The 54950-nt window shown below is 73.3% G+C and carries 58 protein-coding genes and 1 tRNA gene (1 of these 59 only partly in view); 36 read left to right on the top strand and 23 right to left on the bottom strand.

The window, feature by feature from the left end:
• The first annotated feature begins 160 nt into the window (after positions 1 to 160).
• Together AB0H75_RS11410 and AB0H75_RS11405 are read left to right on the top strand one after the other, a co-directional pair.
• A complete protein-coding gene (locus tag AB0H75_RS11410) occupies positions 161 to 322 on the top strand; it encodes a hypothetical protein (protein ID WP_367794177.1) in 162 nt (53 codons plus the stop codon).
• A gap of 72 nt (positions 323 to 394) precedes the next feature.
• Entirely contained in the window at positions 395 to 529 is a 135-nt protein-coding gene (locus tag AB0H75_RS11405) for a hypothetical protein (protein ID WP_367794174.1), read from the top strand.
• 87 nt (positions 530 to 616) lie between these two features.
• Here the strand turns inward: AB0H75_RS11405 and AB0H75_RS11400 are convergent, their stop codons facing one another.
• Positions 617 to 904, bottom strand: coding sequence for a hypothetical protein (locus AB0H75_RS11400; RefSeq protein ID WP_367794171.1), 288 nt, complete (start codon positions 902 to 904; stop codon positions 617 to 619).
• 641 nt (positions 905 to 1545) lie between these two features.
• Positions 1546 to 1622: transfer RNA gene (locus tag AB0H75_RS11395), tRNA-Ile, on the bottom strand.
• A 210-nt stretch (positions 1623 to 1832) separates the two neighbouring features.
• On the opposite strand from AB0H75_RS11395, the gene AB0H75_RS11390 reads away from it, so the two are divergent.
• A complete protein-coding gene (locus AB0H75_RS11390) occupies positions 1833 to 2408 on the top strand; it encodes a histidine phosphatase family protein (RefSeq protein WP_367794168.1) in 576 nt (191 codons plus the stop codon).
• Here the strand turns inward: AB0H75_RS11390 and AB0H75_RS11385 are convergent.
• Positions 2390 to 3322: a LysR family transcriptional regulator gene (locus AB0H75_RS11385; RefSeq protein ID WP_367794165.1), complete on the bottom strand. Its 933-nt coding sequence runs from the start codon at positions 3320 to 3322 to the stop codon at positions 2390 to 2392. The two genes, AB0H75_RS11390 and AB0H75_RS11385, sit on opposite strands and share 19 nt — an antisense overlap.
• Before the next feature lie 96 nt (positions 3323 to 3418).
• On the opposite strand from AB0H75_RS11385, the gene AB0H75_RS11380 reads away from it, so the two are divergent.
• Positions 3419 to 3646 (top strand): DUF6158 family protein, encoded by a 228-nt coding sequence (locus AB0H75_RS11380; protein WP_367794162.1) that lies wholly within the window; start codon positions 3419 to 3421, stop codon positions 3644 to 3646.
• On the top strand, positions 3643 to 3882 hold the full coding sequence (locus AB0H75_RS11375) for a hypothetical protein (protein WP_367794159.1): 240 nt from the start codon (positions 3643 to 3645) through the stop codon (positions 3880 to 3882). The genes AB0H75_RS11380 and AB0H75_RS11375 overlap by 4 nt, the downstream gene beginning before the upstream one ends.
• Before the next feature lie 237 nt (positions 3883 to 4119).
• Here AB0H75_RS11375 and AB0H75_RS11370 read toward each other — a convergent pair whose 3' ends face one another.
• Positions 4120 to 4281 carry a hypothetical protein gene (locus tag AB0H75_RS11370; RefSeq protein ID WP_367794156.1) on the bottom strand — a complete coding sequence of 54 codons (162 nt, stop codon included), beginning with the start codon at positions 4279 to 4281 and terminating at the stop codon, positions 4120 to 4122.
• Positions 4278 to 5909, bottom strand: a complete 1632-nt coding sequence (locus tag AB0H75_RS11365; RefSeq protein WP_367794153.1) for a sodium:solute symporter family protein — start codon at positions 5907 to 5909, stop codon at positions 4278 to 4280. The genes AB0H75_RS11370 and AB0H75_RS11365 overlap by 4 nt, the downstream gene beginning before the upstream one ends.
• Before the next feature lie 74 nt (positions 5910 to 5983).
• Between AB0H75_RS11365 and AB0H75_RS11360 the strand changes: the two genes are divergently transcribed.
• Positions 5984 to 6763 carry a putative hydro-lyase gene (locus tag AB0H75_RS11360; RefSeq protein ID WP_367794150.1) on the top strand — a complete coding sequence of 260 codons (780 nt, stop codon included), beginning with the start codon at positions 5984 to 5986 and terminating at the stop codon, positions 6761 to 6763.
• 77 nt (positions 6764 to 6840) lie between these two features.
• Complete coding sequence (locus AB0H75_RS11355; protein WP_367794147.1) at positions 6841 to 7353, top strand: hypothetical protein; 513 nt, start codon at positions 6841 to 6843, stop codon at positions 7351 to 7353.
• A gap of 47 nt (positions 7354 to 7400) precedes the next feature.
• On the opposite strand, the gene AB0H75_RS11350 is transcribed toward AB0H75_RS11355, so the two are convergent.
• The gene (locus tag AB0H75_RS11350) at positions 7401 to 7967 is read right to left on the bottom strand and encodes an AAA family ATPase (protein ID WP_367794144.1); all 567 of its coding nucleotides are present in this window, start codon (positions 7965 to 7967) and stop codon (positions 7401 to 7403) included.
• A gap of 141 nt (positions 7968 to 8108) precedes the next feature.
• Between AB0H75_RS11350 and secY the strand changes: the two genes are divergently transcribed.
• Complete coding sequence (secY, locus tag AB0H75_RS11345) at positions 8109 to 9398, top strand: preprotein translocase subunit SecY (RefSeq protein WP_367794141.1); 1290 nt, start codon at positions 8109 to 8111, stop codon at positions 9396 to 9398.
• A 10-nt stretch (positions 9399 to 9408) separates the two neighbouring features.
• On the opposite strand, the gene AB0H75_RS11340 is transcribed toward secY, so the two are convergent.
• The 3 genes from AB0H75_RS11340 to AB0H75_RS11330 form a co-directional block, all read right to left on the bottom strand.
• Complete coding sequence (locus AB0H75_RS11340; protein WP_367794246.1) at positions 9409 to 10107, bottom strand: response regulator; 699 nt, start codon at positions 10105 to 10107, stop codon at positions 9409 to 9411.
• A 161-nt stretch (positions 10108 to 10268) separates the two neighbouring features.
• Positions 10269 to 11312: a sensor histidine kinase gene (locus AB0H75_RS11335; protein ID WP_367794138.1), complete on the bottom strand. Its 1044-nt coding sequence runs from the start codon at positions 11310 to 11312 to the stop codon at positions 10269 to 10271.
• A 303-nt stretch (positions 11313 to 11615) separates the two neighbouring features.
• Positions 11616 to 12524 carry a phosphotriesterase gene (locus AB0H75_RS11330; RefSeq protein WP_367794135.1) on the bottom strand — a complete coding sequence of 303 codons (909 nt, stop codon included), beginning with the start codon at positions 12522 to 12524 and terminating at the stop codon, positions 11616 to 11618.
• A 195-nt stretch (positions 12525 to 12719) separates the two neighbouring features.
• Here AB0H75_RS11330 and AB0H75_RS11325 point away from each other — a divergent pair, with 195 nt between their 5' ends.
• The gene (locus AB0H75_RS11325) at positions 12720 to 13142 is read left to right on the top strand and encodes a TIGR02611 family protein (RefSeq protein WP_367794132.1); all 423 of its coding nucleotides are present in this window, start codon (positions 12720 to 12722) and stop codon (positions 13140 to 13142) included.
• A 48-nt stretch (positions 13143 to 13190) separates the two neighbouring features.
• On the opposite strand, the gene AB0H75_RS11320 is transcribed toward AB0H75_RS11325, so the two are convergent.
• Together AB0H75_RS11320 and AB0H75_RS11315 are read right to left on the bottom strand one after the other, a co-directional pair.
• Positions 13191 to 13511 carry a co-chaperone GroES gene (locus AB0H75_RS11320; protein ID WP_367794129.1) on the bottom strand — a complete coding sequence of 107 codons (321 nt, stop codon included), beginning with the start codon at positions 13509 to 13511 and terminating at the stop codon, positions 13191 to 13193.
• A gap of 105 nt (positions 13512 to 13616) precedes the next feature.
• Positions 13617 to 14537 carry an endonuclease/exonuclease/phosphatase family protein gene (locus AB0H75_RS11315; RefSeq protein WP_367794126.1) on the bottom strand — a complete coding sequence of 307 codons (921 nt, stop codon included), beginning with the start codon at positions 14535 to 14537 and terminating at the stop codon, positions 13617 to 13619.
• A gap of 67 nt (positions 14538 to 14604) precedes the next feature.
• Between AB0H75_RS11315 and AB0H75_RS11310 the strand changes: the two genes are divergently transcribed.
• Positions 14605 to 15858: an ArgE/DapE family deacylase gene (locus AB0H75_RS11310; protein ID WP_367794124.1), complete on the top strand. Its 1254-nt coding sequence runs from the start codon at positions 14605 to 14607 to the stop codon at positions 15856 to 15858.
• A 78-nt stretch (positions 15859 to 15936) separates the two neighbouring features.
• Here AB0H75_RS11310 and AB0H75_RS11305 read toward each other — a convergent pair whose 3' ends face one another.
• The 3 genes from AB0H75_RS11305 to AB0H75_RS11295 are packed head-to-tail and all read right to left on the bottom strand — an operon-like array spanning position 15937 to position 18823.
• Complete coding sequence (locus tag AB0H75_RS11305; protein WP_367794122.1) at positions 15937 to 16743, bottom strand: ABC transporter ATP-binding protein; 807 nt, start codon at positions 16741 to 16743, stop codon at positions 15937 to 15939.
• Positions 16743 to 17750 carry a FecCD family ABC transporter permease gene (locus tag AB0H75_RS11300; protein ID WP_367794119.1) on the bottom strand — a complete coding sequence of 336 codons (1008 nt, stop codon included), beginning with the start codon at positions 17748 to 17750 and terminating at the stop codon, positions 16743 to 16745. Before AB0H75_RS11300 ends, AB0H75_RS11305 begins: the two co-directional genes overlap by 1 nt.
• A complete protein-coding gene (locus AB0H75_RS11295) occupies positions 17747 to 18823 on the bottom strand; it encodes a FecCD family ABC transporter permease (protein WP_367794116.1) in 1077 nt (358 codons plus the stop codon). Before AB0H75_RS11295 ends, AB0H75_RS11300 begins: the two co-directional genes overlap by 4 nt.
• A gap of 85 nt (positions 18824 to 18908) precedes the next feature.
• Here AB0H75_RS11295 and AB0H75_RS11290 point away from each other — a divergent pair, with 85 nt between their 5' ends.
• Complete coding sequence (locus AB0H75_RS11290) at positions 18909 to 19934, top strand: ABC transporter substrate-binding protein (RefSeq protein WP_367794113.1); 1026 nt, start codon at positions 18909 to 18911, stop codon at positions 19932 to 19934.
• A gap of 4 nt (positions 19935 to 19938) precedes the next feature.
• On the opposite strand, the gene AB0H75_RS11285 is transcribed toward AB0H75_RS11290, so the two are convergent.
• Complete coding sequence (locus AB0H75_RS11285) at positions 19939 to 22362, bottom strand: helicase-associated domain-containing protein (RefSeq protein WP_367794110.1); 2424 nt, start codon at positions 22360 to 22362, stop codon at positions 19939 to 19941.
• Positions 22363 to 22440: 78 nt separating this feature from the next.
• The gene (locus AB0H75_RS11280; protein ID WP_367794107.1) at positions 22441 to 22944 is read right to left on the bottom strand and encodes an ATP-binding protein; all 504 of its coding nucleotides are present in this window, start codon (positions 22942 to 22944) and stop codon (positions 22441 to 22443) included.
• Positions 22945 to 23165: 221 nt separating this feature from the next.
• Between AB0H75_RS11280 and AB0H75_RS11275 the strand changes: the two genes are divergently transcribed.
• From AB0H75_RS11275 to AB0H75_RS11250, 6 genes are all read left to right on the top strand, one after another.
• Positions 23166 to 23987: a helix-turn-helix domain-containing protein gene (locus AB0H75_RS11275; protein ID WP_367794243.1), complete on the top strand. Its 822-nt coding sequence runs from the start codon at positions 23166 to 23168 to the stop codon at positions 23985 to 23987.
• Positions 23988 to 24224 carry a DUF397 domain-containing protein gene (locus tag AB0H75_RS11270; RefSeq protein ID WP_020544380.1) on the top strand — a complete coding sequence of 79 codons (237 nt, stop codon included), beginning with the start codon at positions 23988 to 23990 and terminating at the stop codon, positions 24222 to 24224.
• A 120-nt stretch (positions 24225 to 24344) separates the two neighbouring features.
• Positions 24345 to 24602: a hypothetical protein gene (locus tag AB0H75_RS11265; RefSeq protein ID WP_367794104.1), complete on the top strand. Its 258-nt coding sequence runs from the start codon at positions 24345 to 24347 to the stop codon at positions 24600 to 24602.
• 45 nt (positions 24603 to 24647) lie between these two features.
• A complete protein-coding gene (locus tag AB0H75_RS11260) occupies positions 24648 to 25418 on the top strand; it encodes a hypothetical protein (protein WP_367794101.1) in 771 nt (256 codons plus the stop codon).
• Positions 25419 to 25438: 20 nt separating this feature from the next.
• Positions 25439 to 26377: a maleylpyruvate isomerase family mycothiol-dependent enzyme gene (locus AB0H75_RS11255; RefSeq protein WP_367794098.1), complete on the top strand. Its 939-nt coding sequence runs from the start codon at positions 25439 to 25441 to the stop codon at positions 26375 to 26377.
• Positions 26377 to 26643: a sigma factor gene (locus tag AB0H75_RS11250; protein ID WP_367794096.1), complete on the top strand. Its 267-nt coding sequence runs from the start codon at positions 26377 to 26379 to the stop codon at positions 26641 to 26643. The genes AB0H75_RS11255 and AB0H75_RS11250 overlap by 1 nt, the downstream gene beginning before the upstream one ends.
• Positions 26644 to 26669: 26 nt before the next feature.
• Here the strand turns inward: AB0H75_RS11250 and AB0H75_RS11245 are convergent, their stop codons facing one another.
• Positions 26670 to 27263 carry a histidine phosphatase family protein gene (locus tag AB0H75_RS11245; protein WP_367794094.1) on the bottom strand — a complete coding sequence of 198 codons (594 nt, stop codon included), beginning with the start codon at positions 27261 to 27263 and terminating at the stop codon, positions 26670 to 26672.
• Between the two features lie 58 nt (positions 27264 to 27321).
• On the opposite strand from AB0H75_RS11245, the gene AB0H75_RS11240 reads away from it, so the two are divergent.
• The gene (locus AB0H75_RS11240) at positions 27322 to 28290 is read left to right on the top strand and encodes a zinc-binding dehydrogenase (protein ID WP_367794092.1); all 969 of its coding nucleotides are present in this window, start codon (positions 27322 to 27324) and stop codon (positions 28288 to 28290) included.
• Here AB0H75_RS11240 and AB0H75_RS11235 read toward each other — a convergent pair.
• Complete coding sequence (locus AB0H75_RS11235) at positions 28274 to 29191, bottom strand: TIGR03621 family F420-dependent LLM class oxidoreductase (protein ID WP_367794090.1); 918 nt, start codon at positions 29189 to 29191, stop codon at positions 28274 to 28276. The genes AB0H75_RS11240 and AB0H75_RS11235 overlap by 17 nt on opposite strands.
• Positions 29192 to 29302: 111 nt before the next feature.
• Here AB0H75_RS11235 and AB0H75_RS11230 point away from each other — a divergent pair, with 111 nt between their 5' ends.
• The 10 genes from AB0H75_RS11230 (at position 29303) to AB0H75_RS11185 (ending at position 38305) form a co-directional block, all read left to right on the top strand.
• Positions 29303 to 30070 (top strand): phytanoyl-CoA dioxygenase family protein, encoded by a 768-nt coding sequence (locus tag AB0H75_RS11230; RefSeq protein ID WP_367794088.1) that lies wholly within the window; start codon positions 29303 to 29305, stop codon positions 30068 to 30070.
• Positions 30055 to 31011, top strand: a complete 957-nt coding sequence (locus AB0H75_RS11225) for a phosphotriesterase (RefSeq protein ID WP_367794085.1) — start codon at positions 30055 to 30057, stop codon at positions 31009 to 31011. The genes AB0H75_RS11230 and AB0H75_RS11225 overlap by 16 nt, the downstream gene beginning before the upstream one ends.
• Positions 31008 to 32204 carry a cytochrome P450 gene (locus AB0H75_RS11220; RefSeq protein ID WP_367794082.1) on the top strand — a complete coding sequence of 399 codons (1197 nt, stop codon included), beginning with the start codon at positions 31008 to 31010 and terminating at the stop codon, positions 32202 to 32204. The genes AB0H75_RS11225 and AB0H75_RS11220 overlap by 4 nt, the downstream gene beginning before the upstream one ends.
• Positions 32205 to 32365: 161 nt before the next feature.
• A complete protein-coding gene (locus AB0H75_RS11215; RefSeq protein ID WP_367794079.1) occupies positions 32366 to 33223 on the top strand; it encodes a Gfo/Idh/MocA family protein in 858 nt (285 codons plus the stop codon).
• A 290-nt stretch (positions 33224 to 33513) separates the two neighbouring features.
• A complete protein-coding gene (locus AB0H75_RS11210; RefSeq protein WP_367794076.1) occupies positions 33514 to 34485 on the top strand; it encodes an ABC transporter substrate-binding protein in 972 nt (323 codons plus the stop codon).
• Positions 34486 to 34529: 44 nt separating this feature from the next.
• A complete protein-coding gene (locus tag AB0H75_RS11205) occupies positions 34530 to 35522 on the top strand; it encodes a FecCD family ABC transporter permease (RefSeq protein WP_367794240.1) in 993 nt (330 codons plus the stop codon).
• Entirely contained in the window at positions 35519 to 36292 is a 774-nt protein-coding gene (locus AB0H75_RS11200; protein ID WP_367794073.1) for an ABC transporter ATP-binding protein, read from the top strand. Before AB0H75_RS11205 ends, AB0H75_RS11200 begins: the two co-directional genes overlap by 4 nt.
• Positions 36289 to 36927: an adenosylcobinamide amidohydrolase gene (locus tag AB0H75_RS11195; RefSeq protein WP_367794070.1), complete on the top strand. Its 639-nt coding sequence runs from the start codon at positions 36289 to 36291 to the stop codon at positions 36925 to 36927. The genes AB0H75_RS11200 and AB0H75_RS11195 overlap by 4 nt, the downstream gene beginning before the upstream one ends.
• A gap of 62 nt (positions 36928 to 36989) precedes the next feature.
• Entirely contained in the window at positions 36990 to 37550 is a 561-nt protein-coding gene (locus AB0H75_RS11190; protein WP_367794068.1) for a Uma2 family endonuclease, read from the top strand.
• A gap of 170 nt (positions 37551 to 37720) precedes the next feature.
• Entirely contained in the window at positions 37721 to 38305 is a 585-nt protein-coding gene (locus AB0H75_RS11185) for a Uma2 family endonuclease (protein ID WP_367794066.1), read from the top strand.
• On the opposite strand, the gene AB0H75_RS11180 is transcribed toward AB0H75_RS11185, so the two are convergent.
• Positions 38260 to 39963 (bottom strand): hydantoinase B/oxoprolinase family protein, encoded by a 1704-nt coding sequence (locus AB0H75_RS11180; protein ID WP_367794063.1) that lies wholly within the window; start codon positions 39961 to 39963, stop codon positions 38260 to 38262. The two genes, AB0H75_RS11185 and AB0H75_RS11180, sit on opposite strands and share 46 nt — an antisense overlap.
• A complete protein-coding gene (locus AB0H75_RS11175) occupies positions 39960 to 42086 on the bottom strand; it encodes a hydantoinase/oxoprolinase family protein (protein ID WP_367794060.1) in 2127 nt (708 codons plus the stop codon). The genes AB0H75_RS11180 and AB0H75_RS11175 overlap by 4 nt, the downstream gene beginning before the upstream one ends.
• 106 nt (positions 42087 to 42192) lie before the next feature.
• Between AB0H75_RS11175 and AB0H75_RS11170 the strand changes: the two genes are divergently transcribed.
• The 6 genes from AB0H75_RS11170 to AB0H75_RS11145 all read left to right on the top strand — a co-directional run bounded on the left by AB0H75_RS11170 (position 42193) and on the right by AB0H75_RS11145 (position 49906).
• Complete coding sequence (locus tag AB0H75_RS11170; protein ID WP_367794058.1) at positions 42193 to 43671, top strand: zinc ribbon domain-containing protein; 1479 nt, start codon at positions 42193 to 42195, stop codon at positions 43669 to 43671.
• Positions 43671 to 45362, top strand: a complete 1692-nt coding sequence (locus AB0H75_RS11165) for a serine/threonine protein kinase (RefSeq protein WP_367794237.1) — start codon at positions 43671 to 43673, stop codon at positions 45360 to 45362. Before AB0H75_RS11170 ends, AB0H75_RS11165 begins: the two co-directional genes overlap by 1 nt.
• A 69-nt stretch (positions 45363 to 45431) precedes the next feature.
• Positions 45432 to 46088, top strand: a complete 657-nt coding sequence (locus tag AB0H75_RS11160) for a response regulator (RefSeq protein ID WP_367794056.1) — start codon at positions 45432 to 45434, stop codon at positions 46086 to 46088.
• 70 nt (positions 46089 to 46158) lie between these two features.
• A complete protein-coding gene (locus tag AB0H75_RS11155; RefSeq protein ID WP_367794053.1) occupies positions 46159 to 48231 on the top strand; it encodes a DUF6421 family protein in 2073 nt (690 codons plus the stop codon).
• Positions 48228 to 48857, top strand: a complete 630-nt coding sequence (locus AB0H75_RS11150) for an SDR family NAD(P)-dependent oxidoreductase (protein ID WP_367794050.1) — start codon at positions 48228 to 48230, stop codon at positions 48855 to 48857. Before AB0H75_RS11155 ends, AB0H75_RS11150 begins: the two co-directional genes overlap by 4 nt.
• Positions 48854 to 49906, top strand: a complete 1053-nt coding sequence (locus AB0H75_RS11145) for a low specificity L-threonine aldolase (RefSeq protein ID WP_367794047.1) — start codon at positions 48854 to 48856, stop codon at positions 49904 to 49906. The genes AB0H75_RS11150 and AB0H75_RS11145 overlap by 4 nt, the downstream gene beginning before the upstream one ends.
• Before the next feature lie 166 nt (positions 49907 to 50072).
• On the opposite strand, the gene AB0H75_RS11140 is transcribed toward AB0H75_RS11145, so the two are convergent.
• Together AB0H75_RS11140 and AB0H75_RS11135 are read right to left on the bottom strand one after the other, a co-directional pair.
• Complete coding sequence (locus AB0H75_RS11140; protein ID WP_367794044.1) at positions 50073 to 51485, bottom strand: phytoene desaturase family protein; 1413 nt, start codon at positions 51483 to 51485, stop codon at positions 50073 to 50075.
• Positions 51485 to 52138 (bottom strand): DUF305 domain-containing protein, encoded by a 654-nt coding sequence (locus AB0H75_RS11135; RefSeq protein ID WP_367794041.1) that lies wholly within the window; start codon positions 52136 to 52138, stop codon positions 51485 to 51487. Before AB0H75_RS11135 ends, AB0H75_RS11140 begins: the two co-directional genes overlap by 1 nt.
• A gap of 120 nt (positions 52139 to 52258) precedes the next feature.
• Between AB0H75_RS11135 and AB0H75_RS11130 the strand changes: the two genes are divergently transcribed.
• Positions 52259 to 52972 (top strand): DUF3105 domain-containing protein, encoded by a 714-nt coding sequence (locus tag AB0H75_RS11130; protein WP_367794038.1) that lies wholly within the window; start codon positions 52259 to 52261, stop codon positions 52970 to 52972.
• A 56-nt stretch (positions 52973 to 53028) separates the two neighbouring features.
• Here AB0H75_RS11130 and ald read toward each other — a convergent pair whose 3' ends face one another.
• Entirely contained in the window at positions 53029 to 54144 is a 1116-nt protein-coding gene (gene ald / locus AB0H75_RS11125; protein ID WP_367794035.1) for an alanine dehydrogenase, read from the bottom strand.
• 162 nt (positions 54145 to 54306) lie between these two features.
• Here ald and AB0H75_RS11120 point away from each other — a divergent pair, with 162 nt between their 5' ends.
• Positions 54307 to 54950 carry the 5' portion of an excalibur calcium-binding domain-containing protein gene (locus AB0H75_RS11120; protein ID WP_367794032.1) on the top strand. It continues 367 nt past the right edge of the window, so 644 of the gene's 1011 nt are visible here — the first part of the coding sequence; the start codon lies at positions 54307 to 54309; the stop codon falls past the right edge of the window.

Genomic DNA, 54950 nt, shown 5'->3' with positions numbered 1-54950 from the left:
TACGGAGACCAAGGAATACTGCAACTTCTACATCGACGGGCCGACCGCAACACTCATCAAGAACATTCTTGCGCTGGTTGCAGGCGGGTTCGGTGGCTGTGCGGCGGTCGCTGGCACGATCGCCGTCGTCGCTGCGGTCCCCACCGCCGGGGTAGGCGCCATGATCGCCGGTACCGTCGCGGCGGCTTGCACCCTGTACGGCGCCGGGGCGGCCATCGTCTCGGCGGTCGTGGACTACCTCAACCAAGATGGCAAGGGATTCAAAATCGTGGTGGGCAGGTACTACAGTGGCGTGCCGTTCGGGTACGCGAAGTCCCGGTGAGAGAGGCGTGAGCCACTTATGAGAATGAGGGTGCTCGGGGCGTTACTGGCTCTGTTCTCGAGCCTGCTCATCATGCTGTCCAGCGTCCTGACCGTCATCGGAGACCCCGATACGTTGCTCCTGCGCCTGGTGCTGCTGGCGGTGGCGGTGGCGCTGTTCGCGGCCGGCGCGGTACTGTTCGTCGTCTACTTCCGGAGTCGCCGATGACGTCTCTGGGCCACTTGTCGTGCTCGTGGCCTGAGATGCCCAGCAGATTCCGGCCAGTCGGCTACATAAGGAACCGTAGGAAAATTACTAGGCGCTTTGATCTGGTGCGGCTGTGGTCTGAGCGAGGGATAAGAGATCCGTAAGCAAGACTGATTCGGTGTCGATGGATCCGATGCGCGTGTGGTGCTGGATCTGCAGGGGGCGGATCTCGTCGAGGGCGCGGTAGATCGTGCCGCGGCTGGTATCGATCAGGGCCGAGAAGGCCTTGACGTCGGGGCGTAGTCGTAGGTGGAGCACAGCGGCCAAGACGCGGAGGGACGTGCTGGACGGGGTGTCAATTTCGCACTCGTGCCAGTCGTCGTTGACGGCGGCCATGATCACCGGGTACGTCGTGGCCGGGTCGGTGAGGAACGCCGGTCCGGGCTGTACACCAGCTCCGAGCCGTCCAGGGCGACGGCCGCTCTGCCGACCTTGGCTTCCTCCAGGTCGCCGCTGGGGTCGGTGGCGATCGCGTCCAGCAGTGGCGCCGGCCGGATGTCGAGGAAGGTCTTGCCGTCCTTGCCCCTCAGCGTCGGCTGGCTATCGTCGTCCTCGCCGGACGAGATCCCCTTGGGCAGGTCAACGGGGGTGCGGAAGGTCGCCGGGCCGACTGGGCGTTCCGGATGACGATCTGCTGCCGGAACTCGGTCGGGGTGGCGGTGACGACCAGGTCAACGCCGTTGCCGTAGGCCGCGGGTAGGTTGCGGTGTTGCCCTTGAGGATCGGTTCGGGCAGCTTGCGGGAGGCGCCGACGTGGAAGGTGGTCTTGGCGTCCGTGGTTTGATCGCTGTTGTGTCGCCGCCGGCCGACAGCGTCAGGTGGGTCTGTCCAGTAATCTGCGACAGAGCCGAAAACCGTACAGTCCCGAGCGGTTCGCGGGGCGGGGGAGGTGATCGAAAACACTCTCCCCTGTCAAATCCCCTGTCACGCAAGATCAGGCCCGAAAGCTATGGAAGGCATTCAGCCTGGTAAAAGGATGGTAGGGCGGGTGGGACTTGAACCCACGACCCACGGATTATGAGTCCGATGCTCTGACCGGCTGAGCTACCGCCCCTGGATTCAGTTGTGTGGCTCGGGCGCACGGTTGAGCGGATCTTGCTGAGCCCGCGCATGGCTAAGGCTAGAGCATCGGGTCCGATCGTGGGCGCCTGGGCCGGTGGGAGAGGGGTCTCCGCGGACATCATTCCATGTTCGCCGGAGTGATGGGGCCGGTGGCGATCATCAGGGGGCGGGCGGGGGTTACGGTCGTGGCATGGGGACGGGTGTGAGGGTGGTCTATGAGACGCATGCCACCAATGTGCACAACGAGGCCGGGGTCGCGAGCGGGTGGCTGCCGGGGGAGTTGTCCGCGCGGGGGCGGGTGGAGGCGGGCGAGCTCGGGGCGCGGCGGCACGAGGTGGACGTGGTGTACGTGTCCGATCTGCGCAGGGCGTTGCAGACCGTGGAGATCGCGTTCGAGGGGGTCGAGAAGGAGGTCAGGGTGGATCGGCGGCTCCGGGAGTGCGGTTACGGGATGTACGACGGGCGACCCGCGGTGGAGCTGGCGGCAGTGCGGAGGCGGTACGTCGATGAGCCGTGGCCCGGCGGCGGGCAGAGCTACCGGGATGTGGTGGAGGGGACGCGGGAGTTCCTGAGGGAGGTGCGGGAGGAATGGGGCGGGGCGACGGTGCTGGTGGTGGCGCATTCCGCCAATCTGTGGGCGTTGCGGCATCTGGTGGAGGGCGTGGCGTTGGAGGAACTGGTCGATGCGCCGTTCGCGTGGCGGCCCGGATGGGAGTTCCAGGTGGGCCGGACAGAAGGGGATGGGTGGGGGGAACGGGGTCAGGGGGCGGTGCCGTAGGAGGGGTTGCGGGACAGCCAGTCGCGGTAGACCGGGCTGCGGCGGACGGCGTCCCGGTGGGCCTCCTTCGCCTGCAGGACCACCCACGCCGCGTCGGCCGCGGTGGGGTGGCGGCCGAGCAGTTGCCGCCAGCGTAGCGGCGCGCCGGCGAGCGGGACCATGACCAGGCCCTGCGCGGGCTGGTGGGTGGCCTGGCAGAGCACCACGGCGCGGCCCACCTGGGAGAGATGGGTGCAGGTCGGCACGTCGGTCTCGTAGATCGTGCCGGGGGTGAAGCCGGCCCGGGCGCAGGCCGTCGCGAAGCAGTCGGCGAAGCAGCCGTCGCCGGGTGTCACCGCCCATTGCTCGCCGGCCAGGTCGGCCAGCTCGACCTCCTTCTCCTTGGCGGCGGGGTGGGTCTCGGCGACGAGGCAGAAGACGGGGTCGAGGCTGATGGTGTCCCAGACGAGGGTGCCGGTGGGGGTGCCGGAGTCGCCGCAGGCGCCGGTGAGCAGGTAGTCGAGGCGGCCGAGCTCGACCATGCTGGCCAGCTCGTGGGTCGACCAGGACGTGTACGTGGTGACGGGCCGCTCGGCGGCCAGCCGGTCCACCAGGCCGCCGAGGATCGGCCCGTTGGTGGATCCGATGCGGTAACCCGGGCTGGGGGCGTGGGCGAACCGTACGGCTTCGTCCTGCAGCTCCTTCGCCGCGGGGAGGAGCACCCGTGCGCGGGCGAGCACCAGTTCGCCGAGCCTTGTGGGCCTGGCGCCGTGGCGGTCGCGCTCGAACAGGGCGCCGCCGAGCACCCTTTCGATGCGCTTGAGCTGGGCGGTGAGGGCCGGTTGTGCCAGCCCGAGCGTCGACGCGGCCTTGCTCACGCTTCCCGCGTCCGCGACCGCGCGGACGATTCTGAGGTGCCGGAGCTCGAGGTCCATAACGGGAAGGTAAAGCGGCGGCATCTTACACACAATCCCCAGATGTCAGAGATTGTGACAGATATTGTCGGGGAACTCCGGGGTAGAGGGAGACCCATGACGACGATGGGAATCGATCCGGCCCAGCTCAGCGACGACGACCTGGTACGCGAGCTGCGCCAGCTGCACTCCACCCGGAGCGACACCTTCTTCCACGGCTCCGACGACGCCCTGTCCCGGCACACCTCCCGCACCCAGGAGCTGGAGTCGGAGTACCTGCGCAGGTACCCGGACCGGGACGTGGACCCCGAACGGCTGCGGGAGGGGGCGAGGCAGCGCTCATGACCGAGGGCCACGACGTACAGGAGTTGTCCGACGTCGACATCCACGTGTACGAGGCCGTCGCCTCCCAGACGGTCGGAACGGGCGCGACCGGCCTGGACGCGCTGGCGCGCGCGTCCGACCTGGCGGAGGAGGAGCTGCGGGCCAGCCTGGCGAGGCTGGTCGAACACGGGTACGTCGTCCCCAGGGGCGATGACGGCTACGGGCTGGGGCCGCACACGTTCGAGGTCGAGTACTGACGCGCGCGTCCGAGATCGAGTACTGATGCGAGGTCCGGGCCCGGACCTGGGTCGGGTTCGGGTTCGGGCCTGGGTCGGGTTCGGGTTCGGGCCTGGGTCGGGTTCGGGTTCGGGCCGGGTGTGGACGGGCGGCTTTCGCGCCGGTCGGGATCGGTGTCCCGGCCGGCGCGAAAGCGTGTCGCCCGCAGTGTCGCCCACAATGTCGCCCGCAGTGTCGTCCGCAGGGGCGGCAGGGGATCAGATGCGTTTGACGCGGGCCCACACCACGAAGAGCCCGCCGAAGACGGCCATGGCCAGGCCGGTCCACAGGTTCACCGCCTCGCCCACCACGCCGGCCACGATCAGGATCACGCCGTACACCAGGAACAGCCCGCCGATCACCATCCGGATGTCGCTCACAGGATCACCCCGTACATCGCGGCGGCCAGTACGACCGCACCCACGCCCAGCACCACCGGCGAGCGGTACCACTTGCGGTCACCGGCCAGCGCGTCGTCCTCCAGGTCCACCGCGCTGAGCCCCCACACGAGCCCGCGCAGCTCCTCCACCGGCTTCTCCGTGGTGACCAGCGTGACCACCACGGACACCAGGATGTCCACGGCGAAGGCCGTGCCCGCGCCCCAGAAGCTGGCGTTCAGCTCGGTGCCGAAGTTCAGCACCCCGGCCTTGTAGAGCAGGTACGACGCGAACGCCGCCGCCGTCCCGCTCAGCAGCCCCCAGAAACCGGCCCACGGCGTCATCCGCCGCCAGAACAGGCCGAGGATGAACGTGGCGAACAGCGGCGCGTTGAAGAACGAGAACAGCGCCTGCAGGTAGTTCATGATGTTGGAGTAGCCGGCCGCGATGAAGGCCGTGCCGACGCCCAGCGCCACGCCCGCCACGGTCGCGATCCGGCCCACCCGCAGGTAGTGCCGGTCCTCCTGGCCGGGCCGGATGTGCGCGGCCCAGATGTCGTTGGCGAAGACGGTGTTGAAGCCGCTGATGTTGGCCGCCATGCCCGCCATGAACGAGGCCAGCAGCCCGGTCACCGCGACCCCGAGCACGCCGTTGGGCAGCAGGTCGCCCATGAGCAGCGGGATCGAGTAGTTGTACGCCTGCCCCTTGCCCAGGTCGCTGAAGAGCACCAGCGCGATCATGCCGGGCAGCACCGTCACCAGGGGGATGAAGATCTTCGGGAACGCGGCCACGATCGGCGTCAGCCGGGCCGCGTTGGTGTTCCTGGCCGACAGGGCCCGCTGGATCTCGGCGAAGTTCGTCGTCCAGTAGCCGAACGACAGCACGAAGCCGAGCCCGAACACGATGCCGATCCAGTGGGCCTGCATGGGGTTCTGGCCGGCGGTGTCCGTCCAGGTGTGCAGGCCGGGCTCGCCGAGCGGGCTCTGGCGGATCTTGTCGGCCAGGCCGCTGACGCCGCCCACCTTGATCAGGCCGAGGACGGTCAGCGGGATCAGCCCGGCCAGGATCACGAAGAACTGCAGCACCTCGTTGTAGATGGCCGAGGAGAGCCCGCCCAGGGTGATGTAGGCCAGCACGATCAGCGCCGACACCACCACCGAGACCGGCAGCGGCCAGCCGAGCAGCAGCTCCATCACCAGCGCCAGCGCGTAGAGGTTCACGCCGGCGATGAGGATCTGCGCCACCGCGAAGGTGAGCGCGTTGAGCAGCTGCGTCGCCCCGTTGAACCGCTTGCGCAGGAATTCGGGGACGCTGCGCACCTTCGAGCGGTAGTAGAAGGGCATCATGACGATGCCGAGGAACACCATGGCGGGGACCGCGCCGATCCAGTAGTAGTGCACGGTCATGGCGCCGTACTGGGCACCGTTCGCCGCCATTCCCAGGATCTCGATCGCGCCCAGGTTGGCCGAGACGAAGGCCAGGCCGGTGATCCACGCCGGCAGGCCACGTCCGGCCAGGAAGAAGTCCAGGCTGGAGCTGATCCGGTTGCGGGCGGCGATCCCGATGGCGAGCACGGTCGCGAAGTAGATCGCGATGAGCGCATAGTCGAGGAGGTTCACATCGAGCCGCACCTCCCACCGCTACCCCGGAAAAGCGCGGGATCACGTGGTGGACCGCCGGCGGTGACGCGACCTACTGTCAGGGGGTGGACGTCGCCGATCTGAGCCCCGCGCAGGCGCGGGAGCGCTTCCGCAGCGGCGAGCGGGTGCCCACGGCGGGCTGGTGCCGGGGCTGGACGCAGGCCAACCTCATTGCCGTGCCCGCGGAGCTGCGCTACGACCTGCTGCTGTTCGCCCACCACAATCCCCAGGCCTGCCCGGTGCTCGACGTGGGGGAGCCGGGCGCGTACGCCACCGCGCTGTTCGCCGGCGACCTGCGTACCGACCTGCCGGGCTACCGGCTCTACCGGGACGGCAAGCCGGTCGCCGACCTCGACCGGGTGACGGAGGAGTGGCGCGAGGACCTGGTCCCGTTCCTCATCGGCTGCAGCTTCACCTTCGAGCGGGCGCTGCTCGCGGCGGGGGTGCCGGTACGCCACCTGGAGCTGGGCACGAACGTGCCGATGTACGTCACGGACGTGCCCTGCAAGTCCTCCGGCAGCCTGTCGGGGCCGCTGGTGGTGTCGATGCGGCCGGTGCCCGAGGAGCTGGTGAGGACCGCCGTCGAGGTGAGCGGGCGCTACCCGCGGGTGCACGGCGCGCCGGTGCACGTGGGCGACCCCGCCGGGATCGGGATCGGCGACCTGGCACGGCCGGACTTCGGCGACGCGGTGGAGGTGCGCGCCGGGGAGGTGCCGATGTTCTGGGCGTGCGGGGTGACGCCGCAGGCGGCGATCATGGCCAGCGGCGTCGAGTACGCCATCGGGCACCTGCCGGGGCACATGGCGATCCTGGACGTCCGCGACGAGGACTACCGCATCCCCTGAGGGCCCGCGCGCGGCGACCGGGAGCGGGGGCCCGGCCGGCGCCGTCACCGGCGGCCCGCGACTGAGAGGACACCGCCATGGGGGACTGGGTCGACACCCTCGCCGCCTGGGCCTGGGCCCGCCACCACAACATCCTGAGCTGGTACGTCAGGCCCCTGTTCCTGCTGCCGTTCTGCTACTTCGCCTACCGGCGCGCCATCTGGGGCATCGTGCTCACGCTCGTCGCGCTGGTCACCAGCATGGCCTGGTTCCCGGCGCCGGAACGGCCGGACCCGGCGGTCCTGGAGTTCCTGAACGACGAGCGCGACTACCTGCTCGGCGAGTGGACGGCCGCCAAGGTGCTCATGGGGCTCCTCGTGCCACTGGTGTTCGTCGCCCTGGCCCTGGCGCTGTGGCGGCGCTCCTTCGTGTGGGCGCTGGTCGTGATCAACGCGGCCCTGCTGTTCAAGATCGGCTGGTCGTTCCGGTACTCCAGCGTGACGGGCGCCCTGGCGCTGCTCGTGCCCGCCCTGGTGGGGCTGGTCGTGGTGGACCTCGTGATCGTGGTCGTCCGGCGGCGGATCCTGGCGGCCCGCGGATCGGGGACGTGATCCGCCTCGGGGTCGCGGGAGGCCCGCGGATCGGGACGTGATCCGCCTCAGGGGCGCGGGAGGCCCGCGTCCGTGAGCTGGTCGCCGATCGGGCGGGCGCCGCGCCGGTTGTCGATCTCCAGGTGCGGCACGGCCGGCGGCTCGTCCACGCGGATGTCGCGCAGGAAACGGGCGAAGGCCGCCAGCTTGCCCGCGTCCCTGCCGTGGCCCCGGGCCGTGAGCCGCGCGTGCAGCGTCGGGCCGTCGGAGCGGACCCACAGCAGGCGCACCGGCTCGCCGCCCAGCTCCGCCACCCATCGCGCCCACCGCGCCGCGTCGTGCACCTGCGTGGTGAACGGGCCGTCGAGCAGCACCGGGCAGCCGTGGCCACGGATCTGGCGGGCCAGCCGGGTCAGGCCCTCGTACTCATGGCGCTTGACGTGCTCGTCGTACCAGGGGCCCTCGCGCTCGCCGTCGGGGCGGCCGTACGCGCGCAGGACCTCCGACACGAAAGCGCCGTAGACGGTGTCCTTGTCGAGCAGGGCGGGCACGGGCGACAGGCGGGCCAGCAGCTCGGCGGCCAGCGTGGACTTGCCCGCGCCCGGCGGCCCGCTGATCACCCACACCGTGCTCACGCCGATCAACCTACGGCATGCGCATCCGTCCGCGAATTACGTGAATCGGTGTACGTGAATCGGCGTACGCGGATCTGCGTACGCGGGTGCCTCGCCCGCGCGGACGACCCCGCCGGGCCGCGCCGGACAGACTCGGTGCCCATGCTGACCGTCTTCGCCAGGGCGTTCCGGGTTCCGGAGCTGCGCGGGAAACTGTTGTTCACGCTCGCGATCGTCGCGCTGTTCCGCACGGGGCAGATCCTGCCCGCGCCCGGGGTGGACGTGGTGGCGGTGCGCTCCTGCGCGGGATCGGCCTCCGGCGGGCTCTTCGACCTGGCGCAGATGATGAGCGGGGGCGCCATGTTGCAGCTGTCGGTGTTCGCGCTCGGCGTCATGCCGTACATCACCGCCAGCATCGTCCTGCAACTGCTCGTCGTGGTGGTGCCCCGGCTGGAGGCGCTCAGGAAGGAGGGGCAGCAGGGGCAGGCCAGGATCACCCAGTACACGCGGTACCTGACCGTCGCCCTGGCCCTGCTGAACGCCGGGACCGTCGTCGCGCTCGCCCGCACCGGGCAGCTGCTGCCCGGCTGTCCCCGCCCGCTGCTGCTGGCCGACGGGCCGCTGCCGGTGATCGTCATCGTGGCGACCCTGGTGGCCGGGGCCTGCGTGGTGATGTGGCTGGGCGAGCTGATCACCGACCGGGGGATCGGTAACGGGATGTCGCTGCTGATGTTCACGCAGGTCGTGGCCGTCTTCCCCGGGTACATGTCGAAGATCTTCGTGCTGACGCCGGCCGGGGCCGTGGTGATGGTCGTGTCCGGGTTGTTCCTGGTGGCGGCCGTGGTCTTCGTCGAGCAGGCGCAGCGGCGGATCCCGGTGCAGTACGCCAAGCGGCTGGTCGGGCGGCGGATGTACGGCGGGAGCGGCACCTACATCCCGTTCAAGGTCAACCAGGCGGGCATCGTGCCGGTCATCTTCACCTCGTCGCTGCTCTACCTGCCGACGCTGGTCGCGCCGCTGCTCGGCGGCCCGGCCGGGGCATGGGTGCAGCGCAACCTCGCCACCGGGACGCACCCGCTCTACATGACCGCGTACGTGCTGCTCATCGCCGCCTTCGCCTACTTCTACGTCTCGATCACCGTCAACCCGGCGGAGCTGGCCGACAACATCCGCCGCTACGGCGGGTTCGTGCCGGGGCTGCGTCCCGGACGGCCCACGGCCGCCCACCTGGCGTACGTGCTGTCCCGGCTGACCGCCCCCGGAGCCGCCTACCTGGCGGTGCTGGCGCTGCTGCCGCTGGTGGCCTTCGCGATCCTGCGGGACCCGGGCACCCAGCAGAACTTCCCGTTCGGCGGGACCAGCGTGCTGATCATGGTGGGGGTGGGGCTGGACACCGTCAAGCAGATCGAGGCCCAGCTCCAGCAGCGCAACTACGAAGGCTTCCTGCGGTAGCCCGCCCCGGTCACGAGGGGAGGGTCAGGCCCGCCCGCATCGCGAACACCACGAGCTGCGCCCGGTCGCGGGCCCGCAGCTTCACCATGGCGCGGCTGACGTGCGTGCGGACGGTGTCGGGGCTGATCGTCAGCTCCCTGGCGATCTCCTCGTTCGAGCGGCCGGTGGCCACCCACGCGGCCATCTCGCGCTCGCGCGGCGTGAGCGTGCCGATGCCCTCCACCGGCTCCGCGCCGTGCCGGCCGAACAGGCCGATGACCTTCCTGGTGATCGCCGGGGACAGCAGCGCCTCCCCGGCGGCGACCACCCGCACCGCGTTGACCAGCTCGTCGGGGGCGCTGTCCTTGAGCACGAAGCCGCTGGCGCCGGCCTGGAGGGCGGCGAAGACGTACTCGTCGACGGCGAACGTGGTCACCACCACGATCCTGGTGCCGCGCAGCTCCGGGTCCGCCGCCATCGCCCGCAGGGCGGCCAGGCCGTCCATTCCGGGCATGCGGATGTCGAGCAGCAGCACGTCCGGACGGGTGCGGCGCACCAGGATCAGCGCCGCCGCGCCGTCCACGGCCTCGCCCACGCACTCCATGCCGGGCTCCCGCTCCAGCAACGCCCGCAACCCCATCCGGACGACCGCCTGGTCGTCGGCGATCCCCACCCGGATCACCCGCTCCGGGGACGGCCGACCATCACCCGGCTGCGGGGGGACGGCCATGTCCGCCGGTTCCCCGGAGGCGGTCACGTCCGCGTCCGCCGGTTTCCCTGAGGCGGTCACGGCTGTGGTGGAGGGGGTGCGGCTCTCGTCAGGGGCGGGTGCGTTCGCGTCAGAGGGGGACGGGTCCTCCTCCGGGGTGGCGGTGCTCGCGCCGGGGGTGGTCATGACGGGGTGCGGGGGAAGCGGGCGATCACCTGGAAGCCGCCGCCGTCGCGGGGGCCGGCGGTGAGGCGGCCACCGGCCTCGGTGACGCGGGCGCGCAGGCCCGCCAGGCCACGGCCCTCCGGGGCGCCCGTGGCGCCGGTGCCGCGGTCGGCCACTTCCAGCACGTACGCGGCAGGGCCGTCGCTCACCCGGACCAGGGCGCGGGTCGGGCCGGCGTGGCGCAGGACGTTGGTGAGGGCCTCGCGGGTCACCCGGTGGACGGTGTCGCGGAGGTGGGCCGGGACGGGCAGCCCGGCGGGCTCCACGTCCACCGGCAGGCCCGCGGCGCGTACGCCGTCGATCAGGGCCCTCAGGTCGCCGCCGGGCGGGTCGATGCCGTCGAGGGCCGCGCGGAGGTGGGCCAGCGCCGCCGTGCTCGTCTCCCTGATCGCCAGCAGGGACGCCCGGGCCTGCTCGGGGTTGTCGTCGTCCAGGCTCACGAGTGCGAGCCCGGCCTGCATGGCGATCGCCGCCAGCCCGTGACCGGCCGCGTCGTGCACCTCCCCGGCGATCCTGGCCCTCTCGACGGCGACCGCCCGCTCGACGGTCGCCGCCTGGTCGGTGGTTGTCGTCCGGCCGGTGACTGTCGCCCGGTCGGTGGTCGCCCGGTCGGTGGTCGTGCAGCCAGGGGTCGTGCAGCCAGGGGTCGTGCGGTCAGGGGTCGTGCGGTCAGGGGTCGTGCGGTCCGTGGGCGCCGGTGGGCGGGGCGGGAGAAGGGGGGCGGGGACTGGCGGGCGGACGGTGCGGAGGTGAATGGCGGGTGCGGCGGGGATGCCCCAGGCGGGCTCCGCCACCGTGCCGCGACGGGCCGCCGTCGCCGGGCGGGCCGGCACCGCGGGCGGTGGCGGGGTGATCGCGGCGGGGATTTCGAGCTGGGGCGGCTCGGCGTCGGCGGCGGCCGCCGCGGCGGCGGCACGGGCCTGAGCGAGCCCGGAGAACGACCACGGGACGGCCAGCCAGCCCGCCCACGCCAGCATGACCACGACCGGGATGTCACCCACCCGCCGCAGCCGCGACAGAACGGTCAGCGGCCCACGCGACCGGCCATGCCCACGCCCGCGACCGCTTCCGGGCGGAGAACCGCCGTCGTGCCCGCGAAGACGCCCGCGACCACCGGTATGCCCGCGCTCACCGTCGTGCCCGCGCTCACCCTCATGGTCGCGAGGGCGCTCGTGCTCGGGCACGTCGCCGTGCTGGTGCACGTCTCCGTGCGTGTGCTGCGTGTCCATCCCCCACCGGCCAAGGCTCGCGTAGCCCCGATCCTAGCGAGTTTCAGCCCTCCCGCACGGTCGGCTCCCGCCGGGTCAGGCGGAGCCGGAGGTCAGCCACCGCAGCGGGTTGTCGTGGGTGAGGAGGCGGATCGTGTCCTCGCCGGTGCCGGCCTCGCGCAGACGGGGGAGCAGGGCGTGGAACAGGTGGGCGTACCCGCGGCCCTCGTACCTGCGGAGCTGCGCGACCCGGCTGAGGCCCGTGCTGACCAGCAGGCGCTCGGCGTGGCCGTCCTCGATGAGGGCGAGGGCGATCCTGGCGGCCTGGTCGGCGCCGAGCCCGAGGGCGCCGAGGCTCACGTACGCGCCCGCCTCGGCGATCTTGCGGGCGGCGCCCAGGTCCGTGCCCGCGTAGCCGACGGCCACCCGCGCGGCCGGCAGGTCGTGGCCGAGCAGGATCTCCAGCAGCGCCAGGGCGTCGCGGCCGTGCGTGGCGACGGGCAGGCGGGACTGCAGCGCGGCGCGGGCGGCGGCGATCAGGCAGCGCTCCTCGCGCGGCGTCGGCTCGGGGCCCCAGGAGCCGACCTCGCCGATGACGCCGGGGAAGACGCCGGTGCCGTCCACGCCGCTGGAGATCTCGTCCATCAGCCGCCGGGTGAGCTCGTCCACGCCCTCGTCGCGCACGTCCGCGAACGGCTCGGCGAACAGCCCGGTCGAGGCGATCACCGGCACCCGGCTGCCCGCGGCGACGCGGGCCAGGGCGGCGGCGTCGCGGCCCATGCCCATGCAGGTCAGGTCCACCACGAGGCCGAGGTCGTCGGACTGGCGCAGCTCGCGCAGCTCGGCGGTGACGGCCGGCTCCTCGTCGAGCCAGCGGTGGGGGTCGGAGTCGATGCCCACCGCCCAGCGCATGTCGGTACGCAGGTGCTCGTGGGGGAGTACGGCACCGGTGACGGCGGCGGCGCGTACGGGACCGGTGACGGTACGAAGCAGAACCTCGGGCATAGCAGACATTAACCGATATTTGCTGGAAGGAGCCGGTCTCTCAGCCATTCCGGCCGGAAATTTTACGGTTTGAGTGGTTTGGTGGTCTGCTAGTCGATTGCAAGTGATTCAGCAGCCGGGCCCGTATCCTGGGAAGCACACCGACTGCCGGAGGGAAATGTGACGATCCGGAGCTCCGACACCGGCGAAGCCGACATGATCAAGCGAGAGGCCGCCGGCCGTTCGGACATGCCCGGCCGCCGCGGCGGCCTCCAAGGCCGGCTGGACGGCATCAGAGCCACCCGCACGGGCGCGCTGACCCTGAAGATCGTGATCGGCGTGATCGGGACCGTCATGGTCGTGGGCGGGCTCATCATGGTGCCCTTCCCGGGCCCGGGCTGGCTCGTGGTCTTCGCGGGGCTCGCGGTGCTGGCCACGGAGTTCCACTGGGCGCACAGGGTGCTGGAGTTCGGCAAGCGCACGCTGCACGCCTGGACACAGTGGTACAAACGGCAGGGCTGGACCGTCCGCATCCTCGTGCTGGTCGTCACCGTGGCCGCAGCCGCCGCGATCGTCTACCTCGGGCTGCGCACGGTCGGCATCGACGTGGTCGAGCTGGCCCGGGGCTTCGTCCAGTAACAGCCCGTCCAGTAACAGCCCGTCCAGCAACGGGCGTCCGGGGGTCGCTCAGAGGTAGAGGCCGGTGCCGTGGTCGGTCTCCTGGGTGGCCACGGCGTGCAGGTCGCGCTCGCGCATCACCAGGTAGACCTGGGCCTGCACCTCCACCTCGAACTGGTCCTCGGGGTTGAACAGCACCTTGTCGCCGACCTTGACCGCGCGCACGTTCGTCCCCACGCCGCACACCTCGCCCCAGGCCAGCCGGTTGGCCATCTTGACCGTCGCGGGGATGACGATGCCGGAGCCGCTGCGCCGCTCCTCGACCTCCGGCTCCAGCTTGATCATGACCCGGTCGTGCAGCATCTGAATCTCGAACTTGGCCTGTTCCACGGCTCAAGTCTACGAGCAGTGGCCACCTCCGTTTTCCGGCCCGCCTCCGTTTCCCGGCCCGCCTCCACTTTCACCACCGCCTCCGCTTTCCCACCGCCTCCGCTGTCACGGCAGTCGCAGCTCGGCGAAGACCGGCCGGTGGTCGGTGTGGCGCAGCGAGAGCACCCGGAAGTCCCGCACCGCCGTCCCGCCGCCGGCCAGCACGTGGTCGATCGCGACGCCGGGGAAGCGCTGCGTGGAGCCCTCCTGCGGCCAGGTCGCGGCCAATCCCCGGCCCATGACGTCGGCCGCGTCCACGTAGCCGGCGGTCAGCAGCGCGCGCACCGGCAGGTGGTCGAGCGTGGCGTTGAAGTCGCCCGCCAGCACCCGCGGCGTGGCGCCGCCGCGCGGCAGCGCGTCCAAGCCGGCCTGCCAGCACGTCTGGCGGGCCGGCCGCTTGGGCGCGCACGGGTGCACCGAGACGATCTCCACCCGGGCGCCGCCGGGATGCCACAGCCAGGCCCTCGCCTGGCGGAACCCGCCGTACTGGATGGTCGCGCCGGCGGTGAGGGGGTGCCGGGCGTAGACGGCCGAGCCGCCGACGCCCTCGCGCGCCCGGCTCACCGCGTACGGCAGTTCCTCGCGCACCCCCGCCGCCTCCAGCCGCCGCATCGCGCCGGGCGTGAACTCCTGGAGGGTCAGCACGTCCGGACGCCACCGCCGGACCAGGCCCATCAGCTCCGCCGTGTCGGCCCGCCCCATGAGCAGGTTGACGGCCAGCACCCGCAGCGCGGGACCCTCGGCGCGGGGGCCGCCGTCGGCGAGCGTCCTGGGCAGCACCGCCGCCGCCAGCACCACCACCGCCCAGAACGCGGCCCCGCCCGCCGCGACGCGCCGCAGCGCCAGCGCCAGCACCCCGCCCAGCGCCGCCGCCCCCGCCGCGTACGGCGTGTACGCCACCACCGGCACCCACGGCCACCCCGGCTCGAACCCGCTCACCCGCACCGCCGCCCACAGGACGAAGGGCGTCACCGCGGTCCAGCTCATCCATGTCCGCACACTCCCGTATCACCATCAGTCCCCCGAAGCGTTCACGCCCCATAAGGTGTGCTCCATGCACGACGTGGAAGCCAGGGTCCTCGACGCCATCGACGAGGCCGAGACCGTCCGCCTGCTCGCCGAGACCGTGCGGGTCCCCAGCGTCACCGGCACCGACGCCGAGTCCGAGCTGCAGCACCGCTTCGCCCGCCTGCTCGGCGAGGCCGGCATGGACGTGGACGTCTGGAAGCTCGACCTGCCCGCCCTGACCGCCAGCCCCGGCTTCCCCGGCACCGAGGCGCCGCGCGCCGAGGGCTACGGCGTCGCCGCCGTGACCGGGGGCGAGGGCCCGCCCGCGCTCGCGCTCCAGGGCCACGTGGACGTCGTCCCCACCGGCGACCTGGCCAAGTGGGCGGGCAGCGACCCGTTCTCCGCCCGCGTCGAGGGCGACGTGCTCTACGGCAGGGGTGCCTGCGACATGAAGGCCGGCCTGGTCGCCAACCTGGCCGTGGCCCGGGCGATCCACCGCGCCGGGGTGCGGCTGGCCAGGCCGCTCGCGGTGCACTGCGTGATCAGCGAGGAGGACGGCGGGCTGGGCGCGTTCGCCACCCTGGCCAGGGGGCACACCGCCGAGGCCGCGGTCATCACCGAGCCGACCAGCGGCGCGGTCATCACGGCGAACGCGGGCGCGCTGACGTTCCGGCTGGAGATCGCCGGGCGGGCCGCGCACGGCGCCACCCGGTACGAGGGCGTGAACGCGGTCGAGGTGTTCTGGCCGGTGTTCGAGGCGATCAGGCGGCTGGAGGCCGAGCGCAACCGGGACGTGCCCGCCCTGTTCGCCGGCAACCCGGTCCCGTACCCGATCGAGATCGGCGTCGTGCGGGCCGGCGACTGGGCCAGCACGGTGCCCGACCTGCTGGTCGCCGAGGGGCGGCTCGGCGTGCGGCTGGAGGAGGACCCGGCGGCGGCGCGGGCGGCGTTCGAGGAGGCGGTCGCGGGGGTCGCGCACCCGTGGCTGCGCGACAACCCGCCCGTGGTGACGTGGCCGGGCGGCCAGTTCGCCAGCGGCCGGCTGCCCGCCGGGCACGGGCTGCTCGGCGAGGTCGCCGCGGCGGTCGCCGACGCCACCGGCGCGCGCCCGGCCGAGTCGGCCGCCCCGTACGGCAGCGACCTGCGCCTGTACGCCGGCGCCGGCATCCCCACCCTGCACTACGGCCCCGGGGACGTCCGGTACGCGCACGCGCCCAGGGAGCAGGTGGACCTCGGCGAGCTGCGCGCGGTCACGCGGGCCCTGGCGCTGCTCGCGGTGCGCCGCTGCGGAGCCCGCTGAGCAGCGCGGGGCAGCGATCGGCGCGGGCCGGCGGTCAGGGCGGTCAGGCGGTCAGGGCGGTCAGGGCGGTCAGGGCGGTCAGGCGGAGGCCGGGGTGACGCGGCGGCGCGCCTCCGGGACGATGAGCGGGGTGCCGGACTGCGGGTCGGGGATGATCTCGCAGCGCAGGTCGAAGACCTGGCGGACCAGCTCGGAGGTGACGATCTCGGCCGGATCGCCCTGGGCCACGATCGTGCCGCCGCGCATGACGATCAGGTGGGTGGCGTACCGGCACGCCTGGTTCAGGTCGTGCAGCACCGCCACCATCGTCCGGCCCGCCTCGTGCAGGTCGGCGCAGAGGTCGAGCACCTCGATCTGGTGGGAGATGTCCAGGAACGTGGTGGGCTCGTCCAGCAGCAGGATGGGCGTCTCCTGCGCCAGCGCCATCGCCAGCCACACCCGCTGCCGCTGGCCGCCGGACAGCTCGTCCACGATCCGTTCGGCCAGCTCGGTGACGTCGGTGGCGCGCATGGCCTCGGTCACGGCCGCCTCGTCCGCCTTCGACCACTGCCGCATCAGCCGCTGGTGCGGGTAGCGGCCGCGGGCCACCAGGTCGGCCACGGTGATGCCGTCCGGGACGATCGAGCTCTGCGGCAGCAGCCCGAGCCGGCGCGCGACCTCCTTCGACGGCAGCGAGGTGATCACGCTGCCGTCCAGGTGGACCGCGCCCGCCTTGGGCTTGAGCATCCGGGCCAGGGCCCGCAGCAGGGTGGACTTGCCGCACGCGTTCGGGCCGATGATCACGGTGAAGGACGCGTCGGGGATCGCCACGCTGAGGTCCGTGGCCACGACCCGCTGGTCGTAGGCGAGGGTCAGGCCGGTGCCGGACAGACGCGCATCGGGCATCAGTGACGGTCCTTTCGCAGGAGCAGGGCGAGGTACGTGCCGCCGATCGCGGCGGTCAGCACGCCGACGGGAAGCTGGGTCGGGGCCAGCAACCGCTGGGCGGCCAGGTCGGCGCCGGTCAGCAGCACGGCGCCCATCAGCGCCGAGGCGCCCATGGTGACGCCGGGGGAGCGGGTGAGCCGCCGGGCGAGCTGCGGGGCGGCCAGCGCCACGAAGATGACCGGCCCGGCGGCGGCGGTGGCCACCCCGGACAGCAGCACGCCGGCCGCGATGGCGAGGGCCCGCACCGGCTCGACCCGGACGCCCATCGCCCTGGCCGCGTCGTCGCCCATCTCGATCATGCGCATCGGGCGGGACAGGAGCACGCACACCGGCGCCAGCACGGCCAGCGCCAGCGCCACCGGGATCGCGTGGTCCCAGCCGCGCCCGCTGAGGCTGCCGGTCAGCCAGGCCCCGGCGGTGGCGGCGTCGTTGATGTTGGCCCGGGTCAGCAGGTACGAGTTGACCGCCAGCAGCAGCGCGTTGGCCCCGATGCCGACCAGGACCAGCCGGTAGCCCTGGACGCCGCCGCGGAAGGCCAGCCCGTACACCAGGGCGGCGGTGAGCACGCAGCCGGCCATCGCGCCGCCCGCGATCGTCATGGCCGAGCCGCCCGCGACGACCGCGAGGATGCCGCCGGTCGAGGCGCCTGCGGTGAAGCCGATGAAGTCGGGGCTGCCGAGCGGGTTCCTGGTGAGCGACTGGAAGATCGCCCCGCTCAGCCCGAACGCCGCGCCGACCAGCAGCCCGGTCACCACGCGCGGCGCGCGCAGCTTGCTCACGATGAGCTCGGCGACCGGCGGGCCCTGGCCGAACAGCGCCTGGACGATGTCCGGCACGGGCACGGTGAACTCGCCCGTCGCCAGCGCGGCCACGGTGACCGCGAGGCCGATCAGGACCAGGCAGACGCTCACGAGCAGGGCGCGCGGCGCGAGCCGTACCGAAAGGGGGCCGATGCGGACGTTCACAGCGCCGCCACCCGCCTGCGCCGGGCCAGCAGGATGAAGATCGGCGCGCCGATCACCGCCCACACGATCCCCACCTGCACCTCTCCCGGCCGGGCGATGAGCCGGCCCACCACGTCGGCGCCGAGCAGCAGCACCGGCGCGGCCAGCGCCGAGTACGGCAGCACCCACCGCTGGTCCGGCCCCACCAGGGCGCGCACCGCATGCGGCACGATCAGCCCCACGAACCACAGCGGCCCGGCGGCCGCGGTCGCCGCCCCGCACAGCAGCGTGACGGCCACGCCGGTCAGCGCGCGGGTGCGGCCGATCGAGACGCCGAGCGCGCGCCCCGCGTCGTCGCCGAGCGCGAGCGCGTTGAGCGGCCGGGCCAGCGCCAGGCCGAGCGCCAGCCCGGCCACCATGAACGGCGCCAGCCGTACCAGCACGTCGGAGGTCTGCCCGGCCAGCGACCCGGTCAGCCAGAACCGCATCCGGTCGAAGGACTGCTGGTCCATGCGCAGGATCGCCGAGGACAGCGCCGTGGCGACCATGCCCAGCGCGACGCCGGCCAGCGTGAGCCGGACCGGCCCCGAGCCGGCCCGCCCGGAGGAGGCCAGGGCGTGGACCATGACCGCGGCCAGCGCGGCCCCGGCGAAGGCGAACCACACGTAGACGGCGGGGTCGGTGACGCCGAACAGGCCGAGCGCCAGCGTGACGCCGAGCGCGGCGCCCTCGTTGACGCCGAGCAGGCCGGGGTCGGCGAGGGGGTTGCGGGTCAGGCTCTGCATGAGCGCGCCGGCCAGGCCGAGCGTGGCGCCCACGCCGAGGCCGAGCAGGGTGCGCGGCACCCGCAGCTCCCGGATGACGGTGTGGTCGTTGGAGCCGTCCGGCGCGAGGAAGGCGTCGATCACCGTGGGCAGCGGCACCGACCGCGCGCCGAGCGCGATGCTCGCCAGCACCATGAGGACCAGCGCGGCCAGGGTGACCACGAGCCCCGCGACGAGCACGGGGGGCCGCGCCCAGGACGGCTTCCCGACCGGCTCCCGCGCGTCCGCCGGATCCGCCGCGCGCACCGCCGTTCTCTCAGCCGGGCGCACCCGACCCCCTTCCGTCGCACTCAAACTTAGGCAAGGCTAATCTAATGGCCTAGTAACGAGGCAAGCCTATCCTTAGGAGATCTACATGTCGGGACCGGTACTGGCGCGCAGAGGATTCCTGTCGGCCACGGCAGGACTCGCGGCGGCCCTGACACTGGCGGCGTGCGGCGACGGCGGCGGCACCACGGCGGCCCCCGGGGGCTCCGCCGCCTCCACGGGCCCGGCCGCCCCCTCCGCCCAGCGCTGGACGTTCACCGACGACCGCGGCAAGAAGCTCGACCTGCCCAAGACGCCCTCCAGGGTCGTCGCCCAGGTCGGCGCCGCCGCCGCCCTGTGGGACTTCGGCGTGCGCCCCGTCGCGGTCTTCGGCCCGCACAAGCTCAAGGACGGCAGCAAGGACCCGCAGGTCGGCAACGTCGACATCACCAAGGTCCAGGGCCTCGGCAACGTCTGGGACGAGTTCAACGTCGAGCAGTACATCGCGCTCCAGCCCGACCTCCTGGTCAGCAGCATGTACGTCAAGGGCACCCTCTGGTACGTACCCGAGAAGTCCAAGGACACCATCGAGCAGGTCGCCCCGACCGCCGGCATCATGCTCACCGGCAAGAGCGCCACCGAGGTGATCGGCCGCTACGAGGAGCTGGCCAGGTCACTCGGCGCCGACATGGCCGGCGTGCCCGAGGCCAAGGCCCGCATGGAGGCCGCCACCAAGGAGCTGGCCCAGTTCAAGGACCTCAAGGTCCTCATGGTCTCCGGCGGCGCGGACGCCTTCTGGATCGTCAACCCGCCCGAGTACCCCGACATCGTGCACCTCACCTCGGCCGGCCTCAACGTCGTCACCCCGGAGAAGGTGGACGAGGGCGGCTTCTTCCAGACCCTGAGCTGGGAGAACGCCGACGAGTACGAGGCCGACGTCATCCTCTACGACACCCGTACCCAGGCGCTGAAGCCCGAGGAGATGATGAAGAAGCCCACCTTCGCCAAGCTCCCCGCCGTCAAGGCCGGCCAGCTCTACCCGTGGTCCGCCGAGGCGCCCTTCAGCTACCAGGGCTACGCCACCTTCCTGGAGGAGCTGGTGGCCAACCTGAAGAAGGCCAAGCCGCTCGGTTAGCCGCTCAGAAAACGTTCCTGACCTCGATGATCTCGGCGAGGGGGAACTCCAGGTAGTCGCCCGCCTCCTCGCACCAGGCGTCCAGCGCGCCGCCCCTGAGCTCGCCGTGGCTGATCGTGGCGGTCAGGCCGCCGGTGAGCGTGATGCCGGCGCGCACGCCCCGATCGACGACGAAACCGAGCAGGGACTGCTGCGCCGTCGGCAGGCGGGTGGCCATCCGGCCGATCACGGCCCACGTGCGCCCGCTCCGCTCGGCCTCGGCGCGGCCGGCGGCCAGCAGGCGGCGGGCGTGCTCGCGGGGGTCGGGCGGCGGCTCGGCCAGCAGGTGCGGCGGGGCCTCCAGATCGGCGCCGGACAGCTCGGCCACCTGGCCGCCGGGCAGCAGGATCAGCTTGCCCGCGCCGGGCTCGCCGACGCCGGCCGGCTCGGCGGCGCGGACGCGCCGGATGGTGATCTCGCCGGTGTCGGAGACGGGCACCGGCGCGTAGCCGGCCTCGCGCAGCGCCTCCAGCGTGCGCTCGGCCCCGGCCGCGCTGACCAGCACGGTGGGGGCGAGCAGGCGCAGGCCCAGCCGGGCCAGCCTGCGGTGGCCGGCGATCTCGGCGAGCAGGACCGGGTCGCCGGCCTGGATGACGCAGCCGACGGTGGTGACGGTGACCTCGCCGTGCCGGCGGGCGGTGTCGCGGACCAGGTATTCCAGCGGCTGCGGGACGGCGCCGACGGCGGCCAGCTCGTCGAGCAGGTCGTCGGGGTCGTGGCCGCGGTCGAGGGCGCGGCGCACGCTGTCGGCGGTGAAGCGCCACACCGAGGCGGCGCCGCGCGACTCGCGCTCGGCGACCCGGTCGAGCAGGGCGGCCAGCTCGGCCGAGGGCGGCCCGGTGACCACGGCGGTCAGGTCGGGGCCGAACAGGGCGCTGCGCCGCACGCTGGCCAGGGCCCGGGTGGCGGCCTCGACGAGCGCCGGGTCGTGCTCGACCATCGGGACGGCGTCGTCGCGCTCGTCGCCCGGGTGGGCGGTCAGGCCGGCCAGGGCGCGGCCGAGGTCGGTGAGCGCGCCGTTGGCCAGCAGGCCGAGCAGGCCGGCCTCGTCGAGCACGGCGGGCCCGCAGTCGAGCAGGAGCCGCCGGTCCAGCAGCGGGGCGTGCCAGTGGACGGCGGCGAGCAGGCCGGCGCGGTCGGCGAACGCGGTGCCGGCGGGCAGGCCGGCCAGCACCGGCAGCACCGCGCGGCGGACCAGGGCGACGGCCTGCGTGGCGTCGTCGCCGAGCACGGTGCCGTAGCGGCCGTCGGTCCTGCGCAGCGGCGAGCGCTCCATGCGCCACCAGGCCGACAGCAGCACGCGCAGCCGGGCCGCGCCCTCGTCCAGGCGCCAGCGGTCGAAGCGCTCGGTGGGCACCAGGCCGCCGGACGCCTCGTCCCAGGCCAGCAGCCGGGCGACGGTGCACACCTCCAGCAGCAGGCGCGTCTCGTCCTCGTCGCAGCCGGTCTCCTTGGCCAGCCTGCGCACCTCGCGCACGCCGACGCCGCCGTGCTTGAGCAGCGGCAGCGGGGTCTTGGAGGCGTTGTCGAGCAGGGCCGCGCAGCGCTCGACGACGTGCGGCGCGGCCAGCGTCATGAGGTGGTCGACCTCCTCGGGGTCGACGGGCAGGGTGGCGACCTCGGGCGGCTCGGGCGTGAACGGCGGGTGGTAGCCGGGGCCGCGCAGGCAGACGGCGACCTCGCGGGCGATCTCGGCGACGTGCCAGCTCGGCCGGAACAGCAGGCCGTGGTCGGCGCACCACTTCTCCGGGGTGCCGCGCACCACGAACCGGCCGCCGTCCACCGGCAGCGAGGGCCCCTCCCAGGCGAAGCGGTCGAGCAGCTCGGCGGTGCCGGCGGGGGCGTCGCGCAGCAGGGCGCGGAGCCGGTCGGCGTCGCCGAGCACCTCGGCCACGCGGCCGATCATGCGGCGCTTGTGGCCCTGGGCGGGCAGGCCGAGGTTGCGGGCCAGGGCGCGCAGGGCGTCGTTGCTGATGGTCCAGGAGTTGAGGTAGTGGTCGAGCGGCTCGCCGAGGCCGAGCGGGGCGGTCCAGTAGTGGGTCACGCCGTCGGCGAGGTGGATCACTCCGCTGTCGTCCGGCCAGGCCAGGGCGTGGTCGCAGAGCTGGTCGAGCCAGGGGGCCACCACGCCGGGCGGGGCGCCGACGAAGGCGGCCAACCGGTCGGCGGTGGGGTCGGCGACGGCCAGGGCGGCCTCGGCGAGCTGGAGGCAGGGCAGCGGCAGCCGTTGCAGGGTCCGCGTCACGGCGAGGCCGTCGCTCAGGCGCTGGGCGAGGGTGTCGAGCCGGCGCGGCCACGGCGGCGCGATGGCGTCGGGCCTGTTCGCGAGGATGCGGGCAAGCCTGTCTTCGTCAAGTGTTCGCAGCCAGCCGAGCAGGTGATCTTCCATCTGTCAGCACTCTCATGGGGTCGCGCGCGGGACTCACCGTGAGCCATGACCATCCACGGTAATGCAGATCACCCCCGGTCAGGAGAGGACTGCCCAGACGATCTTTCCGTGGGGCGCGAGTGCGGACCAGCCCCAGCGGAGGCTGAGCGATTCGACGATGTGGAGTCCGAGGCCGCCGGTGTCGAGGGGGCCAGGGTATCGCAGCACCGGAACCGAGGACCCGGGATCGGTGAAAGCGCTGGTCACCAGGGAGCCGTGGCGGACGAGGGACATGTGGACGGGGCATCCGCGGCGGGGCTCGTCCAGGCGCAGGCCGTGCCGCAGCGCGTTGGTGGCCAGCTCCGAGACCACCAGCTCCATGTTGTCGGCGAGCTCGGACAGCCCCCATCCGGTCAGGACGCCCGTGGTGAAGCTGCGGGCGGAGTGGACCGAGGCGGGGGTGGGCGGGAGCACGAACGTGGCGCTCGCGGACGGGCCTGGGGTCAGCAGGTCGCGAGCCGCCTCCGGCCACCAGCCGACCGGGGGCCACCAATCGAACGTGGTCCACTGGCTGGACGCCGTGGTGGATTGCACGTAGATCATTCTGCGCCAAACTCTCGTGCAGGTGCAAGAGCGAATGCACGTGCAGACACCCTTTGCACACGCTACGGTTGCCATCAAATGCTCAATGAGGGGGAAAGGGGATCTTGTCCGCGGTCATGATCTTTCGGCCGTGAAGTGACAGACTGTGTCGTAACGAAACGACCAAGGAGCAGCACGTGTCCATTGATCCGCCCGGTTCCGGTTCGACCGTTCGGCGCATCATGCTGGGGGCGAGTCTCAGGCGCCTGCGTGAGGCCAGCGGGCTCGACCGTGCACAGGCCGGATTCCACATCCGGGCTTCCGAGTCCAAGATCAGCCGCATGGAGCTCGGGCGCGTCGGTTTCAAGACACGTGACGTGGAAGACCTGCTCACCTTGTACGGCGTCGTGGACGATGCCGAACGCCGAGCCCTGCTGGAGATGGTTCGCGAGGCCAACACCCCCGGGTGGTGGCACAAGTACTCCGCCGAGCTGCCCTCATGGTTCACGACGTACGTGGGCCTGGAGGAGGCCGCGAGCGTGATCCGTACCTATGAGGTGCAGTTCGTGCCCGGCCTGCTGCAGACGGCCGCGTACGCGCGATCGGTCTACGAGCTGGGCAACCCCGACGCTGGCCCGGACAGAATCGAGCGCCGCGTGCACATGCGCATGCAGCGCCAGGAGCGCTTCACCCAGAAGGACGGCCCGAAGTTGTGGGCGGTCATCGACGAGGCGGCGCTCATGCGGACCATCGGCGGGCGGGAGGTCATGCGCGAGCAGCTCCAGCATCTGCTGGAGGTCGCCGCCCTGCCCAACATCACGATCCAGGTGATGCCCTTCAGGTACGGCAAGCACGCCGCCGAAGGGGGTGCGTTCAGCATCTTGCGGTTTCCCGAGTCCGACTTGTCGGACGTTGTCTACGTCGAGCAGCTCTGGGGTGCCCTGTACCTGGACAAGCGTGAGGACATCGATCCGTACCTCACGGCCATGGAGCAGTTGTGCGTGGAGAGCACCACGCCAGGGGGCACCGTCGAGCTCATCGGCGGTCTTCTCAGAAAGATGTAGATGAACCAGACCTACAACGGCATGCCCGCGACCGACCTGACCGAGGTCGCGTGGCGCAAGAGCCGCTACAGCAACTCGCAGGGCAACTGCGTCGAGCTCGCGGAGCTGCCCGACGGCGGGATCGCGGTGCGCAACTCGCGCTTCCCCGACGGCCCCGCGCTCATCTATACCCGTGACGAGATCCGGGCCCTGGTGCTCGGGGTCAAGGACGGCGAGTTCGACGGCCTGCTCGTCTGACCCCTTCCCCGTCCGGAATCGTCCTCATTTAACACGCTGTTAGCATCCGGCGCGCCCGCTTAACGGCGGCGCGCCGACGGCGTAACCGCCCGGCCTCGTCGACCGGCCAGGATTCGGCTCATGCTCGATCAGATGACGCTGTATCCGATCGCCGACGACGTGCTGTTCGCGCCGGGCGGCAAGGTCGTGATCCGCACATATGGGGTCGCGCCCGCCGCCACGGGCGCCGCGGTCTCCTACCGGACCTGGGTGACCGGCATCCGCGACCAGCCCCGCTACTGGCACTGGGGCCACTTCGAGGACGCCGCCTCCGGGCACCGCCGGGTGCTGGAGTGGCTCACCGGCCGGGGACCGCAGCCTTCCCAGGCGCCCGCCTGACGGCTATCGTCATGCCAAGCAACCGCTTGGTAGAGGAGGCGGCGAGTGCGGCGCGCGATCCACCTGCTCGAAGAGGTCGACTTCCGGCCGATGAACTCCCGGCGGCCGCTGGACTACCTGACCTGGCTGACGGCGTACAAGCGGGAGGACCGCTCGCGCGAGGCGCCCGAGCTCACCGCGGGCACGTCCATCAGGTCGCGCGAGATCGACCTCGTCGGCGCCTTCTACGCCGTCGGCATCACCGGCCACCCGCAGTTCAAGGCCGTCACGCTCTGGGACTGCCACGGCGGGTGGGACGGCGGCTGGCGGCAGATGATGGAGATCTACCGCGGGGTGGACGAGCGGCTGTTCCTGTCCGACATCGACGACGTGCGCTTCTCCGCCTTCTCCCGGCCGCTCGGCGCCGCGCCCGGCTGCCCGCCGCTGGCCGGGGCGCCGGCCGCCGAGCTGTTCCTGTTCGAGAGCGCCCGCGTCCGGCCCGGCGCCGCGCTCGACTACCTCGCCGCCGTGCGCGCCGAGCGGGCCCCGCTGCTGGCCGAGCACGGGCACACCCTGACCGGCCTGTACGAGGTGCTGTTCTGCGACACCGAGGCGGTCACGCTCTGGGCCGTCTCGCTCGACGACCACCTGGCCACCCAGCGGGCCCGCGACGCCGCCCTGGGCCTCGACGACGAGGTCGCGCCCGATTCCCGGCTGCTCGACTGGGCAAAACGGGCGCGCGACTATCTCGACGGCCCCTGGCGTGAGACGCTGCTGGCACCGTTCCCCGGCTGCCGGCTGGCACCCGGGAGCCCGCAGGGCCAGCCGCTGGCCTAGCGTCGGTCGCGGAGGTGGCCATGACGGACGCGTACCCCTTCGACGGGTGGACCGCCGACGACCACGTCGCCGCGTGCCCGCACTGCAGGGCGGCGATCGCGCTGCTCGACCAGTCGGCGCCGGCGCCGGCGCCGGCGCCCCCGCCCACGCTGCGCGAGGCGGTGCTGTCCAAGGCGCGCCGGCGGCGCAGCCCCGCCCTGCTGGGGGTGGCCACCGTCGCGGTGCCCTACGCCGAGCAGGTGGCGCTCATGGACGACCTGCTGGGCGGCCTGCGCGGCGAGCAGTGGGACGCCCCGGTCCCCCGGCACGGCACGGTCGCCGGCCTGGTGGAGCACCTGATGGCCAACGACGCCGTCGTCGCCCGCTTCATGGGCGCCCCGCCCGTCACCCTGTCCGCCGCCCCGTCCGCCGCCGTCCCGCCCGCCGTCCTCGCCGGGGGCGCAGCGGGCACGCAGCGGCGCTGGCGCGAGCAGGCCGGCGTCCTGCTCGAACGCGTCTCGGCCGGCACCGAGGTGCTGCTCGGCGTCGAGGTGGCGCTGGCCGGCGCCCGCCCGTCCCGCGCGCCGCTGCGCCAGGCCCTCGTCCAGCGCACGTTCGAGACCTGGACGCACGCCGACGACATCAGGGCCGCCACCGGCCGCTCCCGGGCCGCGCCGCGCGACGGGCACGTGCGCCTGATCGCCGAGTTCGGGCTGGCGCTGCTGCCACGCGCGTTCAAGGGCCCGCGCCGGGGGGTCTCGGTGACCGTGGTGCTCACCGGCCCCGGCGGCGGCACCTGGACGATCCCGCTGTCGCCCGCCTCCGACCACGTGGCCGTGCTCGTCTCGGCCGACGCCGTGGACTTCTGCCGGCTGATGGCCGGGCGGTGGCCGCCCGACGCCTTCCCGTACGCGGCGGAGGGCGACCCCGCGCTCGCCCGCGACCTGGTCCGGGCCGCCTCGACGTTGGGATGTGACTGATGGCGGACGGCGACCTGCGCGCCCGGCTGGCCGCGGGCGACCTCGACGCGCTGGCCTCGGCCTACGACGAGCACGGCGCCCACGTGTACGGCGTCGCGATGACGGTCACCGGCAGCCGCGAGCACGCCGAGGAGGTCACCCAGGACGTGTTCGTCTCCCTGTGGGAGCAGCCCCTGGCCTACGACCCCCGCCTCGGCTCGCTGCGCGGCTGGCTGGTCGGCAGGGCCCTGCACGAGTCGGCCCTGCGCGTACGGGTCAGCGGATGAGGGCTCCCGGCCTGCCGTGAAGGGCGTCAGCAGGCCGGGACGATCGGCGCGTTCCAGGCCAGCAGCACCGGCTCGTCGTGCTCGTAGCCGAGCCGCGAGTAGGTGCCGGTGTCCAGCTTGAGCAGCCTGCCGCCCTCCGGCTCCAGCCCGAGCCACCGCGCGGCCAGGACGCGCAGGAAGTGCCCGTGCGCCACCAGCGCCACCCGCCCCTCCGCCGCCCGGGCCCGCTCGATCACCCGGTCGGCGCGCGCGCCCACCTCGGCGGCGCTCTCGCCGGGGTGGTCGGCGTCGCCGGGCACCACGCCGTCGCGCCACAGGTACCAGCCGGGACGGGTCTCGCGGATCCGCGGCGTGGTGATGCCCTCGTAGCCGCCGTAGTCCCACTCCCACAGGTCGGGGTCCACCTCGTAGCCGTCCAGGCCGGCCAGCTCCGCCGTGCGGCGCGCGCGCCGGGCCGGGGAGACCAGCACCAGGTCGAAGCCGGCCCTCTTGACCAGCGGGGCCAGCGCCCTGGCCTGCTCCTCGCCGTGCTCCGTCAAAGGCAGGTCCGTGCGTCCGGTGTGCTTGCCCGCCTTGCTCCACTCGGTCTCACCGTGCCGGAGCAGCAGCATCTCGTTCATGCCTCCATCATTCCTGACGGTTGACCTCAACCAAGCTTGAGGTAGCAGGGTGGACGGCATGGACGCCATCAGACTGCACGCGTACGGGCCCGCCGCGAACCTCCGCCTGGAAACCCTTCCCGACCCGCTGCCGGGACCGGGAGAGGTGCGCATCGCCGTGCGCGCCGCCGGGCTGCACTTCATCGAGACCCTGCTCCGCCAGGGCAAGGGCGTGGGGCCGCACCCCGCGCCCGCCCTGCCCGCCGTGCTCGGCTCGGAGGTGGCCGGCGTGGTGGAGTCGGCGGGCGAGGGCGTGCCCGCGGAGCTGGTGGGCCGGCGGGTGGTGACGGCCGGGACCGGCTCCGGCGGCTACGCCTCGCTCGCCGTGGCCCCGGCCGGCTCCCTGACCGAGCTGCCCGGCTCCCTGGACTTCGGCGCGGCCGTCGCGATGATCACCACCGGCGCGACCGCGCTCGGCCTGCTGGAGCTCGCCCCCGTCGGCCCCGGCGACGTGGTGCTGGCCACGGCGGCGGCCGGCGGCGTCGGCACGCTGCTCGTGCAGCACGCCCGCCGCGCCGGCGCGCGGGTGGTGGGCGCGGCCGGCGGCCCGGCCAAGGCCGCGCGGGTCGCCGGGCTGGGCGCCGACCTGGCCGTGGACTACCGGCAGCCCGGCTGGGACAAGCTGGTGCGGGAGGCGTTCGGCGAGGTCGGCGTGGTCTTCGACGGGGTGGGCGGGGAGCTGGGGCGGGCCGCGTACGGGCTGCTCGGCGGGGGCGGGCGGTACGTGATGTTCGGCTCCGCGTCGGGGGAGTGGTTCGCCCCGGGCGCGGAGGAGGCCGCCGGCCGGGGGATCCGGGTGCTCGACGGCATCGGCCACCTGCTGGGGCGCGACAGGGGCATGGCCGACCTGCGGGCCCTGGCGCTGGAGGCGGCGGCGGAGGGCCGGCTGACGCCGGCGGTGCAGGCGTTCCCGCTGGCCGAGGCGGCCGCGGCGCACGCGGCGCTGGAGGGCAGGGACACCGTGGGCAAGGTCATCCTGGTGCCGTAGCCAGCTCCTCGGCGGCGGCGGTGAAGGCGGGCAGGTCGCGCTCGTGGTGGACGACGAAGTAGGACACGCCGTGCTCGTCGCGCCAGTGGCGCAGCTTGTCGGCGATGTCGCGGGGGGTGCCGAGGAGGACCTGGGGCGTCCCGTCCAGCGCCGAGCTGTCGGCCGCGCTCCAGGGCTCCTCCGCCTTGCGCTCGCCCACCTGCATGACGCTCGTGCCCAGCTCCAGGCGGTCGTAGCGGTCGCCGGCCGCCGCCCGCACGTGGCGCAGCTTGGCCAGGAACGCCTCCAGGCCGCCGTCGCGGGCGTCGGGGCCGCCGCCGTCGGGGCGTACCCGGGTGCCGATGTTCACCACGTCGGCCTGCTCGGCCGCCAGGCGCAGCACGCGCGGCCCGCCGCCGCCGAGCAGCAGCGGCGGGTGCGGGCGCTGCACGGGCCTGGGCCGCTGGTCGAGCCCGCCGAGGCGGTAGTGCCGGCCGGTGAAGCGGAACGGCCCGCCCGCCCACAGGCCCTTGAGCACGGCGACGGCCTCGCGCAGCCGCTCGACGCGGACCCCGGGCGGCTCCAGCGCCAGCCCGGCCCCCGCGTAGTCGGCCGCCATCCAGCCGGTGCCGAGCCCGACCTCCAGCCGCCCGCCGGACAGCAGGTCCAGGGTGGCCGCCTCCTTGGCCAGGACGGCGGGGTGGCGGAAGTCGTTGGCGAGCACCAGGGTGCCGACGCGCAGCCGCTCGGTGGCGCAGGCGGCGGCGGTGAGCGCGGCGAGGGGCGCGAGGCGCGTCCCGGTCAGGTGGTCGGGCACCAGCAGCACGTCGAACCCGGACGCCTCCAGCCGGCGGGCCTTGTCGGCCCACGCCCTGCCGGACTCCGCCTCGCGGAGCACGGCCCCGAACCTGAACGGCCGCACGGCCCCTCCCGGTTTTGAGCAAGCGCTTGTGTAGAGACTGTAGCGCGGCCCGGGCGGGGGCCGCGCGATTACTTCTTACCAAGCGCTTGTTCAGGTGCCAGACTGGGGCGCATGGAGATCCCCGTGCGCGAGGTCGCCGACGACGAGGCGGCCTTCTTCCACGAGCACGGCTGGGTGCGGCTCGGCCGGCTCATCGACCCCGGCGCCGCCGCCGGGCTGCGCGAGCGCGCCCTCGCCCACCTGGCCGGCCGGGAGCGGAGCGGGCGGACGCCGGTGGACCGGGCGTTCGGCCAGTCCAGGGACGTCGCGGCCGGGGACGAGCACTTCGCCGCGCTGGCCCTGAGCCCCCGGATGGGCCGCAACGCCACCCGGCTGCTGCACGGCGTGCGCGCGGTACGCGTCCAGGTCACCAACCTCCTGGTCAAGGAGGCGGGCGAGCACGGCGCCACCCAGTTCCACCAGGACTTCCCCTGGATGCCGATGGACCGCTCAGCCATGCTCACCGTCTGGCTGGCGCTCGCCGACGTGCCCGCCGACATGGGCTCCCTGCGCTTCTACGACGGCTCCCACCGCTACGGCCTGCTCGGGCGCAGCTTCGTACGGCCCGGCGACGACCAGCTCAGCCAGCACCCGTGGCTCAAGGAGCTGGAGCTGTCGCCGCCGCTCGACCTCAGGGCCGGCGACGCGACCGCGCACCACGCGCTGACCGTGCACGGCGCGCCCGCCAACCGGCACGACCGGCCGCGGCTGTCGTTCACCGTCACCTACTTCGACGCCGACGCCCTCTACACCGGGCTGCCCTACCGGCAGACCGACGGGCTCGGACTGGAGGTCAACCGGCCCTTCGAGCACGAGAGGTTCCCGTGCCCGAGACCGTGACGGGGCCGGTCGCCGACCTCGGGGCGACCCTCATGCACGAGCACGTCTTCGGGCTCAGCCCGGAGATCCTGTGGAACTGGCCGGACATCCCCGAGGGCTGGGACCCCGAGCCGCGGGCCCGGGAGGCGGCGGCCAAGCTCGACGCGCTCAAGGCCGAGGGCATCGACACCATCGTGGACCTGACCGTGGTGGGGCTCGGCCGCCACCTCCCCTCGGTGCAGCGGGTGGCCGAGCTGACCGGCCTCACCATCGTGGCCGCGACCGGGCTCTACACCTACGACGCGCTGCCGCCGTACTTCGCCAACCGGGGGCCGGGCTCGCTGTTCGGCGGGCCGGACCGGCTGGCCGAGTTCTTCGTCCGCGACCTCACCGAGGGCATCGGCAGGACCGGCGTCAAGGCCGCCATGCTCAAGTGCGCCTCCGACCACCTCGGGATGACCAAGGGCTGCGAGCGGGTGTTCCGGGCGGTCGCCGAGGCGCACCTGGAGACCGGCGCGCCGATCACCACCCACTCGCACAGCGCCTCCCGGGGCGGGCTGGAGCAGCAGCGGCTGCTCGTCTCGCTCGGCGTGGACCCGGGACGGGTGGTGATCGGGCACGCGGGCGACTCGGCGGACCTGGCGTACCTGGAGGAGCTGATCGCGGGCGGGTCCTATCTGGGCATGGACCGCTTCGGCATCGACACCATCGCGCCGTTCGAGCAGCGGGTGGCCGTGGTGGCGGAGCTGTGCGCGCGCGGGCACGCCGGCCGGATGGTGCTGGGCCACGACTCGTACTGCTTCAACGACCGCTTCGACGCCGAGGTCGTCCGCCGCCGCCACCCGAACTACCACCTGCTGCACATCCCCCGCGACGTCCTGCCCGAGCTGCGCGAGCGGGGCGTCACGGACGGCCAGATCCATCAGATGCTCGTCGGCAACCCGCGGGAGATCCTCCGATGACCCCCTCTGACTTCGACGTCGGCGCGGACTGGCACGTCGCGGACCCGTACCCGTTCCTGGCCAGGCTGCGGCGCGAGGCGCCGGTGTTCTGGAGCGAGCACCTGCGGGCCCACGTCCTGACCCGCCACGCCGACGTGCGGGCCGCCTACGGCGACCCCCGGCGCTTCTCCTCCCGGGGCTCGCTGACGATCTCCCGCAGCCTGACCGCCGAGACCCGGGCGAAGCTGGGCGAGCACGGCTCGTTCCTGTCCAGCTTCGTCGCCAACGTGGACCCGCCCGACCACACCCGGCTGCGCCGGTCGGTGTCGCGGGCGTTCACGCCGCGCGCGGTCGCCGCCCTGCGGGAGACCTTCCAGCGGCTCAACGAGGACCTCCTCGACCGGCTCGCCCCGCGCGGCACGGCCGACTTCGTGGCCGAGATCGGGCACGAGCCGTCCGTCAGGCTGACCGCCCGCTTCATCGGCGTGCCGGAGGCCGACGAGGCGTTCGTGCAGGCGCGCGTCAAGGACTGGTTCCAGCTCTTCCTGTCGCCGCAGCCGCCCGCCCGCCAGCTCGAACTCGCCGAGGGCTTCCTCGCCTATCTCGACTACGTGGACCGGCTCGTCGCCGCCCGCGCCAAGGCCCCGCGCGACGACTTCACCTCCCTCATGACCTCGCTCATCGGGGACGAGCTGACGCACCGCGAGGTCGTCGAGCTGATCTCCACGATCCTGCTCGGCGGCAACGACACCGTCCCCAACCAGCTCGGCAACGCCGTGCTGCGGCTGCTGCGGGAGGGCGCCTGGCCGGTGCCGCCGCCGCTGACCGGCGCCGCCGCCGAGGAGTGCATGCGCATCGACGGCGCCTCGCTCGGCTCGTTCCGGTACGCCGCCGAGGACGTCACCCTGCACGGCGTCACCATTCCGCGCGGCGCCCTGGTCCTGCTGTCCACCGACTCCGCCGGGCACGACGAGAGCGTCTTCCCCGAACCGGAGCGCTTCCGCGCCGGGCGGCCCAACGCCGCCGACCACCTGGTGTTCGGCTACGGCATCCACTTCTGCGTGGGCGCGGCGCTGGGCCGGCTGCAACTGCGGACCGCGCTGGAGGTGCTCGGCCGGCGCCTGCCCCGGCTGCGGCTGGTGCCGGGGGAGCCGATCGCCTACCGCAGGTCGCTGGTGGGGCGTGGGCTGACGGCGCTGCGGGTGGAGTGGTGACGGGCGAGCACCCGCGCGGGTGTGCCGCGCCGGCTCCCCTCCCGTCCCTCCCCTCCCGTCCCTCCTCGTCCGGAAAATCCGTCCCCCGTGCAGGCGTGCATGCGTCCAGATGTGGGAGGTATGGGCAGTGAGGTGACTTTAGTAGGGATGTGGGAGGTTTCATGGAGCCGGTGGCGGTCGGGCTGGTGGGTGCGGGGCCGTGGGCGCGGATGGCGCACGCGCCCATGCTGGCCAAGGGCCCGCACACGCGCCTCGCGGGCGTCTGGGCCCGGCGCCCCGAGGCGGCGGCCGAGCTGGGCGCCCCGGTGTACGAGCGCGTCGAGGAGCTGTTCGACCACTGCGAGGCGGTGGCGTTCTGCGTGCCGCCCGCCGTCCAGGCCGAGCTGGGCGTCCTGGCCGCCCGCGCGGGCAAGGCGCTGCTGCTGGAGAAGCCGCTGGCCGACTCGCTCGACGGCGCGCGCCGGCTGGCCGACGCCGTGGCCGAGGCGGGCGTGGCCAGCCAGATGGTGCTGACCCTGCGCTATGCCGTACAGACCAGGACGTTCCTGGCCAGGTGCGGCGAGATCCAGCCGTTCGGCGGCCACGCCGCCAACATCTCCGGCGCCCTGCTCGGCGACCATCCCTTCGCCACCCCCTGGCGGCTGGAGCGCGGCGCGCTGCTCGACGTCGGCCCGCACGTGATCGACCTGCTGGACGCGGCGCTCGGCCCGGTGAGCGGGGTGCGCGCGCACGGCGATCCGTTCGGCTGGGTGGGGCTGCTGCTGGAGCACGAGGGCGGCGCGGTCTCGGAGGCGTCGCTGTGCATGGCGGCCGTCGGCGACCTGCCGCCCGCCACGTTCGCCGTGTACGGCCGCACCGGCAACGCCGTCCTGCTGCCCTTCGACGACGACCCCCTGGACGCCGTCGCCGAGGAGTTCGCCAGGACGGTCAGGGCCGACGGCGGCCACCCGCTCGACGCCGCCCACGGCCTGCGCCTCCAGCGGATCATCACCACCGCGGAGGCCCAGCTCAAGGAGTGACCCCGGCCTCTTCCCCCGGCGCGTCAGGGCGCTGCCGGCCTCCTCCGGCGTGAGGGCGGGCTGTCCCGAGGGCGCCGGTGCCCTCCCTTGACGCGGAGGTCGTCCGGGGGATTGATAGCGTTTGTCCGATGCGCAGGGCGCAGCGAAGTCCGGTGCGAGTCCGGCGCTGTCCCGCAACTGTCACAGCCAGGTCGCCTGCCTCTGCGCTGACGCCATCAACCCTCGTGGAAAAGGGTGATCCGTCGCTTCTACGCGGGTCTCTCGGTTCCGACAGTGTGAAAGGATCTCTCGTGAGGCCCGTACGCACGGCCTTCGCGGGCGCGCTGCTGGGAACGCTGGTGCTGGCCGGATGCGGCCAGACCGGCGGCACCCCCGCCACGTCCGCCCCCGCCACGTCCGCCCCCGCCACCTCCGCCCCCGCCGCCTCCTCCTCAGGGGAGGGCTTCCCGGTCACCGTCGAGGCGGGCAACGGCCGGGTCACCATCGCCAAGAAACCCGAGCGCATCGTCTCCCTCTCGGCCACCCACACCGAGACGCTGTTCGCCATCGGCGCCGGCCCCCAGGTCGTCGCCGTGGACAACCAGTCGAACCACCCCGCCGAGGCCCCCAAGACCGACCTGTCCGGCTTCAAGCCGAACGTCGAGGCCATCGTCGCCAAGAAGCCCGACCTCGTCATCGTCTCCGACGACCTGGACAAGGTCGTCGCCGAGCTGGGCAAGGTCGGCGTGCCCGTGCTGCTGGAGCCGGCCGCCAAGACCCTCGACGAGGCGTACGAGGAGATCGCCGAGCTGGGCGCGGCCACCGGCAACAAGGCCAAGGCCGACGAGGTCGTCACCGGCATGAGGACGACCATGGACAAGCTGGCCGCCGAGGCGCCCAAGGACAAGAAGCTCACCTACTACCACGAGCTCGACCAGACGCCGTACGCCGCCACGTCCCAGACGTTCATCGGCCAGGTGTACGCCCTGTTCGGCCTCACCAACGTCGCCGACCAGGCGCCCAAGGCGGCGGGCGGCTACCCCAAGCTGTCGGCCGAGTTCGTGGCCCAGGCCGACCCCGACCTGATCTTCCTGGCCGACGTCAAGTGCTGCGGGCAGAACAAGGAGGCCCTGGCCAAGCGGCCCGGCTGGGCGAACCTGTCGGCGGTCAAGAACGACCGGGTCGTCGAGCTCGACGACGACATCGCCTCCCGGTGGGGGCCGCGCATCGTGGACCTCGCCGAGACCATCGGCGCCGCCGTGGCCAAGGCCGGCGCGAGCTGAGCGTGACGAGGCAGGCCGGCCCGTCCAGGGCCAGACCCCTGTGGATGGCGGGCGCCCTCGGCGTGCTGGCCGTCTCCATGATCGCCGGGCTGCTCGGCGGGGCCGCTGGGATGTCGCCCTGGCAGGTGGTGCTCCAGGCCGTGGACTGGCTGCCGCTCGTCCACGTCGACTCGGGGCTCGCGCCGGTCGAGCAGGGGCTGCTGTACGAGCTGCGGCTGCCCCGCGTGCTGGTCGCCGCCGTGGTGGGCGGGCTGCTGGCGATGGCCGGCGCCGGCTACCAGGGGGTGTTCCGCAACCCGCTCGCGGACCCGTACCTGCTGGGCGCGGCGGCCGGGGCGGGCCTGGCGGCCACGGTGGCCATCGTCGCGCTGCCGGCCGTGGCCGGGAGCATTCCGGTCGCGGCGTTCGCCGGGGCCGTGGGCGGGGTGCTGCTGGCGTACGCGCTCGGCAACACGGCCGGGCGCGCCGGCGGCACGGCCACGCTGGTGCTGGCCGGCGTGGCGGTGACCTCGTTCCTGACCGCGGTCCAGACGTTCGTGCAGCAGTTCAAGGTCGAGGAGCTCCAGCGCATCTACTCGTGGATCCTCGGTGACGTCGGCGGCGGGTGGGACCAGCTCTGGCTGGTGCTGCCGTACGCGGCCGTCGCCGCCGCGCTGCTCCTGATGCACGGGCGCATGCTGGACGTGCTGTCCGTCGGCGACGAGGAGGCCGTCAGCCTCGGCGTGCGCGCCGCCCGGGTACGCCTGGTCGTGCTGCTGGCGGCCTCGCTGGCCACCGCGGCGGCCGTGGCGGTGAGCGGGCTGATCGGGTTCGTCGGCATCGTCGTGCCGCACGTGGTGCGGCGGCTGGCGGGCGGCTCGTACCGGATCGTGCTGCCGCTGTCGCTCATCGGCGGCGCGGCGTTCCTGGTGCTGGCCGACCTCATCGCCCGTACCGTCCTCGCCCCGGCGGAGCTGCCGATCGGCGTGGTGACGATGTTCGTGGGGGCGCCGTTCTTCGTGGCGGTGCTGCGGATGACCCGGCGGGCGGCCACGTGATCGAGACGCGGGGGCTGACCGTGCGGCTCGGCGAGCGGGACGTGGTCCGCGACGTCGGGCTGACCGTGCGCCAGGGCGAGTGGCTGGCGATCATCGGGCCGAACGGGGCCGGCAAGTCCACCCTGCTCAAGGCCGTCATGGGGCTGGTCGCGCACCGGGGCGAGGTCGTCCTGGACGGGCGGCCGGCCGCCGGGCTCAAGCCGCGGGCGCGGGCCCGGCTGGTGGCCTACGCGCCGCAGACGCCCGCGCTGCCGCCCGACATGTCGGTCTTCGACTACGCGCTGCTGGGGCGGACGCCGTACATCCCCTACCTGGGACGCGAGAGCGGCCACGACCGCGAGGTCACCGCGTCCGTGCTGGCCCGGCTCGACCTGACGGAGCTGGCCGCGCGGCGCGTGGGGGAGCTGTCCGGCGGGGAGCGGCAGCGGGTGGTGCTGGCCAGGGCGCTCGCCCAGCAGGCGCCCGTGCTGCTGCTCGACGAGCCGACCACCGCGCTCGACCTCGGGCACCAGCAGCAGGTGCTGGAGCTGGTGGACCGGCTGCGGCGCGCCGACGGCCTGACCGTCGTGACCACCCTGCACGACCTGACCGTGGCCGGCCTGTACGCCGACGCGCTGCTCCTGCTGGCCGGCGGGCACGCGGCCGCCTCCGGCAAGCCCGCCCAGGTGCTGACCGAGGAACTGGTGGGCCGGCACTTCGGCGCCCATGTCAAGATCGAGCCAGGGCCGGACGGGCGGCCGGTCGTGCACCTGGTGAGGGGCGGGTCATGAAGCTGACGTACCGGACGGAGGAGGGCGAGCGGCTCGGCGCGCTGCTGTGGGAGTTCGGGCCGGGTTGGCGGATGATCTCCTCCGCCGTCCTCGGCGGCGGCGTCGGGGAGCGCGCGTGGGTGCTGAACGCCCAGGTCGTCGCCGGGTACGCGCGCATGGACCCGGTGGAGCACCTGCGCTCGCTGGGGCCAGGCGGCGACGGCGTCGGCATGATGACCGCCGCCTCCGTGGACCGCTACGTCCACGCCCGCGACGGCGGCGTGGACGCCTGGGCCACCGTGGGCCTGCGCGTCCCGACCTGGGCCGCGGCCCCCGAGGGCGCCACCGACCCCGAGCTGGCCCCGATCCGGGTCGGCACCGTCAACATCGTGACCGCCCTGCCGGTCGCCGTGACCGACGCCGCCCTGGTCAACCTGGTGATGACCGTGACGGAGGCGAAGACCCAGGCCCTGGTCGAGACCGGCTACGCGGGCACGGGCACCGCCTCGGACGCGGTGTGCGTGGCCGTACGCGCGGACGGGCCGCCGGAGCTGTTCGGCGGGCCCCGCTCGGAGTGGGGCGCGCGGGCGGCCCGCGCCGTCCACGCGGCGGTCCGGCGCGGCGCCGAGGCGTGGCGAGTTCGTCACCCGAGGTGACGGGATTCGGGAAGTAGCATGTGGGCGAGGGCGAGGCTCGCGATACTGAGTGGGTGACCGCAATGGCGACGATCGAACCGACCGGCACGGTCGCCGACCTGCTCAGGTTCCCCGGCGACGGCGATCGCCACGAGCTTTTCAACGGGAGCCCGGTGGCGGTTCCCGCCCCCACGCCACGGCACCAGCGCGTGATCAGCCGCCTGCTCGTCATCCTGGAGGCCGCCAGGCCGCCCGAGCTGGAGTGCCTGACCACCGTCAACGTCAGCCCGAGCGCCGAGGACCTCTACATCCCCGACCTCGTCGTGGTGCCCGAGCAGGTGTCCGAGGCGGTGGACCTCGTGTACTCGCCCCGCGACCTGCTGCTGGCGGTCGAGGTGGTCAGTCCCGGCAGCAGGACCCAGGACCGGTCGACCAAGCTGGCGGCCTACGCCGAGGCGGGCATCCTGCGCTACTGGCGCATCGAGCCGGACGAGGGGCCGTCGCTCTACGTCTACGAGCTGGACGGCCGCTCCTACGAGGGCCCCACGGTCCACAAGGCGGGCGCCGACGTCACCCTGTCGGCACCCTTCCCCGTGACCTTCGACCCCGCCGACCTCCTGCGACCACGACGTCAGACCCCATAGTTCTCGGCCGCGTCGTCCTGGGCCGCGCCGTCCTGGGCCGCGCGCCGCGTCGTCCATGTGGCGGCTCCCCGCATGCCAGGCAGTGTCCGACGCGTCACTGAAGGTGACGGGATTCGGGGAAGTAGCATGTGGGCGAGGGCGAGGCTCGCGATACTGAGTGGGTGACCGCAATGGCGACGATCGAACCGACCGGCACGAGGCGCACGGTTCTCCCGGGTGCGCCACCGTTCACGGTCGACGACCTGCTCAAGTTCCCCGACGACGGGAACCGCTACGAGCTTTTCAACGGGAGTCTGGTAGTGAGCCCTGCCCCCAGCCTGCCTCACCAGGACACGATCTTCCTGCTGCAGATGATCCTGCACCAGGCCGCGCCGCACGACTACAAAGTGTTCACGACGGTCAATGTGCGGCCATCCGAGAAGGATCTCTACATTCCCGATCTCGTCGTGGTGCCCAGAGCCGTGGCCCGGTCCGTGCGGCTCATGCTGGCGCCCAGCGACGTCGCGCTGGTGGTGGAGGTGGTCAGCCCCAGCACCAAGACGCATGACAGGGGGACCAAGGCGGCGGCGTACGCGGCGGCGGGCATCCCTCTCTACTGGCGCGTCGAGCCGGGCGAAGGGCCGACGCTCTACGTCTACGAGCTCGACGGCGACACCTACCGCGGCCCGGTCGCGCACAAGCCTGGCACCACCGTCACCTTGTCGGCTCCCTACCCCGTCACCCTCGATCCCGCCGATCTGGTCGACGACGACTGACCGACCCCGTAGTCCTCGGCCGCGCCCCGTTCCGTGATCCGGCCGGCCGCCAGGTCGGCCAGGACGGCCGCGCGGTCCCGTTCGGACGGGGGGCCGAGGCCGCCGCCGCCCGTGGTCGCGACGACGAACGCTTCCCCGGCCGCGAACCGCACGTTGTTGACCTTGGACGCGAGCTGTTCCAGCCGCCCGTCCCGGTGCCGCCTGAAGAAGCCGCCGACGCGGCCCGGCAGGCCGCCGTCGCGGCCCGGGGGCGGCAGGCGCAGGCGGTCGCCGCGGGTCGTGACGTGGCAGTCGGCCAGGAAGCGGTAGACCGTGCGCGTGCCCAGCCCGCCCCGCCAGCGGCCCGGCCCGCCCGAGTCCGGGATCGTGGCGATCGACTCCACGACGAGCGGACAGCGGCTCTCCACCGGCTCCGCCTGCGGCACCGAGTTGCGGCCGACGCCGAAGTGCACGCCCGTCGCGTCCGGGCCGTCCAGCCCGCGCCGCGCGCCCACCCCGCCGAAGTCGTAGGACAGGTGGATCCAGTACGGCGCCCCCACCGCGGCGATCGAGAACGGCTGCAGGATGCCGCTGGCCGCGATCGCGCGCTCGGGCACCGCGTCCGACATCGCCTGGAAGACGGCCTCCATCGCGGCGTAGATCGGCACGTACCGGCCGCCGCACGGGTACGGCGAGCGGGCGTTCAGCAGGGAGCCCTCGGGCAGGCGGACCTCGACGGCGCGCAGGCAGCCGTCGTTCATGGGGATCGTCGGGTCCAGGAAGCAGCGGATCGCGAAGACGGCGGCGGCCAGGGACTGGGAGGCCGAGGCATTGATCGCCGCCGGGACCTGGGGGGCGGTGCCGGCGAAGTCCAGGACGGCCCGGCGGCCGGGTTCGAGGACGACGGCGACGCGGACGTCGTGGGACTCGCCAGGATGCAGGCCGTCGTCGTCGATCGGGTAGGCGGCGGTGAACCGGCCCGGGGGCAGCTCGGCCAGGGAGGCGCGGGTCCTGGCCTCGGTGTAGTCCAGGTAGTCCTCGACGCCCGCCGCCAGGCCCTCGGCGCCGTACTCGGCCAGCAGGGACTCCAGGCGGGCGGCGGCCACCGCCGTGCCGGCCACGAGCGCGCGCACGTCCCCCATCACCTTGTCCGGGGTACGGCTGTTGGCGCGCAGGACGGCCTCCAGGGCCGGGTCGAGGCCGCCGGCGGTGGCCAGGCGGACCGGCGGGAGCTGCAGGCCCTCCAGGAAGATGTCCGTGGCCAGCGGGGCCATCCCGCCCGCCGACAGGCCGCCCAGGTCGGAGACGTGGATCATGGTGGCGGTGAAGTACGCCGGGGCGCCCGCGACGAAGACCGGGCGGTAGACCAGCAGGTCGTTGGTGTGGACGCCGCCCCGGTAGGCGTCGTTGAGCGCGTACACCTCGCCCGGCCGCATGGTGTCCGGGGGGTGGTCGGCGAGCAGCTCGGGCAGGGCGGTACGCAGCGCCATGCTGTTCATGAGCGTGGTGGCCATGGACTGGGCGATGAGGCGGCCGCGGGCGTCCAGGACGGCGGCCGAGGCGTCGGAGCCCTCCACGATGAACGTCGAGTACGCCGAGCGCACCACCACGATGCCGGCCTCCTCGGCGGCCACGACCAGGGCGTTGCGCAGCACCTCAGCGGTCAGGGCGTCGCTCACGGGGCGCTCGCGCGGGTGAGGTGGACGGCGCCGGAGCCGACGACGAGGGCGGCGGCCCAGCCGGGCGGGACCACGATCGTGGACCCGGGGTCCTCGATGATCGCCGGGCCGGGCAGGCGGCGGCCCGGCATGCCGTCGCGGACGTGGACGGGCACCTCGACGTAGCCGCCGCACTCGGCGAAGTACGCCCGCCGCCGCCCACCCCCGCCGGACGAGGGGGGTGGGCCCGGTTGTGGTGGGCCCGGTTGTGGTGGGCCCGGCCGCGGAGGGGCGGCGCCGGTGGGGATGGCGCCGATGGGGGCGGGCCTGGTGGTGCCGGGGCCGGTGAGGGCGGGCCCGGTGAGGCCGGGCCCGGTGGTGCCGGGGCCGGTGGGGGCCGTGACGCGGACGCGGTAGCCGACCAGCTCGATCTCGCCCCGCTGCGCGATGCCGTACACCTGCCGGTACCGTCCGGCGAACCGCTCGGCGAGCACCTCGCGCGACGGCGACCACGCCACCGTCAGGTCGTGGGACTGCCCGCGGAAGCGGGCGTCCACCGAGCGCTCCACCCGCACCCCCGGGTCGGACGGCGACACCCCCAGGTCCGCCGCCGCCTCGGCCGCCAGCTCGGCGAAGATCGGCTCGGGGTCGCCCGCGTCCAGCCGGGACCGGACCCGGTCGGTGGACAGCTCCCCGGCCAGCAGCCCCGCGGCCGAGGCCACCCCGCAGTGCGCCGGCACCACCACGGTCCCGATCCCGAACCGCTCGGCCACGCGCGCCGCGTGCATGGGCCCCGCCCCGCCGAAGGCCACCAGGGCGAACCCGCGCGGGTCGATGCCGCGCTGCACCGTGACGACGTGCACGGCGGACGCCATGGCGGCGCTGACGATCTCGTGGACGGCGCAGGCCGCCGCCTCCCGGGTGACGCCCAGCGGCCCGGCGAGCCGGTCCAGGGCCTGGCCCGCCAGCGCCGGCGTCAGCGGGATCGAGGCGGAGGACAGGTAGCCGAGCACCAGGTTGGCGTCGGTGACGGTGGGCTCCGAGCCGCCGAGGCCGTAGCAGGCGGGCCCGGGGGAGGACCCGGCCGAGCGCGGCCCCACGCGCAGCGCGCCCGCGGCGTCGATCCAGGCCACGCTGCCGCCGCCGGCCCCCACCTCCGCCAGGTCGATGGCCGGGGTCTTGATCGGCACGCCGGTGCCCGCCCGCCGCCCGCCGAAGCTGCCCTTGCCGCCCACGTGGAACTCGTGCGTGATCTCCGGCCGCCCGCCGCGCACCACGCACGCCTTGGCGGTGGTGCCGCCCATGTCGAACGAGATCGCCTCCGCGAACCCGGCCCCGGCCGCCGCCAGCACCCCCGCCGCCGGCCCCGACTCGATCGTGGCCACCGCCCGCCGCGCGGCCAGCTCGGCAGAGATCACCCCGCCGCCCGACTCCATGACGTGGACGGGGGCGCGGATCCCCAGCTCGGCCAGCCGCTCGCGCAGCCGCGACAGGTAGGAGGCCATCAGCGGGCCGATGTAGGCGGACATGATGGTGGTGGTGGCGCGCTCGTACTCGCGGATCTCCGGCCACACCTCCGAGGAGGTCACCACCGCCGGCACCGTCCGGCGCAGGATCGCCGCGACCCGCCGTTCGTGCGCCGGGTTGGCGTAGGAGTGCAGCAGGCACACGGCGGCCGAGGTGATGCCGCGCCGGGCGATCCCGTCGGCCACCCGGCGCACCGAGCCGGGGTCCAGCGGTGTCAGCACCTCGCCGCGCGCCGAGACGCGCTCGGTCACCTCGAAGCAGTCCTCGGGCGCGACCGGGGGAGGGGGCGGGGTGAAGCGCAGGTCGTAGCGGTCCTCCTCGACGCGGGCGTAGCGGCCGAGCGGGACGACGTCGCGGAAGCCGGCGGTGGTGACGTAGGCGACCCGCGCCCCGGTACGTTCCAGCACCGCGTTGGTGGCCAGCGTCGTGGCGTGGACGACCCGGGTGACCTGCGCGGGGTCCCGCCCGCCGAGCGCGCGCGTAACGCCCGCCACGATTCCCGCGATGGGGTCGTAGTGGGTACTCAAGCACTTGGCCACGGCTATCGCGCCGGACGTATCACGGAGGACCACATCGGTGAAGGTGCCGCCGACATCGACGCCGATCGCGTAGGCCACCCGGGTACGCTACGCCCCCTAACAAGCGCTTGTCTACGAAGTGGTCTATTGACTTACGGCAGGTGATTGGGACGCTGGTTCCAGTCCTTGTGTTGGGAGCGGAGAGATGGCACGCCTCACAGCTCTTCTCGGTGCCATCGCGGCGGCACTGGCGGCGGTACTGTTCCTGCCCGCGACGCCGGTCGCGGCCCACGACCACCCCAGCGGCATCACCGACCTGGTGACGCCCGCCGTGGTACGGCTGGAAGCCGTGTCCCACGTGGAGATCACCCTGCTCGACCACGTCGGCGAGCTGAAACACGTGGAGCGGTCCTACGACATCCCGTTCGCGGTCGGGACCGGCACGGTCGTCAACCCCGACGGCACCATCGTCGGCCTGCGCCGCCTGGCCGTGAACCCCGACGACGTCGCCGTCTACGCCGCCAACAGGATCTTCGCCGAGCACCACAAGGTGAAGATCCCGGCCGACTACGACAAGCACAAGCTCTCCGACGACCTGCTCGACCACCACCTGCAGGAGTGCTACCCGCCCAAGACCGACACCGCCACCTGCATCATCAACGTCACCACCGACATCACCGCCTACCCCAACGTCTCCCCGGCCAGCCCCAACGGCTACAAGGTCAAGTGCATCAAGGCCGGCCCCGACCCCGACGACCCCGCCGTGCTGGTGCCGCTGACCCCGGCGACCGGCGTCGGCATGCCGACCGCGCCGCTCGCCGACAAGGTGCCCGACCAGGTCGGCTCGCCCACCAACGTCGCGGGCTTCCTCGGCCGCCCCGGCCCGGACGTGCACCACAACGTCGTCATCGCCCACCTCGGCCAGGGCGGCGGCCAGGGCCAGAACGGCCGGCCGTTCGCCGACCCGGAGAAGAAGAAGGACGAGCCGGTCGAGCTGGGCGGCCTGGCCGACAAGGGCATGGTGGGCGCCCCGGTCATCGGCGACAAGGACGGCCACGTCATCGGCCTGCTCGTCGGCGGCGGCAAGGAGGGCAAGATGCTCGGGATCCGGGAGGTCCTCGGCGTCCTGACCCAGGCCAAGGTGACGCCCCGCCGGGGGACCATCGACACCGCCTTCGAGGCGGCCCTGACCCGCTACCACACCAAGTACTACACCGAGGCCGCGCCGGGCTTCCAGCGCGTGCTGGAGCTGTATCCCGGCAACGTGGTGGCCGCGAGCCTGCTCAAGACCTCGCTGGCCAAGCGGGGCGGCCCGGAGGACCAGGGCACCAGGCAACTGGCGGCGACGACGCCCGGCACGTCCCGGCCGCTGTGGCCGTTCATCGCGGCGGCCGTGCTCCTCTTCCTGGCCGCCGGCGGCGGGGCGTATCTGTTGTGGCGCCGCCGCGCTCCTGAAAGACCGACAGAACTGCCGCAGCCACTCGCGGCCGGGCCACCGCTCGACGAAGGCGCCAACCAGACCGTCGTCGTGCGGCGCTCCCAGTCGTTCCCAGTGGTCCCGCAGCAACAGCAGCAGGTGATGACGGCCCAGGAGGCGCCCATGAAGTACTGCACCTCGTGCGGCATGCGGCTGGGCCCCGCGCATCGCTTCTGCGGCTACTGCGGTCATCCCATCGAGACGTGATGCACGTGAACGAACGATCGCTCATCGGCCAGGAGGTGGCCGGGTACTACATCGAGGACATCGTCGGCAAGGGCGGCATGGCCGTCGTCTACCTGGCGCTCGACCCCCGGCTGAGCCGCCGCGTGGCGTTGAAGATCCTCAACCCGGTGCTCAGCGTCGACGACCGGTTCAGGCAGCGGTTCATCCTGGAGTCCAGAACGGTCGCCAGCATCGAGCACCCCAACATCATCCCGATCTACGAGGCCAACGCCGACGCCGACGGCGTGCTCTACATCGCCATGCGCTACGTGGACGGCCTCGACCTGCGCCGCCTCATCTACGACCGCGGGCCGCTGCCGATCGGGCCGGCCAACCGCATCTTCGCCCAGGTGGCCGCCGCGCTCGACGCCGCCCACGCCCACGACCTCATCCACCGCGACGTCAAACCGGCCAACATCCTGCTGGCCGGCGACCACGTCTACCTCACCGACTTCGGCATCACCAAGCACCGCTCGTCGATCTCCGGGCTGACCCAGACCGACCAGTTCATCGGCACGCCCCGCTACATGTCGCCTGAGCAGATCAACAAGGAGCACATCGACGGGCGCTGCGACCAGTACGCGCTGGCCTGCGTGGTCTACGAGGCGCTGTCGGCGCGGCTGCCGTTCCAGCGGGAGAACGACATCGCGCTGCTCTGGGCCCACCTGGCCGAGCAGCCGGTGCCGCTGTCGCACCTCAGGCCCGAGCTGCCGCCGCAGGTGGACGCCGTGATGGCGCGGGCGCTGGCCAAGACGCCCGAGCAGCGCTACGCCACCTGCACGGAGTTCGTCACCGCGCTGCGGGACGCGATCAGCGGGCCCCAGGCGGCCGATCCCGCCGACCTGCTCGTCCCGGGCAACCTGGTGCCGCGCCCCGGCACGAGCCCGCACTCGGGCCCGCACGCGGTGCCGCACTCGGGCCCGTACTCAGGGCCCGGCGCGGTGCCGGGCTCGGGCCCGCACTCAGGGCCCGGTGCGGGGCCGCCGTCCGGGCCGCATCCGGGCTCCGGCGGTCATACCGGCCCCTTCGCGCCCGCGCCGCCCACCCGGCCCTCCGCCGGCGTCAAGCGCCCGGGCCGCGTCCCGATCGTGGCCGTCACGCTGGTCGCCGCCGTCGCCGCGCTGGCGCTGGTGGCGTTCATCGTCTTCAGCCACCGGGGCGACACCTGGTCGCGCTACCAGGCCAGCCAGGCCGCGCCGCTGACCTTCGAGTACCCCGGCGACTGGACCGCGCGCACCCACCGCGACCTGTTCACCGTCGCCTCGCCGCACGCCACCGAGTTCGAGGCGTTGTTCGTCGCCGGGCCGGGCGCCGACTGGTCGGCGATCTCCCAGATCGTCGCCGACGACCCCGCGAGCGCCGCCGGCGTGTACGTCCAGACCTCCGACACCCTCGACCCGTCCGGCGACGCCGAGCAGATGAAGGGCAAGATGGAGGCGCTGCTGCCCGGCTCGGTGGACCTGGAGAAGCCGGTGCAGGACCAGGCGGGCAACAAGCCGGCCACCCGCTTCGACGGCTCGTTGTTCGACCAGGCGAGCGGCGTGCGGCTGGGCTTCGTCAGCTACGTGATCGAGCGGCAGCCCAAGAACATGCTCGTGATGTACTTCTGCGGCAGGGCGAGCTGCGACGACGCGACCCAGGCCCGCTTCCGGCAGAGCATCCACGTGTCGTGACTTGGAACTGACTTGCGTCCGGCTTGGCCTGGGTGTTCAAGGGATGTGCCCGGAGTCTACCCTCCGGCTGTGGGCATTCGCATAGTCATCGCCGACGACCAGGCGATGGTCAGGGCCGGGTTGCGCATGGTCGTCGATAGCGACCCCGGCATGGAAGTCGTCGGCGAGGCCGCCGACGGGCGGGAGGCGATCGCCGTGGCGCGGCGCACCCGCCCGGACATCGTCCTCATGGACATCTCGATGCCCAGGCTGGACGGCCTGTCGGCGGCCAGGGAGCTGCTCGACACCCCCGCGCCGCCGAAGGTCATCACGCTGACCACGTTCGACACCGACGAGAACCTCTACGCGGCGCTGCGCGCCGGCACCAGCGGCTTCCTGCTGAAGGTCTCGCCGCCGGAGCAGCTCCTGGAGGCGATCCGGGTGGTGCACGCGGGCGACGCGCTGCTCGATCCGGCGGTGACCAGCCGGGTGATCGCGACGTTCGCCGGGCGGGCCGAGCCGACGCCCTCGCCGAGGTTGTCGGAGCTGACGCCGCGCGAGCTGGAGGTGCTGCGGCTGCTGGCGCGCGGCCTGACCAACGCGGAGATCGCCGGGGAGCTGTACGTGGGGGAGGCCACGGTCAAGACGCACGTGGCGCGGGTGCTGATGAAGCTGTCCCTGCGCGACCGGGCGCAGGCGGTGGTGTTCGCGTACGAGTCCGGGGTGGTGCGGCCGGGAGCGGCCTGAGGTCTTGAAGACCCCTGGGGCCTTATGTGTATATTTTTCGGCATAAGGCGTCTGATACAGGAGATATTTCATGCGAGCGTTCCCCCGGGTGTTGTTCGACGAGGCCCACAGCGAGTCGTGGACCGTGCGGCGCGAGGTGGCCGAGGCCATCAACCCCGCCCACCCCGACGACAGCAGCTACGCGCGAGCCGCCGGCCTGCTGCGCCACCTCGGGCACACGGTGACCGTCCACACCTCGGGAACGCTCCAAAAGGACGTCCTGGCCGACCAGGACGTCCTGGTGATCGCGCACCCGGCGCAGGAGCGGTGGGAGCGCACCACCGGGCAGGGCAGCCCCGTGCTGTCCGCCGCGGAGCTGGACGCCGTCGAGGCGTACGTGGCCGCCGGCGGCGGGCTCGTCGTGCTGGCCGAGGAGGAGCAGGACAAGTACGGCAACAACCTGCGCGACCTGCTCGCCCGCTTCGGCGTCGGCATCACGCACACCACCGTCCGCGACCCCGGGCACGCGCACCGCGGCGTCGCCACCTGGGTCCGCGCCACCCGCGCCACCGAGGACGGCCTGCTGGCGGGCGTCCGGGAGACCTGCTTCTACCGCAGCGGCGTCCTGACCGTGGAGCCGGACCGCGAGGCGACCGTGCTGTTCACCACCTCCGCCACCGCCGACCCGGCCGGCGCGCCGCTCGCGGTGGCCGTGCGGCACGGGCGGGGCCGGGTCGTCGTGCTCGCCGACTCCGACCTGTTCGGCGACGACTCGATCGACGACTACGACCACCGCCGGCTCTGGGGCAACCTCGTCACCTGGGCCGCCCGCCTCCCCGAGGACGGCGGGCCGGCCGCCGCCCGCGCCGGCGCCAAGGCCGAGCTGTTCGCCCGGCTCAAGGCGGCCGTGGAGGAGCTGCGGCCGCTGCAGGTCAAGGACGGCTCCGTGCCGGAGGAGGCCAGGGAGCGGGCCACGGCGCTGGTGGAGCGTGTCGGCGACTGCGTGGGCGAGCTGGCGCCCCACTTCCCGCACGACGCCGCGTACCTGGAGGCCGTCCGCCGCGACCTGGCGAAGTGGGCCGACGGCGGCCTCGGCGTCCCCGACTTCCTCGACTCGCTCGACCTGTTCCACCCCGACACCCAGCGCGTGGACGGCCTGGAGCACCTCGTCGTCTTCCCCATGTACACCCAGAACGGCAACCCCAACCGCAACCTGGAGGCCGTCTGGATCCGGACCATCTGGCCGGACTGGCTGGCCCGGCTGGAGGCCGGCGGCTACGACAACCCGATGTTCGTGCCGATCGCGTTCGAGGACTTCACCTCCGGCTACGACACCCACTCGGCCGTGCTCTTCCCCGAGACCGTCGCCGTGCGGCAGGCCCCCGCCCGCTTCACCTGGGGCGGCATCTTCGCCGACCGCGAGGCCGCCAGGTTCCGCCGGGTCGCGGCGGCGGCGGCCGGCACGCTCCGGCTCGACCTGCCGCCCGACGCCGCCCGGCTGCTGGCCTCCCAGCGGCTCGCCCAGGACACCTTCGTGTTGTGGGACCTCGTCCACGACCGCACGCACAGCCACGGCGACCTGCCGTTCGACCCGTTCATGATCAAGCAGCGGATGCCGTACTGGCTGTACGCGCTGGAGGAGCTGCGCTGCGACCTGACCGCCTTCGGCGAGGCGGTGAAGCTGGAGGAGCAGGGCGTGCCGCACGCCCGCTACGTGCAGCTCGCCATCCTGTTCGACCGGCTGTTCCGCTTCCCCATCAGCGGCGAGCGGGTACGCAACTACGACGGGCTCGGCGGCCAGCTCCTGTTCGCCTACCTGCACCGCAACGACGTCGTCCGGTGGACCGACAACCGGCTGTCGATCGACTGGGAGCGCGTCGCGGACGGCGTGGCCGACCTGCGCGGCGAGGTGGACAAGCTCTACCGCGACAGCATCGACCGCTCCAAGCTGGCGCACTGGCTGGCGGCCTACGAGCTGGTGACCTCCTACGTGGCCCCGCACCCGGCCTCCGTCTGGGCCAAGGGCGTCGCGGCGCTGCCGGAGGAGCAGAAGGCCAAGGTGGACGCGGTGCTGCCGGACGAGTTCCCCCTCAGCATGTTCTACGAGGCACTGCGCCGTAAGCTGACGGACGTGGTCGAATCGACTAAGGGACTCCGCGCATGATCATTCTGGTGACCGGGGCCGCGGGCCCCGCCGGGCAGGCCGTGACCGCGTACTTCCGCAAGAACGGCCACACCGTCATCGCCGTCGACAGGCACGACACCGACCTGCTCGACCGCGCCGCCGTCCAGCGGCTGGCCGAGCGCGTCGAGCGCGAGCACGGCCGGGTCGACGGCGTCGTCCACCTGGTCGGCGGCTGGCGCGGCGCCTCCTCCTTCGCCGAGACCTCGCTCGACGACTGGGACCTCCTGCACGACCTGCTGATCCGCACGCTGCAGCACGTGTCGCTGGCCTTCGAGCCGCTGCTGCGCCGCAGCGACGACGGCCGCTTCGTGATCGTCTCGGCCAAGGCCGCCGAGCGGCCGTCCGCCGGCGGAGCGGCCTACGCCGCGGCCAAGGCGGCGGCGGAGGCGTGGACCCTCGCCCTGGCCGACGCGCTGTCCGGCACCTCCGCCGCGGCCGTCGTCCTCGTCGTCAAGGCCCTGGTCAACGACGCCATGCGCGCCGAGAGACCCCAGGCCCGCTTCCCGGGCTTCACCGACGTCAACGACCTCGCGGCGGCGATCGGCGGCCTCTACGACCGCCCCGCCGCCGAGCTCAACGGCACCCGATTGGACCTCACTTCTTGATTCCCCGGCACGACCCCCAGCTCAAGGCGTTCGCCAGCGACAACTACGCCGGCGTGCACCCCGAGATCCTCCAGGCCATCGCCGACGCCAACGGCGGCCACCAGATCGCCTACGGCGACGACGTCTACACCGAGGCCCTCCAGGACGTCTTCCGCGCGCACTTCGGCGAGCGGGCGCGGGCCTGGCCCGTCTTCAACGGCACCGCCGCCAACGTCGTCTCCCTGCGCGCCATGCTGCGCCCCTGGGAGGCGGTCATCTGCGCCGAGACCGCCCACATCAACACCGACGAGGGCGGCGCCCCCGAGGTCACGGCCGGGATCAAGCTCCTGACCGTGCCCACGCCCGACGGCAAGCTCACCCCCGAGCTGATCGACCGGCAGGCGTGGGGCTTCGGCGACGTGCACCGCGCCCAGCCGCGCGTGGTCTCCATCTCCAACACCACCGAGCTGGGCACCCTCTACACGCCCGCCGAGATCGCCGCGATCTGCGCGCACGCCCACGAGCGGGGGCTGCTGGTCCACCTCGACGGCTCCCGCCTCACCAACGCCGCCGCCGCCCTGGACGTGCCCATGCGGGCGCTCACCACGGACGCCGGGGTGGACGTGCTGTCCTTCGGCGGCACCAAGATCGGCCTGCTGTACGGGGAGGCGGTCGTCGTCCTCGACCCGGAGGCGGCGAGCGGCGTCGACTACCTCCGCAAGACGTTCATGCAGCTGTCGTCGAAGATGCGCTTCGTGTCCGCGCAGTTCGAGGCGCTGCTCTCCGGCGACCTGTGGCTGCGCAACGCCCGCCAGGCCAACGCCATGGGCCGCCGGCTGGCCGAGGCCGTGCGCGGCATCCCGGGCGTCGTCCTGCCCCGGCCCGTCGAGGCCAACGCCGTCTTCGCGATCCTGCCCCCGGACATGACCGAGCGCCTGCAGAAGCGCTTCCGCTTCTACACCTGGAACGAGGCCACGGGCGAGGTGCGCTGGATGTGCGCCTTCGACACCACCGAGGCCGACGTGGACGCCTTCGCCGCGGCCGTCGCCGAGGAGATGGCCGCCTCCTGACGGCCTCAGCGGCCCGGGCCCGACGGCTTCAACGGCCCGGGCCCGACGGCTTCAACGGCCCGGGCCCGACGGCTTCAACGGCCCGGGCCCGACGGCTTCAACGGCCCGGGCCCGACGGCCTCAGCGGCCCGGGCCCGACGGCCTCAGCGGCCCGGGCCCGACGGCCTCAGCGGTGCCGGCCGCTCAGCGCCAGGCGGGCGGCCTGCCAGCCGCCCATGCCGTGGACCCCGGCCCCCGGCGGCGTGGACGACGAGCACAGGAACACCCCCGGCAGCGGGGTGCGCCACGGCGCCGGCGACCACACCGGGCGGCGCAGGAACTGGACGAGGCTGGACAGCCCGCCCGAGATGTCGCCGCCCACCAGGTTGGGATCGTACGCCTCCAGCTCCGCCGGGCCCATCGCGTGCCGGGCCAGCACCCGCTCGCGGAAGCCGGGGGCGAACCGCTCGATCTGCGCCTCGACCGCGCCGGTCAGGTCGGCCCGCGAGCCGTTCGGCACGTGGCAGTAGGCCCACAGGGTGTGCCCGCCGCGCGTCGGGTCGGCCGCGTACGGCTGCACCGCCAGCACGTACGGCCGCGGCGAGACCCGCCCGGCGGCCGTCTCCGCCTCGCTGAGCGCGATCTCCTCCAGCGTGCCGCCCAGGTGGACGGTGCCCGCCCCGGCCACCGCCGGATCGCGCCACGGCACCGGCCCGTCCAGCGCCCAGTCCAGCTTGAACACCCCCGGCCCGTGCCGGAAGCGGGCCAGCCGCCGCCGGTAGCCCGGCGGCAGGTCGGCCATGGCCAGGAGCTGCCGGGGCGCCACGTCGAGCACCACCACGGGCGCGGACACCTCGGCCAGCCGCCGCACCCGGTGCCCGGTGACGGCCTCGCCGCCCAGCGAGCGCAGCTCGGCCACCAGCGCGTCGGCCAGCACCTGCGACCCGCCCCGCACCAGCGGCCAGCCCACCAGGTGGGCCACGGACGCCAGCAGCAGGCCGTAGCCGGCGCTGATGGGGGAGCGCAGGTCGAGGACGGAGTGCGCGGCCATGCCGGCGATCAGCGCCCGCGCCTCGGGGGTGCGGAAGGCCAGCCGCGCGAACGCCGTGGCCGGCAGCGCCGCCATCGGCCCGAACGCGGCCGCCCGCGCGAACGCCCGCGGCGGCACGCCGCCCCACGGCCCGAGCGGCTTGAGCAGCAGCTCCACCAGCGGCAGCCCGCCCCGCACGGCCGCGCCCACGGTGGACAGCCAGGCGCCCGCGTCGCGGCCGAGCGCGGCGGCGGTGCGGGCGGGGTCGCGGTGCAGGAGCACGGCCGGGCGGCCGTCCAGCGGGTGGGCGGCGGGCAGGGCCGGATGGGCGAACTCGACGCCCTTCAGCCCCAGCTCCCGGAAGGCCGGGGAGGCCAGCGCCAGCGCCATGACCGTCGCGCCGTAGTCGTGCACCCGGCCGGGCAGCGTCAGCTCGCCCGAGCGCAGGGCGCCGCCGAACCGGTCGGCCGCCTCCAGCAGCAGCACCCGGCGGCCGGCGCGGGCCAGCGTGACGGCGGCGACGAGCCCGTTGGGCCCGGAGCCGACCACCACGGCGTCGGCGTCGGCCACTACCGGGGCGCGAGGATCGAGGGGTAGGGCTGGGCGCCGCGCTGGCGCAGCAGGTCGGTCATCAGCTTGATCTCGCCGCTCTGCCCCTGGACGATCTTCTGCGCCATGCTCACCACCTCGGGCCGGGTGGACAGGCCGAGCAGGCCCTCGGCCATCTGCACCCCGCCCTCATGATGGCGGATCATGAGCTGCAGGAACAGCACCTCCGCCTGCGTGCCGTCGGCCGCCTTGAGCCGGGCCAGCTCCTCGGGGGAGGCCATGCCGGGCATCGCGCCGGTCGAGGCCGCCGGGGTGGCGACGCCGGGAGTGGCGGCGCCGTGCCCGTGGCCGCCCATCCAGGCCATCGGCTTCCGGTCGGTCGCCTGGCCGAGCCCCCACTGCTGCAGCCAGCCCAGGAACATGCCCCGCTGGTTGGACTGCGTGGTGATGATGTCGTAGGCCAGGTTGGAGATCTCCGGGGCGGGCCGCTTGTCCCTGACGAGGAAGGCCATCTCGACGGCCTGCGCGTGGTGCGCGGCCATGTCCCTGGCGAACCCGGCCTCGGGCGAGGAGTCGCCGGGGGTGCCGGAACGCCCGAACACCAGGTAGGCCGCCGCGGCGAGCACCAGCACGCCGCAGACGATGAGCAGAGGTTTCCTGAGGGACTTTTCCATGGCCTGTCCAGCGTACCCACCTGCCGGCCGACCGGTGACTGCGCGCTTACATCCCCCTTATTCTCCGCATACGCCCGGAGGGCATAGGGTGACCCCTGTTGATTCGCCGATGGAGGAACGATGACGAAGGAGAAGGCGCAGGCGCGGCGCGAGCATCTGCAGAGGATGCGGGCCGACCAGAAGCGCAAGCAACGCCGCGCCGCGCTGCTCATGTGGGGCACGGGCGGGCTGATCATCGTGGTCCTCGTCGGCGTGGTCGGCTTCTACCTGGTCAAGCAGGCCCGTGAGACCTCGCTGGACGCCGTCACCAGCGCCAAGTACGAGGCCGGCGAGCACGTGTGGACCCCGGTCACCTACAAGGAGACCCCGCCGGTCGGCGGCCAGCACAACAACTACTGGCAGCAGTGCGCCATCTACGACAAGCCGATCCACCCCGAGCACGGGGTCCACTCGCTGGAGCACGGCGCCGTCTGGATCACCTACCGGCCCGACCTGCCCAAGGCCCAGGTCGACAAGCTGAAGGAAGTGGCCACGAGCACGGGCCAGCAGGACTACATGCTGATGAGCCCGTTCCCCAACCTGCCCTCGCCGATCGTGGTGTCCTCCTGGGGCCACCAGCTCAAGCTGACCGACCCGGCCGACCCCAAGCTGGGCGCCTTCATCAAGCGCTACCAGAACGGCGCCGACACGCCCGAGCCGGGCGCCATCTGCGGCGGTCCCAACGCGATCACCACCACCGCCGACCAGGCCCCGCTGCCGCCCGAGCCCAAGGGCGAGCAGACCAACGCCCCGATGGAGACGCTCAAGCCGTCGGCCAGCCCTTCCCAGCAGTAGCTCCCGGCGCCCGGCCCCTCGGCCGGGCACTCCAGGCGGGCACTTCAGGCGGGCACTCAGCCGAGCACGTCCTGCGGCGGCGTCCACTCCAGCCCGTGCGCCTCGGCCACCGGCCTGCTGGTCAGGTGGCCCTCGTGCGTGCTCAGGCCGCGGGCCAGCGCCGGGTCCTCGCGCATGGCCCGCCGCCAGCCGAGGTCGGCGATCGCCAGCGCGTACGGCAGCGTGACGTTCGTCAGCGCGAACGTCGAGGTGTGCGGCACCGCGCCCGGCATGTTGGCCACGCAGTAGAACAACGAGCGGTGCACCTGGTAGGTCGGCTCCTCGTGCGTGGTCGGCCGGGAGTCCTCGAAGCAGCCGCCCTGGTCGATGGCGATGTCCACCAGCACCGAGCCGGGCTTCATCCGGCTGACCAGGTCGTTGCTCACCAGCTTGGGCGCCTTCGCGCCGGGCACCAGCACCGCGCCGATGACCAGGTCGGCCTCCAGCACCGCCCGCTCGACCTCCAGGGTGTTGGAGGCGACGGTCTGGCAGTGCCCCTGGTAGATCAGGTCGGCCTGGCGCAGCTTGTCGATGTTGTTGTCCAGCAGCAGCACCTCGGCCTGCATGCCGAGGGCGATGGCGGCGGCGTTCATGCCGGACACCCCCGCCCCGATGACCACGACGTGCGCCGCGCGCACCCCCGAGACGCCGCCCATCAGCACGCCCCTGCCGCCCGCCGAGCGCATCAGGTGGTAGGCGCCCACCTGCGGCGCCAGCCGGCCCGCGACCTCCGACATGGGGGCCAGCAGCGGCAGCGCGCCGCCGGAGGTCTGCACGGTCTCGTACGCGACCGCCGTGCACCCCGAGTCGAGCAGCGCCCGCGTGCAGGGCCCGGAGGCGGCCAGGTGCAGGTAGGTGAACAGCACCTGCCCCTTGCGCAGCCGGTGGTACTCCTCGGCCACCGGCTCCTTGACCTTCATCACCAGGTCGGCCGCGCCCCACACCTCGTCGGCCTGCGGCACGATGGCGGCGCCGGCCGTGGCGAAGTCGGCGTCCGGGATCGACGACCCCTCCCCGGCCCCGCGCTCGACGTAGACCTGGTGGCCGTGGCGCACGAACTCGTGCACCCCCGCCGGCGTCAGCGCCACCCGGTACTCGCTGTTCTTGACCTCTACGGGAACACCGATCTTCATCGATCAACCCTCGTTCGCGTGAAAACTGCGGCCAATCCGCGATCCTGCCTTGATTCTTCCGCCCGCGCCACGGCGGCGGGAAAACCTCTTCTTGATTACCTTGCCCGTGCCGGTCCTCGATAGGCTCACCGCAGCCCGAACGTCAGGATGGGAACGTCATCGATGGACAAGCCGGAAGCGCCGCCCCCCGCGGATCCGGGGGAGCCGCAGGCCAGCAGGGTCACCACCATCGTGCTGATCGTCTCGCTCGTCCTGGTCGTGCTCATCGCGGGCGTGCTCGGCACGGTCGCGGTCCTGATGACCAAGAACCCCGACCAGCCGCTGCTGGGCGGCGCACCGCCGGTGCGGCTGGCGGTGCCCCTCCACTTCGCCCCCGTCCGCGAGGTCAAGGCCGCGCCGTGCCAGGCGGGCGAGCAGGCCGTGCCCGACGAGGAGCAGCGCACCTGCTACGTGCTGGAGGACGGCGTCACGGTCCTGTCGGTGCAGCGGATCGAGCCGGTCAGGGAGAAGGACGGCCAATACTCCGTCCGCATCGCCGTGGCCGCCGGTTTCAAGGACAGGATGGTCGAGCTGGTGGACGAGCTGGCGCCCGACCAGCGGCAGCTCGCCGTCGTGCTCGCCCCCGAGCAGCCCGACGCGCCGAAGACCGTGGTGGCCGCGCCCATCGTCACCGAGCAGATGGACGGCGACAGCCTGCGCATCGCCGGCTTCACCAAGGAGCAGGCCGACGCGCTGACCTCCCGGCTGCTCGGCCCGGTCGCGAGCGGCGCCCCCACCGGCGCCCCCACCGGCGGCCCGGCCGGCAC

This window comes from Nonomuraea sp. NPDC050783 (assembly GCF_040802095.1).
Classification (GTDB): domain Bacteria; phylum Actinomycetota; class Actinomycetes; order Streptosporangiales; family Streptosporangiaceae; genus Nonomuraea.
This window is presented reverse-complemented; position numbering and strand designations above follow the sequence as displayed.

Coding starts and splice junctions, on each gene's coding strand:
- AB0H75_RS11410 (WP_367794177.1), top strand. CDS start 161: ATGATCGCCGGTACCGTCGCGGCGGCTTGCACCCTGTACGGCGCCGGG.
- AB0H75_RS11405 (WP_367794174.1), top strand. CDS start 395: ATGCTGTCCAGCGTCCTGACCGTCATCGGAGACCCCGATACGTTGCTC.
- AB0H75_RS11400 (WP_367794171.1), bottom strand. CDS start 904: ATGGCCGCCGTCAACGACGACTGGCACGAGTGCGAAATTGACACCCCG.
- AB0H75_RS11385 (WP_367794165.1), bottom strand. CDS start 3,322: ATGGACCTCGAGCTCCGGCACCTCAGAATCGTCCGCGCGGTCGCGGAC.
- AB0H75_RS11380 (WP_367794162.1), top strand. CDS start 3,419: ATGACGACGATGGGAATCGATCCGGCCCAGCTCAGCGACGACGACCTG.
- AB0H75_RS11375 (WP_367794159.1), top strand. CDS start 3,643: ATGACCGAGGGCCACGACGTACAGGAGTTGTCCGACGTCGACATCCAC.
- AB0H75_RS11355 (WP_367794147.1), top strand. CDS start 6,841: ATGGGGGACTGGGTCGACACCCTCGCCGCCTGGGCCTGGGCCCGCCAC.
- secY (WP_367794141.1), top strand. CDS start 8,109: ATGCTGACCGTCTTCGCCAGGGCGTTCCGGGTTCCGGAGCTGCGCGGG.
- AB0H75_RS11340 (WP_367794246.1), bottom strand. CDS start 10,107: ATGGCCGTCCCCCCGCAGCCGGGTGATGGTCGGCCGTCCCCGGAGCGG.
- AB0H75_RS11330 (WP_367794135.1), bottom strand. CDS start 12,524: ATGCCCGAGGTTCTGCTTCGTACCGTCACCGGTCCCGTACGCGCCGCC.
- AB0H75_RS11325 (WP_367794132.1), top strand. CDS start 12,720: ATGATCAAGCGAGAGGCCGCCGGCCGTTCGGACATGCCCGGCCGCCGC.
- AB0H75_RS11315 (WP_367794126.1), bottom strand. CDS start 14,537: ATGAGCTGGACCGCGGTGACGCCCTTCGTCCTGTGGGCGGCGGTGCGG.
- AB0H75_RS11310 (WP_367794124.1), top strand. CDS start 14,605: ATGCACGACGTGGAAGCCAGGGTCCTCGACGCCATCGACGAGGCCGAG.
- AB0H75_RS11305 (WP_367794122.1), bottom strand. CDS start 16,743: ATGCCCGATGCGCGTCTGTCCGGCACCGGCCTGACCCTCGCCTACGAC.
- AB0H75_RS11290 (WP_367794113.1), top strand. CDS start 18,909: ATGTCGGGACCGGTACTGGCGCGCAGAGGATTCCTGTCGGCCACGGCA.
- AB0H75_RS11285 (WP_367794110.1), bottom strand. CDS start 22,362: ATGGAAGATCACCTGCTCGGCTGGCTGCGAACACTTGACGAAGACAGG.
- AB0H75_RS11280 (WP_367794107.1), bottom strand. CDS start 22,944: ATGATCTACGTGCAATCCACCACGGCGTCCAGCCAGTGGACCACGTTC.
- AB0H75_RS11275 (WP_367794243.1), top strand. CDS start 23,166: ATGCTGGGGGCGAGTCTCAGGCGCCTGCGTGAGGCCAGCGGGCTCGAC.
- AB0H75_RS11270 (WP_020544380.1), top strand. CDS start 23,988: ATGAACCAGACCTACAACGGCATGCCCGCGACCGACCTGACCGAGGTC.
- AB0H75_RS11265 (WP_367794104.1), top strand. CDS start 24,345: ATGCTCGATCAGATGACGCTGTATCCGATCGCCGACGACGTGCTGTTC.
- AB0H75_RS11255 (WP_367794098.1), top strand. CDS start 25,439: ATGACGGACGCGTACCCCTTCGACGGGTGGACCGCCGACGACCACGTC.
- AB0H75_RS11250 (WP_367794096.1), top strand. CDS start 26,377: ATGGCGGACGGCGACCTGCGCGCCCGGCTGGCCGCGGGCGACCTCGAC.
- AB0H75_RS11245 (WP_367794094.1), bottom strand. CDS start 27,263: ATGAACGAGATGCTGCTGCTCCGGCACGGTGAGACCGAGTGGAGCAAG.
- AB0H75_RS11240 (WP_367794092.1), top strand. CDS start 27,322: ATGGACGCCATCAGACTGCACGCGTACGGGCCCGCCGCGAACCTCCGC.
- AB0H75_RS11230 (WP_367794088.1), top strand. CDS start 29,303: ATGGAGATCCCCGTGCGCGAGGTCGCCGACGACGAGGCGGCCTTCTTC.
- AB0H75_RS11220 (WP_367794082.1), top strand. CDS start 31,008: ATGACCCCCTCTGACTTCGACGTCGGCGCGGACTGGCACGTCGCGGAC.
- AB0H75_RS11215 (WP_367794079.1), top strand. CDS start 32,366: ATGGAGCCGGTGGCGGTCGGGCTGGTGGGTGCGGGGCCGTGGGCGCGG.
- AB0H75_RS11205 (WP_367794240.1), top strand. CDS start 34,530: ATGGCGGGCGCCCTCGGCGTGCTGGCCGTCTCCATGATCGCCGGGCTG.
- AB0H75_RS11195 (WP_367794070.1), top strand. CDS start 36,289: ATGAAGCTGACGTACCGGACGGAGGAGGGCGAGCGGCTCGGCGCGCTG.
- AB0H75_RS11190 (WP_367794068.1), top strand. CDS start 36,990: ATGGCGACGATCGAACCGACCGGCACGGTCGCCGACCTGCTCAGGTTC.
- AB0H75_RS11185 (WP_367794066.1), top strand. CDS start 37,721: ATGGCGACGATCGAACCGACCGGCACGAGGCGCACGGTTCTCCCGGGT.
- AB0H75_RS11170 (WP_367794058.1), top strand. CDS start 42,193: ATGGCACGCCTCACAGCTCTTCTCGGTGCCATCGCGGCGGCACTGGCG.
- AB0H75_RS11165 (WP_367794237.1), top strand. CDS start 43,671: ATGCACGTGAACGAACGATCGCTCATCGGCCAGGAGGTGGCCGGGTAC.
- AB0H75_RS11155 (WP_367794053.1), top strand. CDS start 46,159: ATGCGAGCGTTCCCCCGGGTGTTGTTCGACGAGGCCCACAGCGAGTCG.
- AB0H75_RS11150 (WP_367794050.1), top strand. CDS start 48,228: ATGATCATTCTGGTGACCGGGGCCGCGGGCCCCGCCGGGCAGGCCGTG.
- AB0H75_RS11135 (WP_367794041.1), bottom strand. CDS start 52,138: ATGGAAAAGTCCCTCAGGAAACCTCTGCTCATCGTCTGCGGCGTGCTG.
- AB0H75_RS11130 (WP_367794038.1), top strand. CDS start 52,259: ATGACGAAGGAGAAGGCGCAGGCGCGGCGCGAGCATCTGCAGAGGATG.
- ald (WP_367794035.1), bottom strand. CDS start 54,144: ATGAAGATCGGTGTTCCCGTAGAGGTCAAGAACAGCGAGTACCGGGTG.